This is a genomic window from Phenylobacterium sp. (assembly GCF_041916435.1).
Lineage (GTDB): Bacteria > Pseudomonadota > Alphaproteobacteria > Caulobacterales > Caulobacteraceae > Phenylobacterium.
The window spans coordinates 1-42582 of record NZ_JAYRZM010000009.1 but is presented as its reverse complement, the minus strand read 5'-3'; the positions used below and the strand labels follow the sequence as shown (position 1 = coordinate 42582).

The following is a 42582-nucleotide window of genomic DNA, read 5'->3' as shown; positions in this document are numbered from 1 at the left end:
GACGGGGCGGTCGGACATCGAAGCTTCGACTGTAGGTGAGGGGAGCGGCGCCGCGGGCGCTGCGGATGGCGCGCCTCTTAGCATGGGGATTCGCCTGCCTCCTAGCCCGGCGGCGGCGCGGGCCTGGGTCCGCGGCCAACTGGCGGCGCAGGCCGAGCGGCGGGCCCTGTGGGCGCCGGTCGCCATAGGCTGTGGAGCTGCGATCTATTTCAGCCTGCCGCGTGAGCCTATCGCCCTGTTGGCCTGGGCGGTGCTGATCGCGGCGGGCCTGTTGCTGGCCTTAAGGTCGCGCCTTGTCCTGCCGCCGCTGGCGCGGGTGGTGCTGGTGCTGGGCGCCTGCGCCCTCTTGGGCTTCGCCCTGGCCAAGCTGCGCACCGAGGCCGTGCGCGCGCCGGTCGCGCCGGACGGGCGCGGCGTTCAGGTCGTCCAGGCCTATGTGCTGGACGTGGCGAGCCCAGGCCAGGGCGGGCCGCGCCTGCTGCTGGCCCCGATCTCGGTCAGCGGCCTTGCGCCCGCCGACACCCCGATCCGCGCCCGCATCACCCTGCGGCCAGACACACCCATTCCGGCGCCAGGCCAGGTGATCCGGCTCAAGGGCATGCTCAATCCGCCGCCGCCGCCAGCCAGCCCAGGCGCCTATGACTTCGCCCGCGACGCCTTCTTCGAGGGTGTGGGTGGGGTGGGCTTCGCCCTGACCGCGCCGGAGGTCCTGGCCGACCCGGGCGCCGCGCCCTGGCCGCTGCGGCTGCAGATGCAGGTCAACGCCTGGCGCTGGGCGCTCGCCCTTCGCATCGTCGAGGTGCTGGGACCGGAGGAGGGCGGGCTGGCCGCCGCCATGGTCTCGGGACATGAGACCTTCATTCGCAAGGCCCAGGTCGACGCCCTGCGCGCCGCGGGCCTGGCCCACATCATTTCGATCAGCGGCCTCCACATGGCCATCGTCGGGGGCTTCGCCTTTGCGGCGGCGCGCCTGTTCGTCGCCGCCTGGCCGTGGCTGGCGCTCAGGGTGTCAGGCAAGAAGGTCGCCGCGCTGTTCGGCCTGGCCGCTGTGCTGGCCTACCTGGCCCTGTCCGGCGCGCCCAGCCCGGCGGAGCGGGCGGCGATCACTGCGATCTGCGCCTTCGCCGCCATCCTGTTCGACCGCCAGGCGATCAGCCTGCGCACCCTGGCCATCGCCGCGATCGCCATCCTGGCCCTGCAGCCGGAGGCGGTGACCGAACCCGGGTTCCAGATGTCGTTTGCGGCCACCACGGCCCTGGTGGCGCTCGCCGAGCTCTGGCCGCGCCCGATCCGCGAGATCAACACCCCCTGGCCGATCCGCTTCGTCCAGGGAACCGGCCAGTGGTTGCTGGCCAGCCTGGCGGCGAGCTTCGTCGCCGGCCTGGCGACGGGCCCCTTCGCCATGCAGCACTTCAACCGGGTCTCGACCTTCGGCCTGGTGGCCAACCTCGTGGTCGCTCCGATCTCGTCCTTCCTGATGATGCCAGCCCTGGCGGTCGGCGCGGTGCTCGCGCCCCTGGGCCTGGGCGAGGCGCCCCTGGCGGCGGCGGGGTTTGGCATTGAGCTGATGAACAGGGTGGCCACGACCGCCGCGTCGCTGCCCGGCGCCCAGCTGGTGGTGGCCAGCGCCCCAGTCTGGGCCCTGCCGGCGGCCTTCCTCGGGCTGCTCTGGGTGTGCCTGTGGCGGGGGCCGCTGCGCTGGTTTGGCCTGCCCTTGGCCCTTGCGGTGACGCTCGCGCCCCGGCCGCCGTCGCCGGACGCTTGGATCTCCGCCGACGGCGCGACTTTGGCGGTGCGGGCTCAGAAGGCCGCGATCCTGTTGAGGCCGGATGTGAAGCGGTTCGGGGCGGAGATCTGGGCCCGCCGACGCGGGTTGACGGTCGGTGAGACGCCGGAGATCGATCTGGCGAGGCGCGATGGTGGCTATGACTGTGACCGCTGGTCCTGCTTGCCGCGTCCGGGCGCGCCCTCGGTGGCTGCGGTCTGGACCCGTCGCGCCTCGACCATCGACAAGAAGCTGCCGGCCTTTTGCGCCAGCGCCGAGGTCATCGTGATCCGGGGAGAGGTGGCCCCCGACGCCTGCCCAGGACGATTGGTCTTGGGCGAAGCGGATTTCCGCAAAGGGGGATCAGCCGAGCTCTACCGGACGGCGGCCGGCTGGCGGGTGGTCTGGGCCCAGCCCCTGCGCGGCGACAGGCCCTGGACCCGGGGCGTCAGTGATAGCGACGGATGAGGCCGACCAGACGGCCCTGCACCTGCACCTGGTCGGGGCCGAAGATGCGGGTCTCATAGGCCGGATTGGCGGCCTCCAGGGCGATGGACGCGCCCTTCTTGCGCAGCCGCTTCAGGGTGGCTTCCTCGCCCATGACCAGGGCCACGACAATGTCGCCGGAGGTGGCCGCATCGGTCCGACGGATCACCACATAGTCGCCGTCCAGGATGCCGGCGTTGATCATGGAGTCGCCCTGGACCTCGAGGACGAAGTGTTCGCCTGCGCCCAGCATGGTCTCGGCCACGGGCAGGCGGTCGCGCTCCTGCTGGATGGCCTCGATGGGGGTGCCCGCGGCGATCTTGCCCAGCACGGGCAGGTCGCGGGTGTCGTTGGCGGCCGCCATAACCGGCGCGCCCTCGCCGGGCTCCACCAGTTGCGGCTTGAAGGGGCTGCGGCCCTTGGGCGGGGCGGCGGTCGTGGCCTGCTGCGGCAGCTTCACCACTTCCAGCGCCCGGGCGCGATGCGGCAGGCGGCGCAGGAAGCCGCGCTCTTCCAGCGCGGTGATCAGCCGGTGAATCCCGGACTTGGACGCCAGGTCCAAGGCCTCCTTCATCTCATCGAAGGACGGCGAAACGCCGGTCTCCTTGATCCGCTCATGGATGAACATGAGCAGTTCGTGCTGTTTGCGGGTGAGCATGACGGCGACCTCGAGGGAACAAAGCGAAAACCCTGCCTTTGTTCTCTAAGCGTTCTTCCTTAATGTCAAGTTACCCACAAGCCCGCTGATCTTTCAGGGCTTTTTCCGACGGTGAAGGGGCGGTTCAGCGACTCAAGGCGGAGAGCCGCGGATAGGTCGCCAGAAAGCGTTCGGCGATAAAGTGGACCACGATGTCGGGGCGTTCGCGCTCCACAAGGTCGGCGGCGACGTCGCGATCGTGCCAGACGAACACTGACCGCGAGAAGTGCTGGGCCATGAAGTCCACGAGGTGGGTGGCCGTGGAATCTCGAAAGATCAGGGCGCGAGGCAGACTTTGGTCCTCGTGGGCGTAGACGGCGAGTTCGCGGGCTCGAACATCGCCCAGACCGACCGGCTCGACCTGGTGGGCGCGCGCCCGGCCGGGACGGATGCTGAAGGCGAGGGCGATCTCCAGCATGTCATTCCAGCGGCCACTGTCGGGATCGGCGTCGAAGACGGCCTTCTGTTCCGGATCGATCTGGACATAGACGTCGCCTTCAAAGCCGATGGCGGCGGGCTTCAGCATGCCGAACTCAAGGGGCGGCGGGATCTGCGCGCCCTGGGCGCGCAGCTTCAGGATCGTCTCGCGGTACAGATGAAAGGCGCCCAGGCCATTCACATGGGTGTCGCCGCGAAAATAGAGCAGACCGTGCGTCTGGAGCGCTGTCAGCCGATCTGCGGGATAGAGGCAGGCTTGAGGGAATCGGCGCGCGAGCCAGGGCGCGGGACGGTCCGGGGCGGGCGGGACGGCTGCCAGGCCGTGCGGGAGCAGGGCCTGATAGGGCACGCTCTTCTCCGGGGTGACCACCATCAGATAGGCGGCGGGCGCCAGCCGGTTCAGCCGCTCTGCCATGTTGGACTCAACCACCGCTTGCTCGTCGGGGGTCCAGCGCGAGGCGCCGAACTGCCAGCTGAGGAAGTCATTGGTGTCGTTGACCAGGAACACCCAGCCGCCTGGAGCGACCAGGGCCTTGCCGGCCTGGGCGGTCTTGGCGGCGGCGACCCTCTCGGCAGGCGTCATCAGCCCAGGAGGGCCCGCGTCGCAGCCTCGACGTCGGCCTGCCGCATCAGGCTTTCGCCGACCAGCATGGCCTTGGCCCCGCTCGTCTCCAGCCGGGCGGCGTCAGCGGGGGTGAAGATGCCGCTTTCGGTGACCAGCAGCGCGTCGCCCGGGATCAGGTCGGCCAGCCGCTCAGTGATGCCGAGGTCGGTCTCGAAGGTGCGCAGGTTGCGGTTGTTGACGCCCAGCAGGTCGGCGCCGAGCTTCACGGCGCGGACGACCTCGTCCTCGTCATGGGTCTCGACCAGGGCGTCCATGCCGAAACGCTTGGCCTCGGCCAGCAGTTCGGCGGCGAGGCTATCGTCCACCATGGCCATGATCACCAGGATGGCGTCGGCGCCCAGGGCGCGGCTCTCGGCCACCTGCCAGGGATCGACCAGGAACTCCTTGCGCAGGGCGGGAAGGCTCGTGGCGTCGCGGGCTGCGGCCAGGTAGGCGTCGGCGCCCTGGAAGCTGGGCGTATCGGTGAGCACCGACAGGCAGGCCGCGCCGCCCCGCTCATAGGCGGCGGCCAGCGACGGCGGGTCGAAGTCGGCGCGGATCAGGCCCTTGGAGGGCGAGGCCTTCTTGACCTCTGCGATCAGGGCCAGGCGGCCAGGCGCGTGCTTGCGCTCCAGGGCGGCCTTGAACCCGCGCGGGGCCGAGGCGGCGAAGGCGGCGCCTTCCAGGTCGGTATAGGACCGGGCGGCCTTTCGCTCGGCGACTTCATCGCGCTTGTAGGCGGCGATCTTGTCGAGAATGTCGCTCATCGGGGGGCGCTCGTGATCTGGGCCAGGGTGTCCAGGGCGGCCAGGGCCGATCCGTCGTCGATGACCTTGGCGGCCAACTCGACGCCTTCGCGCAGGGTCTCGACCCGGTCGCCGACCAGGAAGGCCGCGGCGGCGTTCAGGAGCACGATGTCACGGTAGGCGCCGGCCTTGCCGCCCAGCATCTCGCGCAGAGCCAGCGCGTTCTCCGCCGGGCTGCCGCCGGTGATGTCGGCCAGGGCGCCGCGGGGCAGGCCCACGGCCTCAGGCGTGATGGTGAACAGCCGCACCTGGCCGTCGCGCCATTCGGCGACGCTGGTCTCGCCGGTGATGGTCATCTCGTCCATGCCGCCGCCGTGGACCACCCAGGCGCGTTCGGCGCCCAGGGCGCCAAGGACACGGGCCAGGGGCTCGACCCAGCGGTCGGCGAACACGCCCAGCACCTGGCGTTTGGCGCCGGCCGGATTGGTCAGCGGGCCCAGCAGGTTGAAGATCGTGCGGAAGCCTAGCTCGGCGCGGATCGGCGAGACGTGGCGCATGGCGCCGTGGTGGGCCGGGGCGAACATGAAGCAGACACCGGCCTCGTCCAGGGCCTTGAGCTGCACGGCCGAGGGGGCGGCGATATCGACGCCGAGTTCGGTGAGGACATCGGCGGTGCCGGACTTGGACGACATGGCGCGGTTGCCGTGCTTGGCGACCTTCAAGCCCCCGGCGGCGGCCACGAAGGCCACGGCGGTGGAGATGTTCAGGGTGTGCAGGCCGTCGCCGCCGGTGCCGCAGACATCGATGGTCGGATAGGGCACGTCCAGCGCCACGGCGGCGCGGCGCATGGCCCGCGCGCTGGCGGTGATCTCGCCCACCGTCTCGCCGCGCAGGCGCATGGCGGTGACCGCGGCGGCGATCTGCGCCGGGGTGGGTTCGCCGCGCAGGCAGGCGGCGAAGAAGTCCTGCGCGTCGTCCTCGCTCAGCGTCGCGCCGTCAGCGAGACGGCCGAGCAGCGGCTTGAAGATGTCCGACATCAGGCCTCGGCGGGAACTTGCACGCCGGCCAGGGCCAGGAAGTTGGCCAACAGGTGGTGGCCGCCCTCGGTGGCGATGGACTCAGGGTGGAACTGGACGCCGTGGATGGGGCGGGTCTTGTGCTGGAAGCCCATGACCTCGCCGTCGTCGGTCCAGGCGGTGATTTCCAGGACGTCGGGCATGGTCTCGCGCTTCACCGACAGGCTGTGATAGCGCGTCGCGGTGAAGGGGTTGGGCATGCCGTGGAACACGCCCTTGTCGGTGTGATGGATCGGGCTGACCTTGCCGTGCATCAGGGCCTGGGCGCGGACCACCTCGCCACCGAAGGCCTGGCCGATGGACTGGTGGCCCAGGCAGACGCCCAGGATCGGCAGGTCGGCCGGCGCGGACTCGATCAGCGAGAGGCAGATGCCGGCCTCGTTCGGCGTGCAGGGGCCGGGTGACAGCAGCACCCCTTGCGGCTTCATGCCGAAGGCCTCGGCGACGCTAAGGGCGTCGTTGCGATAGACCACCGTCTCCGCGCCCAGCTCATTGAGATAGTGGACGAGGTTGTAGGTGAAGCTGTCGTAGTTATCGATGACCAGGATCATGCTTCACCTCTAGGCCGCGCTTGGCCCTGCGCCAAGTCTTCGCATTGCATGGAGATGGGGAAGGCGCGAGCCTGACGCCATGTCGACGACCGATTCCCACCTGCCGGGTCCTGCGCTGGAGACCGGGGCCATGGCCCGGGCCCGGGGCCTGCTCTCCCAGCCCCTGCCTAAGGACAGCACCTGGCCGGTGCTGGGCGCCGCGGCGCTGGCGGCGGCGTCGGCCCTGATGCTGGCGACCGCCATGATTATGGCCCCGCCGGTCATCACCGAGCATGTGGTGCAGTCGAGCCGGTAGAGCGTGATAGCCGAAAGTGGAGGCCGGTTTCGGCGGCCATCACGCTCTAGACTTATGAATTAGTCCGTCACTTGGCGGGGACACGCTCGAAGGTCTTGGGATCGAAGAACACCTCGACCGGGCGATTGCTGGAATCGTAGCCGTAGACCTCGTAGCAGCCGTTGGTCACGACGATCTTGCGCACCGTCCAACCCTGGGTCTTGAGCATCTTCTGCAGGTCGATGGAGGGGCGGCGGTCGGCGCGGGTCGCCTCGCACTTCACGTCCCCGTGGGCGGCGGCTTCCCCGGCGAGCCCGAGGACGGTGGCGAAGGCGGCGAGGGCAAGAAAGTGGCGCATGGGAAGCCTCAGCGGGTCTTGAGGGAGAAGGCCATCGGCACGATGACCCAGGCGGAGACGGCCCGGCCGTCCTGCTTGGCGGGCACAAAGCGCCAGCGGCGCTTCACCACGTCCAGGGCCGCGTCATCGAGGGCCGGATAGCCGCTGGAGCGCTCGATGGTGACTTGCTCGGCGCGCCCCTCAGGCGAGACCAGCACCTTCAGGCGGACGATCCCCTCGTGGCGCTTCACGCGGGCCTCATAAGGGTACTGGGGGCCGGGATTGTTCAGGTAGGCCGCGGTGAAGCTGGGCGGGGTCGTCGCCGGAACCGGCGGGCCGGGCGGCGCGGCGGCGGCCGGGGCGTCCGCCTGGCTGGGGGCGGGCGAGGGGACCACGGCGGCGGCGCGGGTCACCTCGGGCATGACCTCCGGCGTGGGCGTGGGACGCGCCTGCTCCAGCTCGGGCTGGCGGGTTTCCGGCTTCGGCGGGGTCGGGGCGGTCGGCGGGCGCTTCAGGTCCTGGGGCATGAAGGCCGCCGCCGGGATCAGCGAGACCTCCATCGTGGGGTCGGGCCTGGCCTGGATCTGCTCTGCGCGGACCGCCATCAGAACGATCAGCAGGATGACGTGGACCACGGCGGCGATGCCGCCGGCGATCAGCCAGTTTCGCGGTGGCAGGGACAGCCGCAGCTTGGGCAGTTCTGGATCCGGGGCGGTGGCGATCAGGGACATGGCTCTCGCCTACATGAAACTCATTCGCATTTGAAGTCGCAACTGCAATCAGGTGGCCGCCCAGCGGCGCAGCAGGTTGTGATAGACGTGGGTCAGCCGCACGAGCTCGGCGTTGTCCGGGCCGACCGTCGCCGTCAGGCCCTGGATCGCCCGGTCCAGGTCGAACAACAGGGTCCGGTCGCCATCGTCGCGCACCAGGCTCTCGATCCAGAAGAAGGCGGCGACCCGCGCCCCGCGGGTGACAGGCGTCACTCGGTGCAGGCTGCTTGACGGATAGAGGACCATCGCGCCGGCCTCGAGCTTCACCTCCTGGACGCCGAAGGGACCCTCGATCTGCAGCTCGCCGCCCTCGTAGGTGTCGGGCTCGGCGAGGAACAGGGTCGCTGACAGGTCGCTGCGCAGGGTCTCGCCGGCCAGGGTCTGCAGGATCGCGCCGTCCACATGGGCGCCGTACTCGCCGCCGCCTTCATAGCGGTTGAACTTGGGCGGATAGATCTTCCGCGGCAGGGCGGCGGAGATGAAGGTCGGGTGGGCGCGGACGCGGCGCAGCACCTCCTGGCTGAGGCTGCGAGCGGGCTCTGCGGCGTCGTCGAGCTGGAGGTTGCGCTTCTGGCGCCGCGCGATCCCGCCGGCAGTCGCCGCGCCGTCCTGCCAGGCGGCGACATCCAGACGCTCGCGCAGGGCGGCGACCTCGGACTTGGACAGCAGGTTCTCGATGGCGATCAGCATGGGGCGCTCTAGGTGGCCGCGCCAAGGCGGCGGATGGCGGCGAGGTCGGGACAGCCGGCGAGGGCCATGTTCAGCTCCAGCTCCTCGCGCAGCAGCCGGATCATGTGGGCGACACCCAGGGCGCCGGCGACGGCCAGGGCGTAGGCCTGCAGCCGCCCGATCAGGACCGCGTCGGCGCCATGGGCGATGGCCGTGAAGACGTCGCGGCCGGACCGAACGCCGCCGTCCATCAGGACCGGAACCGTATCGCCCACCGCCGCTCGGACCGCGGGCAGGGCGCTCAGCGCCGCCGGCGCCCCGTCAAAGGCGCGGCCGCCGTGGTTGGAGACGATCAGGCCGTCGGCGCCGACGGCCAGGAACTGGCGCGCGTCCTCGGGATGCAGCACGCCCTTGATCCACAGCGGCAGGCCGGTCTCGGCCTTCAGCCGGGCGATGTCCTGCAGGCGCGGCGCCAGGCGCATCGGGCCGCCGAACACCCGGCTTTCGCCGGATGAAAGGGTCGGCGTCGCAGGGGCGGGATAGGCTGTGAGGTTGGCGGCGATGCTGCCCTCGCCGGTGAAGCCGGCGCGCAGGGCCCGCAGACTGGGGGTCTGGACGGGAGCGTCCACCGTCAGCACCAGGCCCTGGTAGCCGGCCGCCTCGGCGCGGCGGACCAGGTCCAGGCTCACCGCCCAGTCAGGCTGGAGATAGAGCTGGAACCAGCGGGCCGGGCCAGCGGCGCGGGCGATGTCTTCCAGGGTGTTGGAGGACAGGGTGCTGCAGACAAGACCTGCGCCGACAACGGCCGCGCCCTGGGCCGTCTCAAGCTCGCCCTTCGGATGATAGAGCCCCTGGTGGGCCAGGGGCGCGAGCAGGATCGGATGCGGCAGGTCGAGCCCAGCGGCCCGCACCAGGGTGTTCGCGCCGTCGAAGTCCACCAGCATCCGCGGCGTCGTCACCGCGGCCTCGAAGGCGCTTCGGTTGCGGCCCAGGGCGGCCTCGCCGCCGGACCCGCCCGCGGTGTGCGCGAACACCGCGGGACTGAGGCGCTCTTCGGCCAGGCGCTCATAGTCCTGGGCGCAGTACACGCCTGCGGGAAGGACGGGCCGCGCCGTGGCGAGGCCCGCTCCAGGTCCGATCCGGGCGGGATCAGAACTCATAGGTGAGCGTCAGCCGCGCGTTGCGACCATCGCCCTTGTAGAGGAAGGCGCCCGACCGATAGACGGCGAGGTAGTAGTTCTCGTCCGTCACGTTGCCCAGGTTCACCTTGGCCTGCAGGTCCTTGTTGATCCGATAGGTCGCGAACAGGTCCAGGGTCGTATAGGCCGGGACCGGCTGGCTATAGGTTCCGTCGGTGGTCGAATAGGCCGCCGCCGTGTCGGGCTGGCCGCCATAGCGCTTGCCCTCGTGCTTGATCACGCCGCCGACATAGAAGCCTTCGCGGATCTCGTACTTGGCCTGCAGCGAGGCCGAGACGTCGGCGAAGTTGGACAGGGTCTTGCCGACATTGGCCGGGGTGGCCGAGGCCAGGACCTCTGCTTCCATCCAGGTCACGCCGCCGACGACGGACAGGGCGTCGGTGATCTGGCCGCTGACGCCGAGCTCGACGCCGCGGACGCGGTTCTTGCCGGTGTTGAAGGTGCCGACCGATGAGTAGTCGGCGCCCTCCATGACCTCCTTCTTGGTCGACTGGAAGGCCGCGGCGGTAAGCAGCAGGCGCTCGTCCAGGACGTTCCACTTGGCCCCAAGCTCGAGGTTCAGCGACTTTTCCGGCTTCGCCCCGGCGACCTTGCCGTTGTAGATCACGGTGCCGCCGTAGCCGCTGGAGGTGCCCACGTCGGACTCGCCGCCATTGATGTCGGCGCCCGAGGCGGCGCTGGCATAGACCATCAGGCCGGGGGCCAGGTCATAGGTCACGCCCAGGTGGCCGTTCCTCAGGGTGTCAGAATAGGCGTAGTCGGCGCGGGCCAGGGTCGTGGTGTTCTGGGTCGCCAGGTCGAAGTCGAAGCTGTCCACCCGCACCCCGCCGAACAGGGTCAGCTTGTCGCTTAGATCAACCGTATCCATCAGGTAGGCCGACAGGGTCTTGACCCCCCAGTCGGTGTCCCAGGTCCCCTTGACCGCCTTCCGGCCCATCAGGGTCGACAGGTTCGGCGCGATGGCGCCAGTGCGGTCATAGATGCAGTAGGCGTTGAGGGTCGTGCTCGTGCCCGAGGCGCAGTTGAAGGCGCCGGTGTTGGTGTTGGCGAAGACGCCGTTCAGCACCTTGTGGTCAGTGTATTCCAGCCCGGCGACCAGCTGGTGCTTCAGGCCGAACAGCTCGGCGTCGATGAACAGGTCGGTCTGGTTGGCCAGGTACTCGACCTCCTGCCAGCCCTGGTGGGTCGACAGGGTGGCCGACAGATAGGCGCCGCCCGGCGCATTGGCCGAGGTCAGGGTCCCGCGCGCGCCGGTGATCAGGTAGCTGTTGTCCGACTTGCCATAGCGCAGAAGATTCTTCAGCCGGACGGCGTCGCTGAAGCTGTAGTCGACGCGGGCGGTGAAGGTGTCCACGTCCGACTTCAGGAAGTCCTGGGACTGGGCGTAGACCGGGGCGTGCTTGTTGGGCTGCTTGTTGTAGAGCCAGCTGCCCAGGTCGGGCAGGTCCTCGGCGCGCAGGCCGTAATAGTCCACGGTCACGCTCAGCTTGTCGGTGGGGGCGTACAGGCCCGACAGGGCCAGGCCGGTGCGCTCGCGATTGGCTGGCGAACGCTCGGGCACGTCCTCGCGGGCGTAGAGCAGGTTGCCGCGGACGGCGAAGGTCTCACCGAAGGAGTGGTTCACGTCCAGGGTCGCGCGGACGTGGTCATCGGTCCCGACGGCCAGGTCGGCCTTGCCGAAGTTGAAGGCGCTGTTGGCCTGCTTGGTGATGGCGTTGACCGCGCCCCCGGCCGCGCCGCGCCCGGCGAAGGTGGCGCTGGGGCCCTTGGTGATCTCCACCTGCTCGACCGCAAAGCTTTCGCGGATGGTCATGCCGGGATCACGCAGGCCGTCGACGAACACGTCGCTGCGGGCTTCCTGGCCACGGATGATGTAGCGGTCACCGAAGGCGTTGCCGTTCTCACCGGTGCCCAGGGTGATGCCCGGCTGGGCGTCCAGGATCTCCGACAGCGAGCTGTAGCCGGCGTCGTCGATGGCCGACTTGGTCAGGACCTGCAGGGTGGTCGGGGTCTCGGCGATGGGGCGGGTGCGGCGCTCGTCGCCCGAGGTCTTGGCCTTGTAGGGCACGCCCAGCTGGGCGTTCGGGTTCGGGTCGATGGCGGTGTCCTCGACCTTCACGGTGGCCAGTTCGCCGGCGGCTTCCTGGGCGGCGGCGTCAGCCGGGGCCAGCATGGAGACAGCGAGGCCCAGCATGGCGCCCGCCGTCAGGGGCGCGGCGGCGAGGCGAAGGCTGGCCGGTTGGCGTGCGGTGGTCCGTGAAACGCTCATCGATACTGATTCCCTTGGCTGAGCTGAGGAGGCTCATTTCGGGTGTCGTGGTATTGCGAGGCATTCGCAGTTGCAAGCCATAATCGCGACGTATTCGCAATTGCAGTCGCAACTGCGTCGCGCCTTGATGTGGGTCAATAGCCCCGGTTCAGAGCCCGTGGGCGGCGATCAGCCAGAGGCCCAGGGGGATAGCGATCCCGCCAAGGATCAGTGGCCAGGTCACCGGCCTGGCGCGGGCGTTGGTGAGCAGCAGGCCCAGTCCTGTGCCCGCGAAGACCAGGCAGGCGATGGCGAAGGCGTCGATCAGCAGGTTCCAGGCCCTGGGCGAATACCGCCCGGTGTGCAGGTCGTTGGCGGCGGCGATCAGGCCGCGGGCCTCGGTCTCCACCAGGGTCGCGCCGCCGGGCCGGTCGATGACGACGGTGGTCTGGCCGCCGGGCCGCTGCTGGACCAGTTCCACGGCGTGCGCGCTCCAGGTCGCGGCGGCGTCCCCGGTCCGGACCTTGAACTGCTTGTCGAGCCAGGCGCGGGCCTGTGGCGGCAGCGGAGCCTCGCCCTCAGATGGCCCGGCCGCCAGCGCGCTTTGGACCTCGGCGGGGGCGAGAGCCCGGGCCTGGGTGACCCGCGGCTCCGGCTCAAAGGTTCCGGCGTGGTTGAGCGTCAGGCCGGTGGCCGCGAACATCAGCAGCAGGGCCAGGCACAGGGCCGAAGCGATCCAGTGCCAGCGCCGAAGCTCCCGCGCGATGACCAGGCGCAGGGCGCGGGATGGGCGGGGCGCGGACGGCTCGGCCATCGCGGTCAGACGAACCGCCAGGCTTCCTCGGTCGCCCGGCGGATAGCCCGCGCCTTATGCAGGGTCTCGTCGTACTCGGCGTCGGGATCGGAGTCCGCCACCACGCCGCCGCCGGCCTGGACATAGACCTGACCGTCCTTGAAGCAGGCCGTGCGCAGGACGATGCAGGTGTCGACGCTGCCGTCGGCGCCGAAATAGCCGACCGCGCCCGCATAGGCGATGCCGCGCTTTTCGATCTCGAGCTCGTCGATGATCTCCATGGCCCGCACCTTGGGCGCGCCGGACAGGGTGCCAGCGGGCAGGGCGGCCATCAGCACGTCCACCGGATCCAGGCCCTCCGGCGCGTCGCCCTCGACGTTGGAGACCAGGTGCATCACGTGGCTGTAGCGCTCGACGAAGAAGCTGGCGGTCACCCGCACCCGCGGCGCCCGGCTGGCCGGCGCCGCCTGGTTGGCGCCTTGGGCCTTCAGCATGGCCACGCGACCCACATCGTTGCGGCCCAGGTCCAGCAACATCAGGTGCTCGGCCCGTTCCTTGGGATCGGCGATCAGTTCGGCCTCGAGCCGGCGGTCCTCTTCGGGCGTCGCGCCGCGCGGCCGCGTGCCGGCGATGGGGCGGATGGTGATCTTGCCGTCGCGCAGGCGCACCAGGATCTCCGGCGAGGAGCCTGCCAGCTGGAAGTCGCCGAAGTTCAGGTAGAACAGGAACGGCGAAGGGTTCATCCGCCGCAGGGACCGATAGAGCGCAAAGGGCTCATAGGCGAAGGGCGCACGGAAGCGGTGGCTGGGCACCACCTGGAAGATGTCGCCGGCCCGGATGTATTCCTTGGCCTTCTCCACCATGCCCCGATAGGTCTCGCGGCTCACCGGGGTGGTGAACTGGTCGGGCTGGGGCGCGCCCTTGCCGGTCAGCGGCGGGGCGGGCTTGCGGAAGTCGGCCATGACGGCCTCAAGCCGGGCCTGGGCCTCGGCGTAGGCCTGGGCGGCCGGGGTGGCCGACGGGCGCACCGTTGTGACCAGGATGATCTCCTGGGCGATGGCGTCGAAGATGGCGACGATGGAGGGCCGGGTCATCAGGCCGTCGGGCAGGCCGAGCGGGTCCGGATTGACGTTCGGCAGCTTCTCCACCAGCCGGATCATGTCGTAGCCGATGGCCCCGAACACCCCCGCCGACATCGGCGGCAGGCCGGCCGGCAGGTCCAGGCGGCTGGCGGCCACCAGGTCGCGCAAGGAGTCCAACGCGCCGCCCGCCTGAGGCGTGAAGCGGCCGGCCTCGATGTCCGCGCCTTCCGCCACCTCGGCGACGTCGCCGCGGCAGCGCCAGACCAGGTCCGGGTTCATCGTGATGACGGAATAGCGGCCCCGCCAGGCGCCGCCCTCCACCGACTCGAACAGGAAGGCGTAGGGTCGGCCCTGGGCGATCTTCAGATAGGCCGAGACCGGGGTCTCGAGATCGTCGATCAGACGGGTCCAGACGACCTGCGAGGCCCCGAGCGCGTATTTCGCCTCAAAGTCCGCCTGGGCCGGTTCGATCGTCACTGGTCCTTCTCCGACTTGGAGGTCTTGGCCTTGTCGCCCTTGCCCTTGGTGTCCTCGGGCTCCAGGCCCAGGGCGGCGCGCGCCTGGTCGGTGTTCACCTTCACCTTCAGTTCGGTGCGGGCGTAGCGACGGGCGTCGGCGCCCAACTCGCGGAACAGGGCCATGGTCACCTGCGGTCGCATGTCCTCGGTGGCGCGGGCCAGGGTCGAGCCGGACGGCGCGTGCACGCCTTCCAGCTTGGCCACCACCAGGCCGAAGGCCTGACCGTTCTCGGCGGTGAACACGTCGCCCTTGGGCAGGTTGAAGGCCTTGCCCAGGGCGTCGCGCGACAGGGTCTGGTTCTGGGCGGCGTTCTGGCGGTCCAGGCCGGTGACGCGCACCACGCGCTGGCCGACGGAGCCGGCCACGGCTTCCAGGCTCTCGCCCTTCTTGACCCGGGCGGCCAGTTCATCGGCCTTGGCCTGCAGGCGCTTGGTCATCTCGCGCAGCATCCACACGCGGACCAGCTGCGGCTTGACCTCGGCCAGCGGCGGCAGCGCCTTGCCGATCACCTTCTCGACGCGGACGGCGAAGTACTCGCCCTGGCCAGCGTCTTCGATCTCGCTGTCGGTGCCGGCGGCCAGGGCGAAGGCGGTCTTCAGCATCTGGGGCGTGACGCCGGGGACAGGCTGGCCGTTCAGGCCCTGGCCTTGTTCCGTGACCGGACCCAGGGTGATGGTCGGGGCACCGGCCTTCTTGGCGGCTTCGGCCAGGCTGGCGCCGCCGGCATGGGCGTCGTCATAGGCCTGGCTGATGTCGTAGACCTTCTGGGCGGCGGCGTCCTTGCGCAGCTCGGCCTCGAGCGCCGGGCGAACCTCTTCCAGGGTGACCGTGTGGCCGGGGGTGATGGCGCCCACGATGACCACCGCAGTGCCCAGGTCGCCCTGAACCACCGACACCCCGCCGCGGGGCAGGGAGAAGGCCGCCGCGCCCACCTTGGAGTCGGCGATCGCGGTGCGCGGCTTGTCGGCATAGATGATGGCTTCGGCGCCGACCGACTTGGCCACAAGGCTCGGGTTCTCGCCGCTGCTCAGGCGCTGGGCCACGGCCTGGCCGGTCTTGGCGTCCTTCACCGGGATCTGGGCCACGGTGCGGGTTTCCGGCTGGGACAGGGTGTCCTTGCGATAGTCGAAGCGCTTCTTCAGCTCAGCTTCGTCGATGGGCAGGTTCTGGCTGACCATGGACGGGCTGAATTTGACCACCGTCAGCACCCGGAACTCGGGCCGCATCAGCTGGGCGGCGTTGTCCTTCATGAACTGGGTCAGCTGGGCGTCGGTCGGCAGGGCCGGCTGAGCCACGCTGCGCGGATCGACCGGGAAGAAGCCGACGTCACGGGTTTCCATGTCCATCACGGCGCCGAGCGCGGTGTAGGCGCGCGGCACGCGCATGCCGTTGACCATGCCGGAGGCGAAGTGGTTCTGGGCGATGTCGTCGCGCATCCGCTGCTCGAACTCGGGCGCGGTGAACTGGTTCTCGCCCAGCTTCTGCAGATAGAGCGTCTTGTCGAAGCGGCCGGAGACCTGGTCGAAGAAGGCCGGGATCTTTTCCAGCTGGGCCTTCATCAGGCTGTCGGCGGGCTTCAGGCCGATCTTGCCCAGCAGGGCCGCGAAGCCTTCCTGGTTGGCGAGTTCTTCCAGCAGACGGGCGTCGAGATGGTTCTCGATCGCGATCTCCTGGGTGACCGGCTGGCCGACCTGTTGCTCCAGGCCCTTGCGGTACGAATCGAACTCCCGCTTGAACTGTTGCGGGGTGACCGTGCGAGACCCAGCCGTCACGACCGAGTTGCTGATGCGGCCGCGGAACACGTCCTGGACCCCGAATACGGCGAAGCTGACGATCAGCAGCCCGATCAGGAGGGTGGCGAACCACGACTTCGCGAAGGCGCGGAAACTGGCGATCATTTGAACCTTCTCCGCCGCTTCGGGCGATGCTTGGAACGCGGGGTATAGTTGAGGCCGCTCCCGACCCGCAAGCCGCGCCGATGTCCGGACAGCGTTGAAGCGGGGTGACAGTCGGCTTCTGGCGCCTTAACCGCCGTGCGAAATCGACAAAATCGAGGCCGTCATGTCCAAACCCACCCCCCTGATCGCTGGCAACTGGAAGATGAACGGCATGGCCGCGGCTCTCGGTGAGGCCAAGGCGGTGGCCGCTGGCCTGGATGGCGTCAGCGCCCGGGTGGCGATCTGTCCGCCGGCGACCCTGGTGGCCCGCGCCGCCGAGGCCCTGGCAGGGTCCAAGGTCGCTGTGGGGGGGCAGGACTGTCGCGCCGAGGCGTCGGGCGCCTTCACCGGCGACGTGGCGGCCGAGATGCTGATCGACGCCGGCGCGGCTCTGGTGATCCTGGGCCACTCGGAGCGGCGCTCGGGCTATGGCGAGACCGATGCGGTGGTGGCCGCCAAGGTGGGCGCGGCCCTGCGCGCGGGCCTGGAGCCGATTGTCTGCGTCGGCGAGACCCTTGAGGAACGCAAGGCCGGGAAGGCGCTGGAGATCGTCACGGGGCAGGTGAGGGGCTCTCTGCCCGCCGAGTTGGCTGGCAAGGCTTTCACGGTGGCCTATGAGCCGGTCTGGGCCATCGGCACCGGCCTGACGCCCACCACGCCGGAGATCGAGGAAGTCCACCGCGCCATCCGCGCCACCCTTGTGGAGCAGTTCGGCGATCAGGGCGCTGGCGTCGCGATCCTGTATGGCGGCTCGGTGAAGCCCTCCAACGCCGCCGAAATCCTGCATGCCGACGAAGTGGGCGGCGCCCTGGTCGGCGGCGCCTCGCTGAAGGCCGAGGACTTCCTGGGCATCATCAAGGCGGCCTGACGCCAGGGGCCGCTACTTGGTCTCCCAGGCGTCGCCCTTCAGGCCGCGCTGATAGCCGTAGTCGTAGAGCCGTTTCATGTTGTCCGGCTTGAAGTTCAGGCTGTCGGCCTCGATGTCGCTGGGGATGGCGCTGTAGACCAGTTCGGCCTGGTTCCGGTCGGCGAAGGCCTGGCTTGCGGTCAGCTGGACCCTGGCCTGGGCCTTGCTCAAGGCGTCGTAGGCGCGGGCCAGGATCGCCAGGGAGTTGCCCTTGGTGAAGCCGAAGCTGGTCCCGATCTGGCCGTTGATCAGCACATAGACCCGCGCTGAGCTCGATTGGGTCTCCGGCGCGGTCCAGCGCAACAGGGCCTCGGGCACGATGAAGAACGGGGTGCTGATCCCGCCGTCGGCGTGCATTTCGGACAGGGCGCGCCCCGAGCCGCTGACCTGGATCAGGGCCGGCGGAAACACGCCGGGGATACTGGCCGAGGCGATCAGCACATCCTGGAACAGTTTCACCGCCTTCTCGTCGCCGCCCATGGCGATGGCGCCCATGTCCCAGATGATGGTCTCTTCGGTGTCGAGGTTGGTGGTGGCCACCAGCAGGCGACGGCCCTTGCGATGCTCCGCCGCCACCTGGTTCAGCAGGTCGAGATTGACGTAGGTCTCGACCAGCTCGCGCAGGGCGTCTGATCGGAAGAGCCCAGGGATCGAGAAGATCGCCGCGCTCTTGCGGCTGATGATCCGGCTCACCTCGCGGCTCAGATAGGCCTCGCGAAGCCGGCTGTCGTAGGTCGGTCCTAGAAAAGCCAGCGGCGCGGCCAGGGCGCCTGTGCTGACCCCGGTGACCAGGTCGAACTCCGGACGGTCGCCGTGCGCGGTCCAACCGGCCAGGAAGCCCGCGGCATAGGCTCCATTGGCGCCGCCGCCGGAGATCGACAGGGCGTTGAAGGGCCGCTCGGCCTGCTGGCGGGCGGTGACCGACTGCGCGAACCGGAGCACCGCCGCCTGATCCTTGGCGTTGAAGCGCAGCTCGGAGAGGCCTTCCGGGGACGCCGCGGCCAGGTCCTTCTCCGTGAACATCTCACGCGAGATGGTGCCGCAACTGCTGAGCAGGACCGCCAGAAGGGGGAGGACGACCAGCCATCGTCGCATGGGGGCTCCTGAGCCGGGTTTCAGAAGGTCAGGGGGTGTAGGCCTTCAGGAAGGTCTCGACAGCCCGATCCACGTGGGCTTCCAGGTGTTCGTCGGTAAAGTCACCCAGGACGCCCCAGAGTTTCTGCTGGTGGATGTTGGACAGCACCAGATCCTTGAACTGGGCCGCGGCGACATGCGGGTCGGCCTCGCTCAGGCGGCCGGCGGCGATATCGGCGGCCATATAGGCGCTCAGCCGGTCCTGGATCTGGCGATGCCCCGATTCGTAGAAGGCTGCGCCGATCTCCGGAAAGCGCTCCGTCTCGGCCACGATGATGCGCTGTAGCCGGATCGGGCCATCCTCCAGCAGGCGGCTCAGGATCACCCTGCCGAAGTGGGTCAGGCGCTGGCGCATTTCGCCGTCCGGGGGCACGTTTTCGAACAGGGAGGCGGCAAGCCCGGCGCACTCCCTGGCGACCACGGCGCCGAACAATTCTTCCTTGGATTTGAAGTAGTTGTAGAGCGTGCCCTTCGAGCCGCCCAGGCGCGTGGCGATGGCCGACATCGAGGTGGCGGCGAACCCTTGCATCATGAACACGTCGCGCGCGATCTCCAGGATCGTCTCCCGGCGTCGGTCGTCTCGCTTGGGTAGGGGGGCGGCCATCGATCCTCCGATTGGGTCAGGCTTGTAGCTTGACGGCGTCCTCGTGTCCAATATATGACCGTACCGTACGGTCAGTAAAGCGACCCTGAATTTCTCCGCAACTTCTCCCCGAGGCGCGGCATGTCCCGAACTCTCCTTCCCGTGCTTGCGGGCGTCTTGGCGCTTTCCGGTTGCGCGGCCATCCCCGAACTCGGCGCAGCCCCCAGGCCGGCCACAGCCGGCGGCTTCGCCACGGCTAAGGCCTTCTCGGCCCCAGCGGCGGAATGGCCGGCTGATAGCTGGTGGTCCGCCTACGCCGATCCCCAACTCGACCAGCTTATGGCCGAAGCGCTGCAAGGCTCTCCAAGCCTGGCCCAGGCCACGGCGCGGCTGCGGGCGGCGGAAGCCGGGGCCGACAAGGCCCGCGGCGCGACCCTGCCCAGCCTGTCCCTCAGCGGCTATGCGGCAGAGAACAAGCAGAGCTACAACGCCGGCTTCCCCAGGGCCTTCGTGCCCGAGGGCTACAAGGACACCGGCCAGGTGAAGCTCGACGCCGGCTTCGACCTGGACCTGTGGGGCCGCAATCGCGCCGCCCTGGCCGCCGCCACCTCCGAGGCCCAGGCCGCGCGGGCCGACGCCGCCCAGGCGCGCCTGATCCTGACCACCTCGCTCGCCTCGGCCTATGCAGACTTCACACGGCTGGGCGCCGAGCGGGAGGCCGCTGACGCCGCCGCCCGCAATCGCGCCGCCACTGCCGACCTGGTCGCCCAGAAGCTCGCCCATGGCGCGGCCAACCGGGGCGAAACCGACCAGGCCCGCGCCGCCGCCGCCGCCGCCCGCCAGGACCTCGCGGCGTTGGACGAGCAACTGGCGGTCGCCCGCAACCGCATTGCGGCCCTGCTGGGCGCCGGTCCGGACCGCGGGCTCGCCCTGACCCGGCCGAACGTGAACGCGGCCGCTCAGACTGGCCTGCCGGCCAACTTGGCCGCCGACCTCGTGGGCCGGCGTCCGGACCTGACCGCGGCCCGGCTGCGCGCCGAGGCCGCCGCCCGCCGCATTGATGTCGCCCGGGCCGGCTTCTATCCGAACCTCAACCTGGCGGCCTTTACGGGGGTCAACGCCCTGGGCCTCGACATGCTGACCCGCTCCGGCTCGGACATCGGTCAGGTCGGGCTCGCCTTCAGCCTGCCGATCTTCGAGGGCGGGGCGATCCGCGCCGGCTATCGCGGCGCGCGGGCGGAATATGACGCCGCCGTCGCCGCCTATGACCAGACCCTGGTCCAGGCCCTGCAGGAGGTGGCTGACGCCGCCGCTGGCGAACGCGCCCTGCAAGCTCGCCTGTCCGCCGCCCGCGAGGCGCTGGAGGCGGGGGAGGCGGCCTACAAGGTCGCCCGCCTTCGCTACGAGGGCGGCCTGTCCACCTACATCGTGCTCTTGTCGGCGGAAGACGCCGTCATCGCCCAACGCCGCGCCGTGGCCCAGCTTGAGGCCCGCACGCTCACCCTTGACGCCAGCCTGGTCCGCGCCCTCGGCGGCGGCTTCCGCGCCTGAATTCCTCCCCGGAAGGACTTCCCATGTCCCAAGAAATCGCTCCCGCCCCGGCCAATGACCGCCGTCGTCGCCTGTTCACTGTCCTGGCCATGGTGGTCGGCACGGTGGGCGTCATCTGGCTGATCTACTGGCTGTTCGTCGGCTCCAAGCAAGTCGAGACCGAGGACGCCTATGTCCAGGCCAGCACCGCCCAGGTCACCGCCCTGGTCAGCGGGGCCCTGGTCTCCGTGCCGGTGCATGAGACCCAGGTGGTGAAGAAGGGCGACGTCCTGGCGGTCATCGAGCCGGCGGACTACCGCTACGCCCTGACCCGGGCCCGGGCGGATTTGGATCAGACCGAGCGCCGGGTGCGGCAGTACTTCGCCAATGACAAGGCCCTCGCCGCCCAGGCTCAGGCCCGCGCCTCCGACATCGCCCGCGCCCAGGCCGAGCTCCGCCGGGCCGAGGTGGAATACAATCGCCGCAAGGCCCTGGCCGGCGCCGGCGCTGTGTCCGGTGACGAGTTGACCGCGGCCGAGACCGCGCTCGCCTCCGCCCGGTCCGCCTTCGCCCAGGCCCAGGCCCAGGCCGTCGCCGCGGGTGAACAGCAGAAGGCCGCCAACAGCCTGATCGCCGGGGCCGGGATCGCCGACAATCCGGAAGTGGCCGCCGCCCGCGCCCGCGTGGCCCAGGCCGAGCTCGACCTGGCCCGCACGGTGGTCAAGGCCCCGGTCGACGGCGTGGTCACCGGCAATTCGGTGGAGATCGGCCAGAAGGTCGCCACCGGCGCCCCGCTGATGAAGATCGTCCCGGTCCAGCGCGCCTATGTGGAGGCCAACTTCAAGGAGGGCCAACTGCGCAAGGTGCGGCCCGGCCAGGAGGTTGAACTGGTCTCCGACATCTACGGTTCCAAGGTGAAGTTCCACGGCAAGGTCGTTGGCCTGGCGGGCGGAACCGGGGCGGCCTTCGCCCTGATCCCGGCCCAGAACGCCACCGGCAACTGGATCAAGGTGGTCCAGCGGGTGCCCGTGCGGATCGCCCTGGATCCCAAGGAGTTGGCGGATCATCCCCTGCGGGTGGGTCTGTCCATGAAGGCCGCGATCGACATCTCCGAAAAGTAGGAGAGGCCGCCGTGACCGCCGACACTGACGTTCAGCCGCTAAGGGGCGCACAGCTCCTGATGGCGACCCTGCTCCTGGGGCTCGCCAACTTCATGGTGGTGCTGGATTCCACCATCGCCAACGTCTCGGTGCCGCATATCGCCGGCTCGCTGGCGGTGTCGCCCAGCCAGGGCACCTGGGTCATCACCTCGTACAATGTGGCCGAGGCCATCACCGTGCCCCTGACCGGCTGGCTGGCCCAGCGGTTCGGGCCGGTGCGGGTGTTCGCCTTCGCCATGGCCGGCTTCGGGGTGTTCTCGATGCTCTGCGGCCTGGCGCCCAGCTTCGCCATGCTGGTGGCCTTCCGGGTCGCCCAGGGCTTCTGCGGCGGCCCGATCATGCCGATGAGCCAGACCCTGCTCTTGCACATCTTCCCGCGCAACCGCGCGCCCCAGGCCATGGGCCTGTGGAGCATGACCACGGTGGTCGCCCCCATCGCCGGGCCGATCCTGGGCGGGCTGATCTCTGACAATATCCACTGGAGCTGGATCTTCTTCATCAACATCCCGGTGGCGGCCTTCGTCGGGATCTTCGGCTACCGGGCGCTGATCGCCCATGACACCCCGACCCGGCGGATCAAGGTCGACGGCGTGGGCCTGGCCCTGCTGGTGGTCTGGGTCGGCGCCCTGCAGATCATGCTCGATAAGGGCAAGGAGCTGGAGTGGTTCGCCTCGCCGGTCATCATCACCCTGGCGGTCACCGCGGCGATCGGCTTCTGCGCCTTCCTGATCTGGGAGCTGACCGAGAAGAACCCCATCGTGAACCTGCGGGTCTTCCGGCATCGCGGCTTCTCGGTCGCGGTGGTGACCATCAGTCTCAGCTTCGGGGCCTTCTTCTCCAGCGTTGTGGTGCTGCCGCTGTGGCTGCAGACCTCCATGGGCTACACGGCCACCTGGGCGGGCTACGCCGGCTGCTTCACCGGGGTCCTGGCGGTGGTCATGTCGCCGGTGGTGGCGGGCCTGGCCCAGCGGTTCGACCCCCGCTACCTGACCTTCTTCGGGGTCACCTGGATGGGGCTGATCTCTCTGTGGCGGACCTTCTACACCACCGATGTCGGCTTCTGGTTCATCGCCGCGCCCCAGCTGGCCCTGGGCTTCGGCATGCCGTTCTTCTTCATCGCCACCAACACCATCGCCATGGGGAGCGTGAACCCTGAGGAGACAGCGGCGGCCTCTGGCCTGTCCAACTTCCTGCGCACCACGGGGGCGGCCTTCGCCACCTCGATCATGACGACCTCCTGGGAGAACACCGCCAGCGCCAAGCGGGCCATGCTGGCCGGCGAGCTCAACGATCCCGCCGGGACCGTCGCCAAGATGGAGGCGGCGGGCTTCACCCACACCCAGGCCCTCGCCAGCCTGGAGCGGATGGTCCAGCAGCAGGGGACCATGCTGTCGACGACGGCCATGTTCTGGGCCGCCGCCGCGGTGTTCATCTTCGCGGCCTGCTTCATCTGGCTGGCCCCGCGTCCGCGCCCCGGCGCGGCGATGGGCGGCGGCCACTAAGCCTTGTCATCCGCGCGCCATGACCTAGCTATGGTCATGCGCGCGCCTTGATGGTAGAGCGCGCGCTTCATTTCGGCGCGGCCCGTCCGCCCGGACTTATCGGATCAAGATATGCTGCTCGGCATCCTGCTCGCCATCCACATCATCGTCTGCGTCTGCCTCATCGGCGTCGTGCTGCTGCAGCGCTCCGAGGGCGGCGCGCTCGGCATGGGCGGCGGGCCCAACGGGATGATGACGGCGCGCGGGGCAGGGGACCTGCTCACCCGCACGACCTGGATCCTGGGGACCCTGTTCTTCGTCCTCAGCCTGACCTTGACCCTGCTGACCGGCCGCCAGAGCGGCTCGGGCTCGGTGGTCGACCGCATCAAGATCGACAATCTGGACGCCAGCAAGCTGGCCCCGCCGCCGTCGGCTCCCGCACAGTCGGCGCCGACCACCTCGGACGGCGCGCCCGCGCCGATCCAGGCCCCGACCCCCACCGTGCGCAATCCCTTCACCGAGCCGGCGGAGCAACCCGCCCAGCCGGCCGCGCCCAAGCCCTAATCCAGGTCATGACAATCCAGGCGTTCCAAAAGCCGCTTCGGCGGCTCCCGACCCGTTTGTGCGTGTCGTCCACAGTTTCGCGCCATTCGCCACAGGGCGCCGGCGCCGAATCACAGCTACTCTGAACGCCCATGGCCCGGTACATTTTCATCACCGGCGGCGTGGTCTCCTCCCTGGGAAAAGGTCTCGCGTCCGCCGCCCTTGGCGCGCTCCTTCAGGCGCGTGGCTACAAGGTCCGCCTCCGTAAGCTCGACCCCTATCTGAACGTCGACCCCGGTACGATGAGCCCCTATCAACATGGGGAAGTCTTCGTCACCGACGACGGCGCCGAGACCGACCTGGACCTCGGCCACTACGAGCGCTTCACCGGCGTGAACGCCACCCGGGCCGACAACATCACCACCGGCCAGATCTATAAGAAGATCATCGAGAAGGAGCGCCGCGGCGACTATCTGGGCGCGACCGTCCAGGTGATTCCGCACGTCACCGGCGAGATCAAGGAGTTCGTCCTGTCCGATCCGGGCGAGGGCGTCGACTTCGTGCTGGTCGAGGTGGGCGGCACCGTGGGCGACATCGAGGGCCTGCCGTTCTTCGAGGCGATCCGCCAGCTGGGCCAGGAACTGCCCCGCGGCCACGCCTGCTACATCCATCTGACCCTGTTGCCGTACATCAAGACGGCCGGGGAAATGAAGACCAAGCCGACCCAGCACTCGGTCAAGGAGCTGCGCTCCATCGGCATCCAGCCGGACATCCTGCTCTGCCGCTGCGAGCAGGAGATCCCGGCCGGCGAGCGCCGCAAGATCGGCCAGTTCTGCAATGTCCGCGAAAGCGCCGTGATCCAGGCGATGGACAGCGCCAACATCTACGCCGTGCCCCTGGACTATCACGCCCAGGGCCTGGACCGCGAAGTTCTGGACGTGTTCGGGATCACCGACGCCCCGGCTCCGAACCTGTCGCGCTGGGAAGGCATCTCCAACCGCCTGGCCAATCCGGACGGGGCGGTGAACATCGCCATCGTCGGCAAGTACACCGGCCTGACCGACGCCTATAAGTCGCTGGTCGAGGCCCTGATCCACGGCGGCGTCGCCAACAACGTCAAGGTCAAGCTGGACTGGATCGAGGGCGAGGCCTTCGAGCGCGAGGAAAGCCTGATCGCCGAGCGCCTGACCGAGGTGCACGGCGTGCTGGTCCCCGGCGCCTTCGGTGAGCGCGGCTCGGCCGGCATGATCCGCGCCGTCCAGTTCGCGCGCGAGCACGAGATCCCCTATTTTGGCATCTGCTTCGGTATGCAGATGGCGATGATCGAGGCGGCCCGGAACCTGGCCGGCCTGTCCAAGGCCTCGTCCACCGAGTTCGGCCCCACCGACGAGCCGGTGGTCGGCCTGATGACCGAGTGGGTGCAAGGCAATGAGCGCCAGGTCCGCAAGGAAGGCGACGACCTGGGCGGCTCCATGCGCCTGGGCGCCTATGAGGCGATCTTGACGCCGGGTTCCAAGGTCGCCGAGATCTATGGCTCCAGCACCATCCAGGAGCGCCATCGTCACCGCTACGAGGTCAATATCGGCTACCGCGAGGCGATCGAGGGGACCGGCCTGAACTTCTCCGGCCTGTCGCCGGACGGCGTCCTGCCGGAGATCTGCGAGCGCAGCGACCACCCCTGGTTCGTGGGCGTCCAGTATCACCCCGAGCTGAAGAGCCGCCCCTTCGACCCGCACCCGCTGTTCGCCAGTTTCATCGGCGCCGCCAAGGAACGCAGCCGGTTGGTTTAGGTCCTCCCCCATTGGGGGAGGCGGCCCCTCCGGGACCAACCGAAGGTCTGCCCGAAGGCAGGCTTTGGGCCAGAGGGGGCCGCTTGCGCGAGCAAGTGGTTGCTGACTCAGCTACCGTCCCTTCGGTCCGGCCTGCTCAGTCGCTCCGCGACAGCTACCCCAGCGGAGGAGCGGCATTGGGCTGAATCATTTCCGGGAGGGCAGGCCAGGGTTAGATTGGCTACAGCCACCGGAGCCCCGCCATGTCCATCCCCATTGTCGCCTTCTCTGACGTCCTCTGCGTCTGGGCCTATGTGGCCGAGCTGCGCCTGGATGAGGTGAAGCGGGCGTTCGGGGACCAGGTCTCGATCCAGCACCGGTTCTGTACGGTGTTCGGCGATACGGCCCGCAAGATCCCCACCACCTGGGCCGACCGCGGCGGCTATGACGGCTTCAACGCCCATCTGCGGCACACGGGCGAGCAATTCCCCGAGACGGTGATCCATCCCGACCTCTGGCGCAGCGTGCGGCCGGCCTCGTCCTGGGGCGCGCACCTTTGGCTGAAGGCTACCCAGCTGGACGAGGCGGCGGGCGGTTGCGCCTCCGGAACCGCGGACGCCGCCATCCGGGCCATGCGCGCCGCCTTCTTCCGCGACGCTCGCGACATCTCCGCGCGCGAGGTGCAACTCGCCGTGCTTCAGGCCGCCGGCGCTGACCCCGCCCGCCTGCAGGCGCTGGTCGACGACGGCCGCGCCTTCGCCGCCCTGGCCTCGGACCTGCAAGATGCGGAGGCCATGCGCGTCCAGGGCAGCCCCACCTTCGTGCTCAATGACGGCCGCCAGAAGCTCTACGGCAATGTCGGATTCCGCATCATAGAAGCCAACATCCAGGAACTGCTGCGCGAGCCGAAGCCCGACCAGGCCAGCTGGTGCTGAACTAGCCGACCACCCGCACGGGCCGCTCGTCGGCCTTGGACATTCGCCCCACCTTGCGCGCCAGCGGAAAGCCGTCGGCCTGCGCCAGGGCCAGGATTTCGTCGGCGGCGTCTGGCGCCACAGCGATCAGCAGGCCGCCGCTGGTCTGGGGGTCGCACAGGATGTCTCGAACGGGCTCTCCGAACGGCTCAACGCCAATCACCTCATCGCCATAGCTCGCCCAGTTGCGCACCGAGGCGCCGGTCCGAACGCCCGCGTCGGCCAGGGCCTGGACGGTTGGCAACAGCACGGGCGCGGTGGCCGAGATCTCGACGGTCAGGCCAGAACCCCTGGCCATTTCCCGGGCATGGCCCAGCAGGCCGAAGCCGGTCACGTCGGTCATGGCGTGGACGCCGGGATGCTCGGCCAGCTTCTGGCCCAGGGTGTTGAGCTGGGTGGTCGAGGCGATCAGGGCCTCATAGCCCTCCGGCGCGATCTTCTCCTGCTTGAAGGCCGCGGACAGGACGCCGACGCCCAGGCCCTTGGTCAGGATCAGGATGTCGCCGTCCTTGGCCCCGGCGTTGGTCAGCACGCGGTCGGGATGGACGAGACCCAGGGCCACCAGGCCATAGATCGGCTCGACGCTATCAATGGAGTGGCCCCCGGCGACGGGGATGCCCGCCGCGGCGCAGACCGAGGCCCCCCCCGACAGGATGGCCCCGATGGTCTCTGGCGACAGCTTGCCGATCGGCATGCCGACGATGGCCAGCGCCAGGATCGGCTTCCCCCCCATGGCGTAGATGTCGGACAGGGCGTTGGTCGCGGCGATCCGGCCGAAATCGAAGGGGTCGTCGACCACCGGCATGAAGAAGTCCGTGGTCGCCACCAGGGCCTGGGTGTCATTCAGCCGCCAGACCGCGGCGTCGTCGCTGGTCTCGGTCCCCACCAGCAGGTCGGGAAAAGCCGCCGCCGCCGGGGTCTTGGCCAGGATCTCCTGCAGCACCGCCGGCGCGATCTTGCAGCCGCAGCCGCCCCCGTGGGCAAGCGAGGTCAGGCGAGGGGTGTCGGTCATGGCGCGCTCCTGGACAAGGTCCTGAGATCGGTCATAGGCGAGGCGGGGCGCGCGCACTAGAACTTGGCCATGGCCATCCAGCACACAGAGGCGGTCGACGCCCAGTCCCTGTCGAAATACGACGCCATCCTGGACGTGCGGAGTCCCGGCGAGTTCGACGAGGATCACATCCCGGGGGCCGAGAACCTGCCGGTGCTGGACAATGCCGAGCGCGCCGAAGTGGGAACCATATACGTCCAACAATCCCGTTTTCTCGCCCGCCGGATCGGCGCCGCCCATGTGGCCCGCAATATCGCCCGTCATCTTGAGACGGCCCTGACCGACCGGCCGGCCAGCTTTCGGCCCCTGATCTATTGCTGGCGCGGCGGGCAGCGGTCGAACGCCATGGCCACGATCCTGTCCCAGGTCGGCTGGCCCGTGACCCTGTTGACCGGCGGCTACAAGACCTATCGCCGCCGGGTGACGGCGCGGCTCTATGACGAGAGCCAGGACCTGAACCTGATCCTGCTGGATGGACACACCGGGGTCGCCAAGACCGAGATCCTTCACCGCTTGGCCGCTGCAGGTGTCCAGACCCTGGACCTGGAGGGTCTGGCGGCGCATCGCGGCTCGCTGTTCGGCGCCATCGCCGGTCAGGCCCAGCCCAGCCAGAAGCTGTTCGAAAGCCGCCTGCTCCAGGCCCTGGACCGGCTGGACCCCACCCGGCCCATCGTGGTCGAGGCGGAATCCAGCAAGATCGGCGACCGGATGACGCCGCCGCTTCTGTGGCGCGCCATGCAGGCTGCGCCCCGGATCGAGATCTCCGCCAGCCGTGAGGCCCGCGCGAGCTATCTGGTCAGAGACTATCGCGATGTGGTCGAGAACCCCGCCGAGATGGAGGCCGCCTTTGCGCGCCTGCCGACCTATCCCGGACGCAAGCGCCTGGACGACTGGCGGGCGCTGGCGGCGGAGGGGGCTTTTGAGGACCTGGCCGTCGCCCTGATGGAACTGCACTACGACCCGGCCTATGACCGGTCGTCGCGCAAGGACGAGCGGCCGCGCCTGGGCGCGCTGACCTTGCCCGACCTAAGTTCCGCCAGTCAGGATGCGGCGGTCGTGGAAATCCGACGCCTTGCGGGCGTCTAGAGACGTCACATGCTCACAGTTCTCGGCCGCCAGACCTCGATCAATGTGCGCAAGGTGCTGTGGACGGCCGCCGAGCTTGGTCTGGCCTATGAGTTGGACGAGCGTTGGGGGACCACGCGAGACCTGTCTGAACCGGAATTCCTGGCCCTGAACCCCAGCGCCCAGATGCCGGTGCTGAGCGACGGCGACGTGGTGCTGTTCGAATCCAACGCCGTCTGCCGCTACCTGGCGGGCCGCTATGGCGAGGGCGCGATCTGGCCCTTCGATCCCGCGGCCCGCGCCAAGATCGACCAGTGGATGGAATGGCAGTCCGCCACCCTGAACCCGGTGTGGAGCGACGCCTTCCTGGGCCTGGTGCGCCGCCCGGAGACCTATGTGGGACGCGAGGACGCCATCGCCGCCAGCGCCGAGCGCTGGAACAGGCTGATGTTGGTGCTGGAGCGCGAACTGTCTGGGCGGCCCTTTGCGGCGGGTGACAGCTTCACCCTGGCCGACATTGTTCTCGGTCTCAGCGTCCATCGTTGGCGTTCGACGCCGATCAGTCATCCGCCGGCGCCGAACCTTACGGCCTACATGGAGCGACTGCGGCACAGGCCAGCGTTTGACACTGTTTCCCCGCCAGACATGGCCTAGCCCCTCACCCCGACCCTCTTCCCGCCCGAGCGGGGAGAGGGAGGGCGCGTTCCCTCGCCCCCCTTGGGGGAGAGGGCTAGGGTGAGGGGACTACCCCTTCACGAAGGCCTCGAACCGGTCCTTCCAGTCAGGATGCCAGCGGGAGAGGGCCGGACGGTTCTCGACGATGTCGTGGGCGTTCCAGAGCACCCGCTTCTCGTCCAGCGCCCGCGGGGTCTCGTTGTCCTCGCACCAGATGTAGAACTCGCCCCGGGCGATCCCCTCCAGCAGGCGGTCCACCACCTGGTCCGGCGTACAGGCGCCCGGCGGCTGTTGCGGAACGCGGGCTGCGATCATGCCGGTATAGGTGAAGCCGGGGATGAGCAGGTGGGCGCTGACCTGACAGCCGGGGCGGTTGCGCAGGGTGTGGGCTAGGCCCTCGGTCAGGGCCTTCACCCCGGCCTTGGAGACATTGTAGGCGGTGTCGCCGGGCGGGCAGGTGACCCCTTGCTTGGAGCCGGTGTTGATGATCAGGCCGGGCGCGCCGCCCTCGGCCATGGCCGGGCCGAACACCTGGGTTCCATTCACGATCCCCATCAGGTTCACGCCCAGCACCCGCAACCAGCCGTCGGGGTTGGACAGGGCGTCGCCCCCGCCGCCGACACCGGCGTTATTCATCAGCACCGAGACCGCGCCGAGTTCGGCGGCCACGCGGTCCGCCAGGGCCTCCACCGAGCCGCGGTCCGAGACATCGACCCGCACCGCCAGGCCTGCATCGCCAAGTTCGGCGCCGGCCTTGTCCAGAGCGTCCGGATTGGCGTCGGCGATGCAGACCCTGAGGCCCAGGGCGGCGAAGCGCTTGGCGGCGGCCAGACCAATGCCGCTGGCGCCGCCGGTGATCACCGCGACATTTCCGGATGAGAGGGCGGGGTGGACGGTCATGGCGGTGCTCCTGGGAATCTGGATGGCATCATGCCACGGGCGCCGCTTGGGAGGCCAAGCCGCGCGCCATCTGCTAGACCTTGAGCATGGTGACCCCAGACAACCTCCGCCACCTGGCCCTGCTCCTGCCCGAAACCCAGGAGGGGGATGACCACGGCAAGCCGGCCTTCTTGGTCGGCAAGAAGATTTTCTGCACGCTCAGCGAGGAGGCCGCGGTCGTCAGATTGGCGGCGGAAGACCAGCATAACCTGCTGGAGGACGGCGTGATCGAGGCGATCCCGGGATACTGGGGCCGCAAAGGTTGGACCCGCGTGCATCTGCCGGCGGCTGACGAGGCGCGGGTGAAGACCCTGCCCCGTCTGGCTTGGGACGGCGTTGCGCCGAAGCGCATACCTCGACCCTGACAATTTCGCAGGGAAGGGTGGCTATCCGGCCGGCGAGGGGCTAGCCCTGCGCCGGGACAACAGGGGTGTGGCGCATGAGCGGCGAAGACGAGTTCGTCTATGACGAGGCGACCGGTGAATGGGTGGCGGCCAGCGAGCTCGCCGCGCGCGCCGGCCCGACCGAGGTCGAGGTCCGCGACTCCGTCGGCAACCTGCTGGCCGACGGCGACAGCGTGGTCCTGGTCAAGGACCTGAAGGTCAAGGGCGCCGGCCAGACCCTGAAGCGCGGCACGGTGATCCGTTCCATCCGGCTGACTGGCGATCCCCAGGAAATCGACTGCCGCTACGAGGGCATCAAGGGCCTCGTGCTGCGCGCCGAGTTCGTGAAGAAGAACTAGCGCGTGATAGCCGGAAGTGGTTGCCGGTTTCGGCGGCCATCACGCGCTCCATAAAAAAGCGCCTAGGCGGCCGGCCAGTCCTTCATGATGGTCGCCAGATCGAAGTACTCGCGCCAGGCGGTGATCTTGCCGTCACGCACCTGAAAGACGCCCGCGACCGGCAGCTCGACCCACTTGTCCGGCAGGCGGTGACGGTCCAGCCGCTCGGTGAACACCCAGTCGTCCTGGATGATGGCCTGCAGCACCTTCAGGTCGTTCTCGATGGTGGGGGCGAAGAAGGGCTCGAGCACGGCGCGCACGCCGGCGGGCCCCTTCACCCGGCTCATGGGCATGTTCACGTACTCGCAGTCGTCGCTGATGAAGGGCAGGGCGGTGTCCCAGTCCTTCTCGCCGGCGGCTTTGAGGAAGGCTGCGATGGTGGCCATCGGGCCAGTGACTTCAGTCATGTCGGCGTCCTTTCAGGCGGGGCGGCGCAGCAGGCCGCTGGCCTGCAGGGGCAGGATCCAGGAGGCCAGCAGCAGGGTGTTGCTGGCGGCGTTGAGGGCGAAGCCGGTGGAGACCGAGATCGCGCTGTCCACCAGCCACCACAGGGCAAGGCTGGCCGTGACAGGACGCCACAAGGCCGGGCCGAGGTCGGGGTGAGCGACGGCGGCGCGGACAATCGTCATCAGGGTGAGGCCCCAGCCGAAGGTCACGGCGCCCATCAGGCCAATGGCGAAGCGCAAGGTCTCGTCCAGCTGCGTCTGGCCGTGCATGAGAGCCAGGAGGGCCAGGGTCGGGCCTTCGAGCCCCGGAACGGCGGCGCAGGCGAGCACCCCGCCCAGGGCGGTGATCGCGAGGGTCACGACGAGGAGCCAGCGGCTCCAGAAGCTTGAAAGCATGCTATCGGTCCTCCAGCGAGCCGGCCGGCTCGAATCTTGTAGTGTTCACTACATATGCCCGGAGTGTAGCGCGCGCTACAAGTATCTGATGACCCCGCGTGACGACCGCCGCCTGGCGACCCTCGACGTGCTGGCAGACCATGTGCTGGCCAATGGCCTGGCCGGCTCCAGCCTGAAGGCCCTGGCCGCCTCGGCTGGCACCAGCGACCGGATGCTCGTCTACTATTTCGAGACCAAGGATGGGCTGCTGACGGCGGTCCTGACCCACATCGCAGACCGCATGATGGCCCGGATGGACGCGGCCCTGGCGCCGGGCGTGCGCCTGCCCTTCGGTCAGCTGCTGGTCGCCCTGCGACAGGGTCTGAGAGGCCCGGATCTTGCGCCCTTCATGAGCCTGTGGGTCGAGCTGGCGGCCGGCGCCACGCGGGGAGTCCAGCCGCATCTGGCGGTCAGCGGCGCCGTGGCCGTGGGCTTTCTGGCGTGGGTGGAAGGCCACCTCGAGCCGCCGCCTGGCCAGGACGGACGGGAGCTGGCCGCCCTGCTGCTGGCGGCGATCGACGGCATGATGCTGCTGGACGCCGTGGGGCTGGGCGAGGCCTGCGACGCGGCCACCGCGGCAGGCGCGAAGCTCGCCTAGGCCGAATCAGATTGGCCGACAGTCTCGATGCGCGCGGACTGGTGGACACTGACGCCGATTTTCAGGCGGTTGCGCCAGGGCCCAAACCCCATTCGTCCATGTTGATGCTGAACCGGTTGGGAATTCCGCCTATTGTGACCCTTGAAACCGCGTGGGCTTTCATGCATACACCCCCGCTCACGTCGGCGGCCCCGTGCGGCCGCCGCTCCCATTTACACGCCTGAGAGATTCTCCCGTGGCCGTTCCTAAGCGCAAAGTTTCCCCGTCGCGTCGCAACATGCGTCGTTCGCACCACGCCCTCGGCGCCAATTCCTTTGTCGAGGACAAGGAAACCGGCGAGCTGAAGCGCCCGCACCACATCGACCTGAAGACCGGCATGTATAAGGGCCGCCAGGTCATCACCCCGAAGGAAGACTAGTCGTCTTTCTCTGGCCGCTGCGCGCGGCCGGGTGAGTATGAGCTTTGAAGCCACCCGCTCCGGACCTCCGGGGCGGGTGGCTTTGCGTTTGTAGCCCTACTGGCTGCGGCCCCGGGCCAGCACGCCCTGGCGGCGGGCCTCGACGCCCTCGGGCGTGACATGGGCGTTGTGGGCGCGGCTGACGCTCTGCTCCAGCTCAAGGCCCTCGCGCAGGGTGGTCTCGTAGCCGTCGTCGATCATGGCCTTGTAGGTGATGAGCATGTCGGTCTCGACCTGGGCCATGTCGGCGGCCAGCTTCAGGGCGGTGGGCAGCAGCTGGTCGGGTTCGACCACGCGGTTGGCCAGACCCCAGTCATAGGCGGTCTGGGCGTCCAGGAAGTTGCCGCTCAGGGACAGCTCCTTGGCGCGATAGGGGCCGATGGTCCGCGACAGCTTCTGGGATAGGCCCCAGCCCGGCGTGATGCCCACGCGGGCGTGGGTGTCGGCGAACCGGGCGCGGGTCGAGCAGATCAGCACGTCGCAGGCCAGCGCCAGCTCGAAGCCGCCGGTGATGGCCACACCGTTGATCGCCCCGATCACCGGCTTCTTGCAGGCGATCACGGCCCAGGCCGGGCTGTCCGAGGGCTCCGTGGAGTTCGCGGCCTTCAGGCCCTCCGGATCGCTGCCCAGTTCCTTCAGGTCGAGGCCAGCGGTGAAGGCGCGGTCGCCGGCGCCGGTGAGCACGATCACCTTGACCTCGGGGTTGGCGTCCAGGGCGGCCAGGGCCTTGGGCAGCTCGGCGCGCAGGGCCCGCGAGAGGGCGTTCATGGCCTCAGGCCGGTTGAGGGTGACGAGGGCGACCCCGTCCTTGATGTCCACGAGCAGCATGATTTCCTCCCTGATGTGCGGCGATCCAGCGCCCCGAGCCGTGACGGAAGTCAAGGCGGGACAGGCGGTTGCGATTGCTTGGGGGCTCGAAGCTTTGTATGGGCTGCGCACCGAAAATTGATGAGCCGCCGGAGGCCACCGTGACCGAGATCGTCGACATCACCGCCCGTGAGATCCTGGACAGCCGGGGCAACCCGACGGTCGAGGTGGACGTGGTTCTGGAAGACGGCTCCATGGGCCGCGCGGCGGTGCCGTCGGGTGCTTCGACCGGCGCCCACGAGGCGGTGGAAAAGCGCGACGGCGACAAGTCCCGTTACCTTGGCAAGGGCGTGCTGCAGGCGGTCGAAGCCGTCAACGGCGAGATCTATGACGCCCTGTCGGGATTTGAGGCCGAGGACCAGCGCCGGATCGACCAGGTGCTGATCGAGCTGGACGGCACGCCGAACAAGTCGCGGCTGGGCGCTAATGCGATCCTGGGCGTCAGCCTGGCGGTGGCCAAGGCCGCGGCGGGCAGCGCCAACCTGCCGCTCTACAAGTACGTCGGCGGCGTCGGCGCCCGCGTGCTGCCGGTGCCGATGATGAACATCATCAATGGCGGCGCCCACGCCGACAATCCGATCGACATCCAGGAATTCATGATCCTGCCGACCGGCGCGGCCACCTTCGCTGAAGGCCTGCGCATGGGCGCCGAGATCTTCCACGGCCTGAAGGCCGCCCTGAAGGCCGCCGGCCACAACACCAATGTTGGCGACGAAGGCGGCTTCGCCCCCAACATCGCCACGGCCGAAGACGCCCTGGCTTTCATCGTGAAGGCCGGTGAAGCGGCGGGCTACAAGGCCGGCGACGACTTCCAGCTCGGCCTGGACGTGGCCTCCACCGAGTTCTTCAAGGGCGGCAAGTACGTCATGGACGGGGAGGGCAAGACCCTCGAGCCCGGCGCCATGGTCGACTATCTGGCTGGCTTGGTCGCCAAGTTCCCCATCGTCACCATCGAGGACGGCTGCGCCGAGGACGACTTCGAAGGCTGGAAGATCCTGACCGATAAGCTGGGCGGCAAGGTCCAGCTGGTCGGCGACGACCTGTTCGTCACCAACCCGGCGCGCCTGTCCGTCGGCATCGACAAGGGCCTGGCCAACTCAATCCTGGTGAAGGTCAACCAGATCGGCACCCTGTCCGAGACCATGGATGCGGTCGATATGGCCCATCGCGCCGGCTACACCGCCGTGATGAGCCACCGCTCGGGCGAGACCGAGGACTCCACCATCGCCGACCTGGCCGTCGCCACCAACTGCGGTCAGATCAAGACCGGCTCGCTGGCCCGTTCGGACCGGACCGCCAAGTACAACCAGCTGCTGCGCATCGAGGAAGAGCTGGGCGACCAGGCCATCTATCTCGGCCGCAAGGCCCTGAAGCGCCTCTAGGGCGGCTGTAAACCAAAGTTAAGCATATCGGGCGAGACTGGCGCTCTCGAAATCCAAAGTGATTCCAGCGCCGTGCTCGCCCGAATTCGCCCCTACCTGCCGACCGCGGCCCTGGCGTTCCTGATCTTCTATTTCTCTTTCCACGCCCTGACCGGCGAGCGCGGCCTCTTGTCCTCGAACCAGCGCGACGCCACCTTGGCGGCGAAGATGCAGGAACTCGACAAGCTGCGTGTCCAGAGACAAGACCTTGAGGCTCGCGCGCGGCTGTTGCGCGATTCCAGCCTTTCAGCGGACCTTCTGGAGGAGCGAGCGCGTTCCCTGCTAGGTTTCGCCGATCCCAGGGATTATGTGATCCGGACGAAGCCCTAGGATTGGATTCGTATTCCCCTACGGACACCTCCTTGGGGAGAACCTTGGTTTTGACGCGGAGACGAGACCGCGGTGGCGCATTCCACGGAGAAACGCATGGCGCGTGGGCAATCCGGCTCGGCTGTGAAGCGGAAGAAGAATGACACCGGTGTCAATGGTGGGGTAGAAGGCGGCATGGACAAGGACACCCTGCTTTCCTTCTATCGCGACATGCTGATGATCCGCCGCTTCGAGGAGCGCTCCGGCCAGCTGTACGGCATGGGCCTGATTGGCGGCTTCTGCCACCTCTATATCGGCCAAGAGGCCATCGCCGTCGGCGTCCAGGCCATCAAGACGCCGGGCGACCAGGTGATCACCGGCTATCGCGACCACGGCCACATGCTGGCCTGCGGCATGGACCCCAAGGAAGTCATGGCCGAGCTGACCGGCCGGGCCGGCGGTTCGTCCAAGGGCAAGGGCGGGTCGATGCACATGTTCTCGACGGCGGCGGACTTCTACGGCGGCCACGGGATCGTGGGCGCCCAGGTCAGCCTCGGCACCGGCCTGGCGCTGGCCAACAAGTACCGGGCTAACGGCAAGGTCGCCTTCGCCTATTTCGGCGACGGCGCGGCCAACCAGGGCCAGGTCTATGAGAGCTTCAACATGGCCGAGCTCTGGTCGCTGCCGATCGTCTATGTGATCGAGAACAACCAGTACGCCATGGGCACCTCCATCGAGCGCGCCTCGTCGGAGACCCACCTCTACAAGCGCGGCCAGTCCTTCAGGATCCCCGGCGAAGAGGTTGACGGCATGGACGTGCTGGCCGTCCGCGACGCTGCGGCCCGCGCCGCCGAGCATGCGCGCTCCGGCCAGGGCCCCTACATCCTGGAAATGAAGACCTACCGCTATCGTGGCCACTCCATGAGCGACCCGGCGAAGTACCGGACGCGGGAGGAGGTCGACGAGGTCCGCAAGACCCGTGACCCCATCGACCACCTGCAGGAGCTGCTGGAGAAGAACGGTTGGGCCGACGAGGCCGCGCTGAAGGCCATCGACGCCGAGGTGAAGCGCATTGTCGCCGACGCCGCCGAGTTCGCCCGCACCTCCCCGGAGCCCGAACCGTCCGAACTCTACACCGACGTCTATCTGGAGGCCGCCCAGTGACCGACGTCCTGATGCCCGCCCTGTCGCCCACCATGGAAGAGGGCACCCTGGCCAAATGGCACGTGAAGAAGGGCGACACTGTGCGCAGCGGCGACGTGATCGCCGAGATCGAGACCGACAAGGCGACCATGGAGGTCGAAGCCGTCGATGAGGGCGTGATCGAGGAAATCCTGGTTCCGGAAGGGACCGAGGAGGTGAAGGTCAATACGCCCATCGCCCGCCTGTCCGGCGGCAGCGCTACGGCCTCGCCGCCGCCTCCGCCCACCTCTTCCGGCGAGCCTGAGAAGCAGCCGCCCGAAGCCGCCCAGCCGCAGCCCGAAGGCGAGGCGGCGACGCCGGTCCCGGCCAAGACTGAGCTGCGCGATCCGGAACTTCCGGCCGACGCCAAGATGGTCAAGATCACCATCCGCGACGCCCTGCGCGACGCCATGGCCGAGGAGATGCGTCGCGACGACGCGGTGTTCCTGATGGGCGAGGAAGTCGCCCAGTACCAGGGCGCCTACAAGGTCAGCCGCGACCTGCTGCAGGAGTTTGGCGACCGCCGGGTGATCGACACCCCGATCACCGAGCACGGGTTCGCGGGCCTGGGCGTCGGCGCGGCCATGGCCGGCCTGAAGCCCATCGTGGAGTTCATGACCTGGAACTTCGCGATGCAGGCCATCGACCACATCATCAACTCGGCCGCTAAGACGCTCTACATGTCCGGCGGTCAGATCAAGGCGTCCATCGTGTTCCGTGGCCCGAACGGCGCCGCGGCGCGGGTCGGGGCGCAGCACAGCCAGGACTATTCGGCCTGGTACGCTCAGGTTCCCGGCCTGAAGGTCGTGGCGCCCTATGACGCCGCCGACGCCAAGGGCCTGCTGAAGGCTGCGATCCGTGATCCGAACCCCGTCGTCTTCCTCGAGCACGAGATGATGTACGGCCAGGAGTTCGAGATTCCGGAAGGGGTCGACTGGGTCGTGCCGATCGGCAAGGCCCGCGTCCGTCGCGAAGGGACCGACGTCACCATCACCGCCCACTCGCGCATGGTGGGCCTGGCCCTGCAGGCGGCTGAGGAGCTGGCTGGCGCAGGCATCGAGGCCGAGGTCATCGACCTGCGCACCCTGCGCCCGCTCGACCACGAGACCATCGTCGAGAGCGTGAAGAAGACCAACCGGCTGGTGACGGTCGAGGAGGGCTGGGGTCCGATGGGCGTCGGCGCCGAAGTCATCGCGCGGGTTCTTGAGCACGCCTTCGACTATCTGGACGCCCCGCCCGCGCGGGTCTGCCAGGAGGATGTGCCGCTGCCCTACGCCGCGAACCTCGAAGCCCTCTCCCTGCCGTCAGTCGACAAGATCGTGAAGGCGGCCAAGGCCGTGGCCTACAAGTGAGCGAGGACGGCTTCACCTGGCACGCCGGGGGCTGCCATTGCGGCGGTGTCCGGTTCGAGGTGGCCCTGCCGGAGGTCGCGCCTGCGCAGACCTGCAACTGCTCCATGTGCGCCAAGACCGGCTTCATCCACCTGATCGTGCCGGAGAGCCGCTTCCGCCTGACCAAGGGCGCGGAGCGGCTGGTTGAGTACACCTTCAACACCCGGGTGGCGAAGCACCTGTTCTGCGCCGAGTGCGGGATCAAGGGCTTCTACCGGCCCCGGTCGAACCCGGATGGCTGGTCGGTCAACGCCCGTTGCCTGGACGAGGCGGTGAAGCTCGATCTGACCGCCTTCGACGGCCAGAACTGGGAAGCCAACGCCGACCAGCTCGCCCACCTGTCCCTGGAGCCGTCGTGAGCCGGCTGCCAGCCCAAATCATCCCCCGCGCGTGAGGCGCCGAGATGCCCATTGATATTCTGATGCCCGCCCTGTCGCCCACCATGGAGGAGGGCACGCTTGCGAAGTGGCATGTGAAGCCTGGCGACAAGGTTCGCTCGGGCGACGTGATCGCCGAGATCGAGACGGACAAGGCCACCATGGAGGTGGAGGCCGTCGACGAGGGCGTGGTCGAACTGGTCCTGGTGCCGGAAGGCACGGAGGGCGTGAAGGTCAACACCCCGATCGCGCGGCTGAGCGGGGAGGGGGAGGCTGCTGCGCCTGGGCCCGCCGCCACCCCGGCCAAGGCCGAGCAGCCTGCGCCGGCCAAGGTCGAGGCGCCAGCGCCCGTCGTGGCGCCTGCCGCCCCGGTGGCGAAGTCCGGCGACCGTGTGTTCGCCTCGCCCCTGGCGCGACGGATCGCGGTGCAGAAGAACCTCGACCTGTCGACCATTCAGGGCTCGGGGCCGCATGGGCGGATCATCAAGCGTGACGTGGACGCCGCCCAGCCGGGCGCAGCACGCCCTGCGGCGGCCCCGGCCGCCAAGGGCGCGGCGCCCGCACCGGTCAGCCGTCCGGTCCAGTCCCTGGCCCAGATGGGCATTCCGGACGGGACCTACGACCTGATCCCGCTGGACGGTATGAAGAAGACCGTCGCCCGGCGGATGAGCGACAGCTTCCGCGACGTGCCGCACTTCCCCCTGACCATCGACCTGGAAATCGACGCCCTGCTGGCCGGCCGGGCCAAGATCAACGCCATGCTGGAGAAGCGGGGCGTGAAGGTCAGCGTCAACGACCTGGTGATTAAGGCTGCGGCCATCGCGCTCAAGCAGGTGCCGGAGGCCAACGCGTCCTATTCGCCGGAAGGCATCGCCATGCACCACCATGCGGACATCGCCATGGCGGTGGCCATCGAGGGCGGGCTGATCACCCCGATTATCCGCTCGGCGGAGACCAAGGGCCTGGCCCAGATCGCGCTGGAGGCCAAGGACCTGGCCGAACGGGCCCGCAGCCGCAAGCTGAAGCCCGACGAGTTCCAGGGCGGGACGTTCTCGATCTCGAACCTCGGCATGTTCGGCATCAAGGCCTTCGCCTCGATCATCAACGAGCCGCAGGGCTGCATCCTGTCGGTGGGCGCGGGCGAGCAACGGCCCGTGGTCAGAGGCGGCCAGCTGGCCGTGGCCACGGTGATGACCGTCACCCTGACCTGCGATCACCGTGTTGTGGACGGCGCGGTCGGGGCCCGCTGGCTGCAGGCGTTCAAGACGCTGATCGAAGACCCCATCACGATGATCGCCTGAGGAGCCGAAGATGGATTTCGACGTCATCATCATCGGCTCGGGCCCTGGCGGCTATGTGACCGCCATCCGCGCCAGCCAACTCGGCATGAAGGTCGCCATCGTTGAGCGCGAGAACCTCGGCGGGATCTGCCTGAACTGGGGCTGCATCCCGACCAAGGCCCTGCTCAAGTCCGGCGAGGTCTACGAACAACTCGGCCACTTGGGCGACTATGGCCTGAAGGTCGAGAAGGCGAGCTTCGACTTCGCCGGCGTGGTGCAGCGGTCGCGCAAGGTCGCGGCCCAGCTGAATTCTGGCGTCGGCTTCCTGATGAAGAAGCACAAGATCGAGGTCATCGAAGGGACGGCGAAGCTGGAGAAGGGCTCGCCGGCGCCCAAGGTCGTGATGGCCCTGAAAGCCGGCGGCTCGCGCACGGTGCAGGCCAAGCACGTGATCCTGGCGACGGGCGCCCGCGCCCGCACCATCCCCGCCATCGGCCTGGAGCCGGACGGCGAGCGGGTCTGGACATACCGCGAGGCCCTGACCCCCAAGGCCTGCCCCAAGTCGCTGATCGTCATCGGCTCTGGCGCCATCGGCATCGAGTTCGCCAGCTTCTACCGGGCGCTCGGCGCCGACGTGACGGTGATCGAGGCCCTGCCGCGCATCTTGCCGGTGGAGGACGAAGAGGTCTCCAAGGCCGCCCAGAAGGCCTATGAGAAGCGCGGCCTGAAGTTCCGCGCGGGCGCCAGCGTCAAGAAGCTGTCCAAGCTGAAGGCCGGCGTCTCCGTCGAGATCGAGGTCGCGGGCAAGGCCGAGAGCCTGGACGCCGAGGTGGCGATCGTGGCGGTCGGGATCGTGGGCAATGTCGAGAACCTGGGGCTCGAAGCCCTGGGCGTGAAGATTGACCGCACCCACGTGGTGACCGACGGCCATGGCGCGACCGGCGTGCCCGGCCTCTACGCCATCGGTGACGTGGCCGGCGCGCCCTGGCTGGCGCACAAGGCGAGCCACGAGGGCGTGCACTGCATCGAGCACATCGCCGGCGTCCCGTCGTCCAACCTGAATTCTCCGATCCCGGGCTGCACCTATTCGACGCCGCAGATCGCGTCGGTGGGCCTGACCGAGGCCGCCGCCAAGGAGAAGGGTATCGCCGTCAAGGTCGGCCGCTTCCCGTTCCGGGTGAACGGCAAGGCCATTGCGGCGGGCGAGACCGAGGGCTTCGTCAAGACGGTGTTCGACGCCAAGACCGGCGCCCTGATCGGGGCGCACATGGTCGGCGCCGAGGTCACGGAGATGATCCAGGGGTTCACCGTGGCCATCACCCTGGAGGCCACCGAAGCCGAGCTGCACGCCACGGTCTTCCCGCACCCGACCATGAGTGAGGCCATGCACGAGGCTTCGCTGGACGCGTTCGGCCTCGTACTTCACGTCTGACGGCGTACGCCGCCCGCCGAACTAGGCGGCGCGGCGGCTGTCGGCCTCGACCGTGCGTTGGATGGCGACATAGTCGGTCTTGCCAGTGCCCAGCACCGGGATCTCGGCCACCTTGATGATCTTGCGCGGCACGGCCAGTTCCGGCGCGCCGATCGACTGGGCGTAGGCGACCAGCGGGCTGGCGTCAGCGTCGATACGGTCGGTGACCAGGATCAGGCGCTCACCCTTCTTCGGATCCGGCATGGCGATCACCGCATGGCGGTTGTCGGGCCAGACGGCCGAGGCCAGGTCTTCGGCGGCGGTGAGCGACACCATCTCGCCGCCCACCTTGGCGAAGCGCTTCACCCGGCCGAGGATCTTGATCCAGTGATCCTTGGTGACGTCGACGACGTCGCCGGTGTCGTGCCAGCCGTCGGTCGGGGCCTCCACCGAGCCATCCGGATTGAGGTAGCCAGCCATGACGTTCGGCCCGCGCACATAGAGCCGGCCGCCGTCGGGAATGCCTTCCACCGAATCCAGGCGGGTCTCCATGCCGGGCAGCAGGCCGCCGACGGTGCCGCGACGGTTGTCGGTGGGCTTGTTGACCGCGATCACGGGGGCGGCTTCGGTCGCGCCATAGCCTTCCAGGACCGGCACGCCGCCGAACTTGTCGTTGATCAGGGTGTGGGTCTCTTCCCGAACCTTTTCAGCGCCGCAGACGATGAACTTCAGGCCGGACATCTCGTCCTTCTCGGCCACCCGGGCGTACTGGTTCACGAAGGTGTCGGTGGCCAGCAGGATGGACGCTTTCGAGTCCTTCAGCAGCGGCGGGATCATCTTCACGTGCAGCGGCGAGGGATACTCGAAGGCCTTCATGCCAGTCAGGATCGGCAGCAGCACGCCGCCGGTCAGGCCGAAGCAGTGGAAGGTCGGCAGTGGGTTGAACATCACCCAGTCGGGATCGAGGTCGATGTGGGCCGCGATCTGGTTGACGTTGGCGACCAGGTTCTCCTGGGTCAGCACCACTCCCTTGGGCACGCCGAAGCTGCCGGAGGTAAAGAGAATCACCCCGGGATCGCTGGGCTTGGTCGCCGTGACGAACGGTCCGGGCATGGCGGCGGCGGCGGCGGCGAACACCTTGTCGGACAAGCCGACCTTCTCGCGGACGTCCTCAAGATAGACGACCTTGGAGATGCTCTCGAGAGCGTCGACCAGGTCGTGCAGCTGGCCCTGCTCGATGAACTTGTTGGCGGTGAGCACGTGCTTCACCCCGGCCAGTTCGCAGGCGCCCTTCAGGTTCCGGATGCCCGCCGTGAAGTTCAGCATGGTCGGCACACGGCCGAAGGCGTGCAGGGCGAAGAAGGTCACCACCGCGCCGGCGCTGGCCGGCAGCATGACGCCCACCCGTTCGCCCCGCTTGGTGAAGGCCGCGATCTTGCGGCCGAGTGCGAACGCGGCCCGGACCAGATCGGTGTAGCTTAAGGGATTGCGGTCCTGGTCTTCGAGGATCGGCTTCTTGGCGCCGTACTTGGCGCGGGCGTCGAGCAGGGCCTGAAAGACCGTCTTCTCGTTTTCACGCGGATCATATTGACGCGACAAGGGCGAAAACCTCCCCGACTGTTTCG

43 protein-coding genes are annotated in these 42582 nt (G+C 68.7%); 22 read left to right on the top strand and 21 right to left on the bottom strand.

Going from position 1 to position 42582, the window contains the following annotated elements; genetic code table 11:
• Window positions 1–82: 82 nt before the first annotated feature.
• Window positions 83–2233 (top strand): ComEC/Rec2 family competence protein, encoded by a 2151-nt coding sequence (locus ACE3TA_RS21650; protein WP_374576407.1) that lies wholly within the window; start codon window positions 83–85, stop codon window positions 2231–2233.
• Here the strand turns inward: ACE3TA_RS21650 and lexA are convergent.
• The 5 genes from lexA to ACE3TA_RS21625 form a co-directional block, all read right to left on the bottom strand.
• Window positions 2214–2909, bottom strand: coding sequence for a transcriptional repressor LexA (gene lexA, locus ACE3TA_RS21645; RefSeq protein ID WP_374576406.1), 696 nt, complete (start codon window positions 2907–2909; stop codon window positions 2214–2216). The two genes, ACE3TA_RS21650 and lexA, sit on opposite strands and share 20 nt — an antisense overlap.
• Before the next feature lie 124 nt (window positions 2910–3033).
• On the bottom strand, window positions 3034–3894 hold the full coding sequence (locus ACE3TA_RS21640; RefSeq protein WP_374576405.1) for a hypothetical protein: 861 nt from the start codon (window positions 3892–3894) through the stop codon (window positions 3034–3036).
• 74 nt (window positions 3895–3968) lie between these two features.
• The gene (trpC, locus tag ACE3TA_RS21635) at window positions 3969–4757 is read right to left on the bottom strand and encodes an indole-3-glycerol phosphate synthase TrpC (RefSeq protein WP_374576404.1); all 789 of its coding nucleotides are present in this window, start codon (window positions 4755–4757) and stop codon (window positions 3969–3971) included.
• Window positions 4754–5773: an anthranilate phosphoribosyltransferase gene (gene trpD / locus ACE3TA_RS21630; protein WP_374576403.1), complete on the bottom strand. Its 1020-nt coding sequence runs from the start codon at window positions 5771–5773 to the stop codon at window positions 4754–4756. Before trpD ends, trpC begins: the two co-directional genes overlap by 4 nt.
• Entirely contained in the window at window positions 5773–6363 is a 591-nt protein-coding gene (locus tag ACE3TA_RS21625; RefSeq protein ID WP_374576402.1) for an aminodeoxychorismate/anthranilate synthase component II, read from the bottom strand. Before ACE3TA_RS21625 ends, trpD begins: the two co-directional genes overlap by 1 nt.
• Window positions 6364–6442: 79 nt before the next feature.
• Here ACE3TA_RS21625 and ACE3TA_RS21620 point away from each other — a divergent pair, with 79 nt between their 5' ends.
• On the top strand, window positions 6443–6658 hold the full coding sequence (locus tag ACE3TA_RS21620) for a hypothetical protein (protein WP_374346718.1): 216 nt from the start codon (window positions 6443–6445) through the stop codon (window positions 6656–6658).
• Window positions 6659–6725: 67 nt separating this feature from the next.
• Here the strand turns inward: ACE3TA_RS21620 and ACE3TA_RS21615 are convergent, their stop codons facing one another.
• The 8 genes from ACE3TA_RS21615 to ACE3TA_RS21580 all read right to left on the bottom strand — a co-directional run bounded on the left by ACE3TA_RS21615 (window position 6726) and on the right by ACE3TA_RS21580 (window position 16152).
• Window positions 6726–6995, bottom strand: coding sequence for a PepSY domain-containing protein (locus ACE3TA_RS21615; protein WP_374576401.1), 270 nt, complete (start codon window positions 6993–6995; stop codon window positions 6726–6728).
• Between the two features lie 8 nt (window positions 6996–7003).
• Window positions 7004–7705, bottom strand: coding sequence for an energy transducer TonB (locus tag ACE3TA_RS21610; RefSeq protein WP_374576400.1), 702 nt, complete (start codon window positions 7703–7705; stop codon window positions 7004–7006).
• Window positions 7706–7753: 48 nt separating this feature from the next.
• Window positions 7754–8434, bottom strand: a complete 681-nt coding sequence (locus ACE3TA_RS21605; protein WP_374576399.1) for a Fe2+-dependent dioxygenase — start codon at window positions 8432–8434, stop codon at window positions 7754–7756.
• Between the two features lie 8 nt (window positions 8435–8442).
• Window positions 8443–9573 (bottom strand): alpha-hydroxy acid oxidase, encoded by a 1131-nt coding sequence (locus ACE3TA_RS21600; RefSeq protein WP_374576398.1) that lies wholly within the window; start codon window positions 9571–9573, stop codon window positions 8443–8445.
• Entirely contained in the window at window positions 9563–11881 is a 2319-nt protein-coding gene (locus tag ACE3TA_RS21595; RefSeq protein WP_374576397.1) for a TonB-dependent receptor, read from the bottom strand. Before ACE3TA_RS21595 ends, ACE3TA_RS21600 begins: the two co-directional genes overlap by 11 nt.
• A gap of 148 nt (window positions 11882–12029) precedes the next feature.
• Window positions 12030–12674: a PepSY-associated TM helix domain-containing protein gene (locus tag ACE3TA_RS21590; protein ID WP_374576396.1), complete on the bottom strand. Its 645-nt coding sequence runs from the start codon at window positions 12672–12674 to the stop codon at window positions 12030–12032.
• Between the two features lie 5 nt (window positions 12675–12679).
• Window positions 12680–14212, bottom strand: coding sequence for an anthranilate synthase component I (gene trpE / locus ACE3TA_RS21585; RefSeq protein WP_374346711.1), 1533 nt, complete (start codon window positions 14210–14212; stop codon window positions 12680–12682).
• Window positions 14209–16152 carry a SurA N-terminal domain-containing protein gene (locus tag ACE3TA_RS21580; RefSeq protein ID WP_374346710.1) on the bottom strand — a complete coding sequence of 648 codons (1944 nt, stop codon included), beginning with the start codon at window positions 16150–16152 and terminating at the stop codon, window positions 14209–14211. Before ACE3TA_RS21580 ends, trpE begins: the two co-directional genes overlap by 4 nt.
• A 163-nt stretch (window positions 16153–16315) precedes the next feature.
• Here ACE3TA_RS21580 and tpiA point away from each other — a divergent pair, with 163 nt between their 5' ends.
• Window positions 16316–17059, top strand: a complete 744-nt coding sequence (gene tpiA / locus ACE3TA_RS21575) for a triose-phosphate isomerase (RefSeq protein WP_374576395.1) — start codon at window positions 16316–16318, stop codon at window positions 17057–17059.
• A 12-nt stretch (window positions 17060–17071) separates the two neighbouring features.
• Here tpiA and ACE3TA_RS21570 read toward each other — a convergent pair whose 3' ends face one another.
• Together ACE3TA_RS21570 and ACE3TA_RS21565 are read right to left on the bottom strand one after the other, a co-directional pair.
• A complete protein-coding gene (locus ACE3TA_RS21570; RefSeq protein ID WP_374576394.1) occupies window positions 17072–18193 on the bottom strand; it encodes a patatin-like phospholipase family protein in 1122 nt (373 codons plus the stop codon).
• Window positions 18194–18221: 28 nt separating this feature from the next.
• Window positions 18222–18836, bottom strand: a complete 615-nt coding sequence (locus ACE3TA_RS21565) for a TetR/AcrR family transcriptional regulator (protein WP_374576393.1) — start codon at window positions 18834–18836, stop codon at window positions 18222–18224.
• 120 nt (window positions 18837–18956) lie between these two features.
• On the opposite strand from ACE3TA_RS21565, the gene ACE3TA_RS21560 reads away from it, so the two are divergent.
• From ACE3TA_RS21560 to ACE3TA_RS21535, 6 genes are all read left to right on the top strand, one after another.
• Entirely contained in the window at window positions 18957–20366 is a 1410-nt protein-coding gene (locus ACE3TA_RS21560; RefSeq protein WP_374576392.1) for an efflux transporter outer membrane subunit, read from the top strand.
• A gap of 23 nt (window positions 20367–20389) precedes the next feature.
• Entirely contained in the window at window positions 20390–21466 is a 1077-nt protein-coding gene (locus ACE3TA_RS21555; RefSeq protein WP_374576391.1) for an HlyD family efflux transporter periplasmic adaptor subunit, read from the top strand.
• 11 nt (window positions 21467–21477) lie between these two features.
• Window positions 21478–23007 (top strand): DHA2 family efflux MFS transporter permease subunit, encoded by a 1530-nt coding sequence (locus ACE3TA_RS21550; RefSeq protein ID WP_374346705.1) that lies wholly within the window; start codon window positions 21478–21480, stop codon window positions 23005–23007.
• A 111-nt stretch (window positions 23008–23118) separates the two neighbouring features.
• Window positions 23119–23550, top strand: a complete 432-nt coding sequence (secG, locus tag ACE3TA_RS21545; RefSeq protein ID WP_374576390.1) for a preprotein translocase subunit SecG — start codon at window positions 23119–23121, stop codon at window positions 23548–23550.
• A 131-nt stretch (window positions 23551–23681) separates the two neighbouring features.
• The gene (locus ACE3TA_RS21540; RefSeq protein WP_374576389.1) at window positions 23682–25319 is read left to right on the top strand and encodes a CTP synthase; all 1638 of its coding nucleotides are present in this window, start codon (window positions 23682–23684) and stop codon (window positions 25317–25319) included.
• A gap of 242 nt (window positions 25320–25561) precedes the next feature.
• Window positions 25562–26233: a DsbA family protein gene (locus ACE3TA_RS21535; protein ID WP_374576388.1), complete on the top strand. Its 672-nt coding sequence runs from the start codon at window positions 25562–25564 to the stop codon at window positions 26231–26233.
• A gap of 1 nt (window position 26234) precedes the next feature.
• Here the strand turns inward: ACE3TA_RS21535 and selD are convergent, their stop codons facing one another.
• Entirely contained in the window at window positions 26235–27284 is a 1050-nt protein-coding gene (gene selD / locus ACE3TA_RS21530; RefSeq protein WP_374576387.1) for a selenide, water dikinase SelD, read from the bottom strand.
• A gap of 69 nt (window positions 27285–27353) precedes the next feature.
• Here selD and mnmH point away from each other — a divergent pair, with 69 nt between their 5' ends.
• Window positions 27354–28409, top strand: a complete 1056-nt coding sequence (mnmH, locus tag ACE3TA_RS21525) for a tRNA 2-selenouridine(34) synthase MnmH (RefSeq protein WP_374576386.1) — start codon at window positions 27354–27356, stop codon at window positions 28407–28409.
• A 9-nt stretch (window positions 28410–28418) separates the two neighbouring features.
• Window positions 28419–29042 (top strand): glutathione S-transferase family protein, encoded by a 624-nt coding sequence (locus ACE3TA_RS21520; protein WP_374576385.1) that lies wholly within the window; start codon window positions 28419–28421, stop codon window positions 29040–29042.
• A gap of 90 nt (window positions 29043–29132) precedes the next feature.
• Here ACE3TA_RS21520 and ACE3TA_RS21515 read toward each other — a convergent pair whose 3' ends face one another.
• On the bottom strand, window positions 29133–29963 hold the full coding sequence (locus ACE3TA_RS21515; protein ID WP_374576384.1) for an SDR family NAD(P)-dependent oxidoreductase: 831 nt from the start codon (window positions 29961–29963) through the stop codon (window positions 29133–29135).
• An 86-nt stretch (window positions 29964–30049) separates the two neighbouring features.
• Between ACE3TA_RS21515 and ACE3TA_RS21510 the strand changes: the two genes are divergently transcribed.
• The gene (locus ACE3TA_RS21510; protein WP_374576409.1) at window positions 30050–30367 is read left to right on the top strand and encodes an MmcQ/YjbR family DNA-binding protein; all 318 of its coding nucleotides are present in this window, start codon (window positions 30050–30052) and stop codon (window positions 30365–30367) included.
• 122 nt (window positions 30368–30489) lie between these two features.
• The gene (locus ACE3TA_RS21505; RefSeq protein WP_374576408.1) at window positions 30490–30744 is read left to right on the top strand and encodes an alkylphosphonate utilization protein; all 255 of its coding nucleotides are present in this window, start codon (window positions 30490–30492) and stop codon (window positions 30742–30744) included.
• A 62-nt stretch (window positions 30745–30806) separates the two neighbouring features.
• On the opposite strand, the gene ACE3TA_RS21500 is transcribed toward ACE3TA_RS21505, so the two are convergent.
• Together ACE3TA_RS21500 and ACE3TA_RS21495 are read right to left on the bottom strand one after the other, a co-directional pair.
• Window positions 30807–31190: a limonene-1,2-epoxide hydrolase family protein gene (locus ACE3TA_RS21500; RefSeq protein WP_374576383.1), complete on the bottom strand. Its 384-nt coding sequence runs from the start codon at window positions 31188–31190 to the stop codon at window positions 30807–30809.
• Between the two features lie 12 nt (window positions 31191–31202).
• A complete protein-coding gene (locus tag ACE3TA_RS21495; RefSeq protein ID WP_374576382.1) occupies window positions 31203–31625 on the bottom strand; it encodes a hypothetical protein in 423 nt (140 codons plus the stop codon).
• 88 nt (window positions 31626–31713) lie between these two features.
• Between ACE3TA_RS21495 and ACE3TA_RS21490 the strand changes: the two genes are divergently transcribed.
• Together ACE3TA_RS21490 and rpmF are read left to right on the top strand one after the other, a co-directional pair.
• A complete protein-coding gene (locus tag ACE3TA_RS21490; RefSeq protein WP_374576381.1) occupies window positions 31714–32262 on the top strand; it encodes a TetR family transcriptional regulator in 549 nt (182 codons plus the stop codon).
• A gap of 235 nt (window positions 32263–32497) precedes the next feature.
• A complete protein-coding gene (rpmF, locus tag ACE3TA_RS21485) occupies window positions 32498–32680 on the top strand; it encodes a 50S ribosomal protein L32 (protein WP_254833223.1) in 183 nt (60 codons plus the stop codon).
• A gap of 96 nt (window positions 32681–32776) precedes the next feature.
• Here rpmF and ACE3TA_RS21480 read toward each other — a convergent pair whose 3' ends face one another.
• Window positions 32777–33547 carry an enoyl-CoA hydratase gene (locus ACE3TA_RS21480; protein ID WP_374576380.1) on the bottom strand — a complete coding sequence of 257 codons (771 nt, stop codon included), beginning with the start codon at window positions 33545–33547 and terminating at the stop codon, window positions 32777–32779.
• A gap of 140 nt (window positions 33548–33687) precedes the next feature.
• Here ACE3TA_RS21480 and eno point away from each other — a divergent pair, with 140 nt between their 5' ends.
• The 7 genes from eno (at window position 33688) to lpdA (ending at window position 40978) form a co-directional block, all read left to right on the top strand.
• A complete protein-coding gene (eno, locus tag ACE3TA_RS21475) occupies window positions 33688–34968 on the top strand; it encodes a phosphopyruvate hydratase (RefSeq protein ID WP_374346691.1) in 1281 nt (426 codons plus the stop codon).
• A gap of 72 nt (window positions 34969–35040) precedes the next feature.
• Window positions 35041–35337 (top strand): septum formation initiator family protein, encoded by a 297-nt coding sequence (locus ACE3TA_RS21470; protein WP_374346690.1) that lies wholly within the window; start codon window positions 35041–35043, stop codon window positions 35335–35337.
• A 96-nt stretch (window positions 35338–35433) separates the two neighbouring features.
• Window positions 35434–36480, top strand: a complete 1047-nt coding sequence (gene pdhA / locus ACE3TA_RS21465) for a pyruvate dehydrogenase (acetyl-transferring) E1 component subunit alpha (RefSeq protein WP_374346689.1) — start codon at window positions 35434–35436, stop codon at window positions 36478–36480.
• A complete protein-coding gene (locus ACE3TA_RS21460) occupies window positions 36477–37850 on the top strand; it encodes a pyruvate dehydrogenase complex E1 component subunit beta (RefSeq protein ID WP_374576379.1) in 1374 nt (457 codons plus the stop codon). Before pdhA ends, ACE3TA_RS21460 begins: the two co-directional genes overlap by 4 nt.
• The gene (locus ACE3TA_RS21455; protein WP_374576378.1) at window positions 37847–38248 is read left to right on the top strand and encodes a GFA family protein; all 402 of its coding nucleotides are present in this window, start codon (window positions 37847–37849) and stop codon (window positions 38246–38248) included. Before ACE3TA_RS21460 ends, ACE3TA_RS21455 begins: the two co-directional genes overlap by 4 nt.
• A 44-nt stretch (window positions 38249–38292) precedes the next feature.
• Window positions 38293–39567: a pyruvate dehydrogenase complex dihydrolipoamide acetyltransferase gene (locus ACE3TA_RS21450; protein WP_374576377.1), complete on the top strand. Its 1275-nt coding sequence runs from the start codon at window positions 38293–38295 to the stop codon at window positions 39565–39567.
• Window positions 39568–39577: 10 nt separating this feature from the next.
• Window positions 39578–40978, top strand: a complete 1401-nt coding sequence (gene lpdA, locus ACE3TA_RS21445) for a dihydrolipoyl dehydrogenase (RefSeq protein ID WP_374576376.1) — start codon at window positions 39578–39580, stop codon at window positions 40976–40978.
• A 21-nt stretch (window positions 40979–40999) separates the two neighbouring features.
• Here lpdA and ACE3TA_RS21440 read toward each other — a convergent pair whose 3' ends face one another.
• Window positions 41000–42556: an AMP-binding protein gene (locus tag ACE3TA_RS21440; protein ID WP_374576375.1), complete on the bottom strand. Its 1557-nt coding sequence runs from the start codon at window positions 42554–42556 to the stop codon at window positions 41000–41002.
• Window positions 42557–42582 lie beyond the last annotated feature (26 nt).

Coding starts and splice junctions, on each gene's coding strand:
- ACE3TA_RS21650 (WP_374576407.1), top strand. CDS start 83: ATGGGGATTCGCCTGCCTCCTAGCCCGGCGGCGGCGCGGGCCTGGGTC.
- lexA (WP_374576406.1), bottom strand. CDS start 2,909: ATGCTCACCCGCAAACAGCACGAACTGCTCATGTTCATCCATGAGCGG.
- trpC (WP_374576404.1), bottom strand. CDS start 4,757: ATGAGCGACATTCTCGACAAGATCGCCGCCTACAAGCGCGATGAAGTC.
- trpD (WP_374576403.1), bottom strand. CDS start 5,773: ATGTCGGACATCTTCAAGCCGCTGCTCGGCCGTCTCGCTGACGGCGCG.
- ACE3TA_RS21625 (WP_374576402.1), bottom strand. CDS start 6,363: ATGATCCTGGTCATCGATAACTACGACAGCTTCACCTACAACCTCGTC.
- ACE3TA_RS21620 (WP_374346718.1), top strand. CDS start 6,443: ATGTCGACGACCGATTCCCACCTGCCGGGTCCTGCGCTGGAGACCGGG.
- ACE3TA_RS21615 (WP_374576401.1), bottom strand. CDS start 6,995: ATGCGCCACTTTCTTGCCCTCGCCGCCTTCGCCACCGTCCTCGGGCTC.
- ACE3TA_RS21610 (WP_374576400.1), bottom strand. CDS start 7,705: ATGTCCCTGATCGCCACCGCCCCGGATCCAGAACTGCCCAAGCTGCGG.
- ACE3TA_RS21605 (WP_374576399.1), bottom strand. CDS start 8,434: ATGCTGATCGCCATCGAGAACCTGCTGTCCAAGTCCGAGGTCGCCGCC.
- ACE3TA_RS21600 (WP_374576398.1), bottom strand. CDS start 9,573: ATGAGTTCTGATCCCGCCCGGATCGGACCTGGAGCGGGCCTCGCCACG.
- ACE3TA_RS21595 (WP_374576397.1), bottom strand. CDS start 11,881: ATGAGCGTTTCACGGACCACCGCACGCCAACCGGCCAGCCTTCGCCTC.
- ACE3TA_RS21590 (WP_374576396.1), bottom strand. CDS start 12,674: ATGGCCGAGCCGTCCGCGCCCCGCCCATCCCGCGCCCTGCGCCTGGTC.
- ACE3TA_RS21580 (WP_374346710.1), bottom strand. CDS start 16,152: ATGATCGCCAGTTTCCGCGCCTTCGCGAAGTCGTGGTTCGCCACCCTC.
- tpiA (WP_374576395.1), top strand. CDS start 16,316: ATGTCCAAACCCACCCCCCTGATCGCTGGCAACTGGAAGATGAACGGC.
- ACE3TA_RS21570 (WP_374576394.1), bottom strand. CDS start 18,193: ATGCGACGATGGCTGGTCGTCCTCCCCCTTCTGGCGGTCCTGCTCAGC.
- ACE3TA_RS21565 (WP_374576393.1), bottom strand. CDS start 18,836: ATGGCCGCCCCCCTACCCAAGCGAGACGACCGACGCCGGGAGACGATC.
- ACE3TA_RS21560 (WP_374576392.1), top strand. CDS start 18,957: ATGTCCCGAACTCTCCTTCCCGTGCTTGCGGGCGTCTTGGCGCTTTCC.
- ACE3TA_RS21555 (WP_374576391.1), top strand. CDS start 20,390: ATGTCCCAAGAAATCGCTCCCGCCCCGGCCAATGACCGCCGTCGTCGC.
- secG (WP_374576390.1), top strand. CDS start 23,119: ATGCTGCTCGGCATCCTGCTCGCCATCCACATCATCGTCTGCGTCTGC.
- ACE3TA_RS21540 (WP_374576389.1), top strand. CDS start 23,682: ATGGCCCGGTACATTTTCATCACCGGCGGCGTGGTCTCCTCCCTGGGA.
- ACE3TA_RS21535 (WP_374576388.1), top strand. CDS start 25,562: ATGTCCATCCCCATTGTCGCCTTCTCTGACGTCCTCTGCGTCTGGGCC.
- selD (WP_374576387.1), bottom strand. CDS start 27,284: ATGACCGACACCCCTCGCCTGACCTCGCTTGCCCACGGGGGCGGCTGC.
- mnmH (WP_374576386.1), top strand. CDS start 27,354: ATGGCCATCCAGCACACAGAGGCGGTCGACGCCCAGTCCCTGTCGAAA.
- ACE3TA_RS21520 (WP_374576385.1), top strand. CDS start 28,419: ATGCTCACAGTTCTCGGCCGCCAGACCTCGATCAATGTGCGCAAGGTG.
- ACE3TA_RS21515 (WP_374576384.1), bottom strand. CDS start 29,963: ATGACCGTCCACCCCGCCCTCTCATCCGGAAATGTCGCGGTGATCACC.
- ACE3TA_RS21510 (WP_374576409.1), top strand. CDS start 30,050: ATGGTGACCCCAGACAACCTCCGCCACCTGGCCCTGCTCCTGCCCGAA.
- ACE3TA_RS21500 (WP_374576383.1), bottom strand. CDS start 31,190: ATGACTGAAGTCACTGGCCCGATGGCCACCATCGCAGCCTTCCTCAAA.
- ACE3TA_RS21495 (WP_374576382.1), bottom strand. CDS start 31,625: ATGCTTTCAAGCTTCTGGAGCCGCTGGCTCCTCGTCGTGACCCTCGCG.
- ACE3TA_RS21490 (WP_374576381.1), top strand. CDS start 31,714: ATGACCCCGCGTGACGACCGCCGCCTGGCGACCCTCGACGTGCTGGCA.
- ACE3TA_RS21480 (WP_374576380.1), bottom strand. CDS start 33,547: ATGCTGCTCGTGGACATCAAGGACGGGGTCGCCCTCGTCACCCTCAAC.
- pdhA (WP_374346689.1), top strand. CDS start 35,434: ATGGCGCGTGGGCAATCCGGCTCGGCTGTGAAGCGGAAGAAGAATGAC.
- ACE3TA_RS21450 (WP_374576377.1), top strand. CDS start 38,293: ATGCCCATTGATATTCTGATGCCCGCCCTGTCGCCCACCATGGAGGAG.
- lpdA (WP_374576376.1), top strand. CDS start 39,578: ATGGATTTCGACGTCATCATCATCGGCTCGGGCCCTGGCGGCTATGTG.